General features: G+C 38.9%; 51 protein-coding genes, 1 tRNA gene and 1 riboswitch. Of the genes, 27 read left to right on the forward strand and 25 right to left on the reverse strand.

Going from position 1 to position 56,336, the window contains the following annotated elements:
- Nucleotides 1-700: 700 nt before the first annotated feature.
- Nucleotides 701-1,522: a DNA adenine methylase gene (locus ACNF42_RS01085; protein ID WP_443337952.1), complete on the reverse strand. Its 822-nt coding sequence runs from the start codon at nucleotides 1,520-1,522 to the stop codon at nucleotides 701-703.
- 225 nt (nucleotides 1,523-1,747) lie between these two features.
- Here ACNF42_RS01085 and ACNF42_RS01090 point away from each other — a divergent pair, with 225 nt between their 5' ends.
- Both ACNF42_RS01090 and ACNF42_RS01095 read left to right on the forward strand, forming a co-directional pair.
- Complete coding sequence (locus tag ACNF42_RS01090) at nucleotides 1,748-2,674, forward strand: alpha/beta hydrolase (protein WP_443337955.1); 927 nt, start codon at nucleotides 1,748-1,750, stop codon at nucleotides 2,672-2,674.
- Between the two features lie 42 nt (nucleotides 2,675-2,716).
- Nucleotides 2,717-4,057, forward strand: a complete 1,341-nt coding sequence (locus ACNF42_RS01095; protein WP_443337957.1) for an MFS transporter — start codon at nucleotides 2,717-2,719, stop codon at nucleotides 4,055-4,057.
- Here the strand turns inward: ACNF42_RS01095 and ACNF42_RS01100 are convergent.
- The 4 genes from ACNF42_RS01100 to ACNF42_RS01115 all read right to left on the reverse strand — a co-directional run bounded on the left by ACNF42_RS01100 (nucleotide 4,044) and on the right by ACNF42_RS01115 (nucleotide 9,081).
- Nucleotides 4,044-6,395, reverse strand: a complete 2,352-nt coding sequence (locus tag ACNF42_RS01100) for a glycoside hydrolase family 15 protein (protein ID WP_443337959.1) — start codon at nucleotides 6,393-6,395, stop codon at nucleotides 4,044-4,046. The genes ACNF42_RS01095 and ACNF42_RS01100 overlap by 14 nt on opposite strands.
- Nucleotides 6,396-6,435: 40 nt before the next feature.
- Nucleotides 6,436-7,551, reverse strand: a complete 1,116-nt coding sequence (locus ACNF42_RS01105) for an ATP-grasp domain-containing protein (protein ID WP_443337961.1) — start codon at nucleotides 7,549-7,551, stop codon at nucleotides 6,436-6,438.
- Nucleotides 7,523-7,999 carry a 5-(carboxyamino)imidazole ribonucleotide mutase gene (gene purE, locus ACNF42_RS01110; protein ID WP_443337964.1) on the reverse strand — a complete coding sequence of 159 codons (477 nt, stop codon included), beginning with the start codon at nucleotides 7,997-7,999 and terminating at the stop codon, nucleotides 7,523-7,525. The genes ACNF42_RS01105 and purE overlap by 29 nt, the downstream gene beginning before the upstream one ends.
- 98 nt (nucleotides 8,000-8,097) lie before the next feature.
- Nucleotides 8,098-9,081 carry an L-threonylcarbamoyladenylate synthase gene (locus tag ACNF42_RS01115; RefSeq protein ID WP_443337966.1) on the reverse strand — a complete coding sequence of 328 codons (984 nt, stop codon included), beginning with the start codon at nucleotides 9,079-9,081 and terminating at the stop codon, nucleotides 8,098-8,100.
- A gap of 44 nt (nucleotides 9,082-9,125) precedes the next feature.
- On the opposite strand from ACNF42_RS01115, the gene ACNF42_RS01120 reads away from it, so the two are divergent.
- Nucleotides 9,126-11,501 (forward strand): M1 family metallopeptidase, encoded by a 2,376-nt coding sequence (locus ACNF42_RS01120; RefSeq protein WP_443337968.1) that lies wholly within the window; start codon nucleotides 9,126-9,128, stop codon nucleotides 11,499-11,501.
- Nucleotides 11,502-11,567: 66 nt separating this feature from the next.
- Nucleotides 11,568-12,479, forward strand: a complete 912-nt coding sequence (locus ACNF42_RS01125; RefSeq protein ID WP_443337970.1) for a DNA-methyltransferase — start codon at nucleotides 11,568-11,570, stop codon at nucleotides 12,477-12,479.
- A 24-nt stretch (nucleotides 12,480-12,503) separates the two neighbouring features.
- Here the strand turns inward: ACNF42_RS01125 and ACNF42_RS01130 are convergent, their stop codons facing one another.
- From ACNF42_RS01130 to ACNF42_RS01140, 3 genes are all read right to left on the reverse strand, one after another.
- A complete protein-coding gene (locus ACNF42_RS01130; protein ID WP_443337972.1) occupies nucleotides 12,504-13,598 on the reverse strand; it encodes a CBS domain-containing protein in 1,095 nt (364 codons plus the stop codon).
- An 11-nt stretch (nucleotides 13,599-13,609) separates the two neighbouring features.
- Nucleotides 13,610-14,779 (reverse strand): PLP-dependent aminotransferase family protein, encoded by a 1,170-nt coding sequence (locus ACNF42_RS01135; protein WP_443337974.1) that lies wholly within the window; start codon nucleotides 14,777-14,779, stop codon nucleotides 13,610-13,612.
- Between the two features lie 847 nt (nucleotides 14,780-15,626).
- Nucleotides 15,627-16,880 carry an MFS transporter gene (locus ACNF42_RS01140; RefSeq protein ID WP_443337976.1) on the reverse strand — a complete coding sequence of 418 codons (1,254 nt, stop codon included), beginning with the start codon at nucleotides 16,878-16,880 and terminating at the stop codon, nucleotides 15,627-15,629.
- A gap of 61 nt (nucleotides 16,881-16,941) precedes the next feature.
- Nucleotides 16,942-17,042: riboswitch (TPP riboswitch) on the reverse strand.
- Nucleotides 17,043-17,138: 96 nt separating this feature from the next.
- On the opposite strand from ACNF42_RS01140, the gene ACNF42_RS01145 reads away from it, so the two are divergent.
- From ACNF42_RS01145 to ACNF42_RS01155, 3 genes are read left to right on the forward strand one after another with little or no spacing between them, the layout of a single operon-like run.
- Complete coding sequence (locus ACNF42_RS01145) at nucleotides 17,139-19,499, forward strand: DNA-directed DNA polymerase (protein ID WP_443337978.1); 2,361 nt, start codon at nucleotides 17,139-17,141, stop codon at nucleotides 19,497-19,499.
- A 9-nt stretch (nucleotides 19,500-19,508) separates the two neighbouring features.
- Nucleotides 19,509-20,663, forward strand: coding sequence for a geranylgeranyl reductase family protein (locus ACNF42_RS01150; RefSeq protein WP_443337980.1), 1,155 nt, complete (start codon nucleotides 19,509-19,511; stop codon nucleotides 20,661-20,663).
- Nucleotides 20,653-21,540 carry a DMT family transporter gene (locus ACNF42_RS01155; RefSeq protein WP_443337982.1) on the forward strand — a complete coding sequence of 296 codons (888 nt, stop codon included), beginning with the start codon at nucleotides 20,653-20,655 and terminating at the stop codon, nucleotides 21,538-21,540. Before ACNF42_RS01150 ends, ACNF42_RS01155 begins: the two co-directional genes overlap by 11 nt.
- Here ACNF42_RS01155 and tgtA read toward each other — a convergent pair.
- Genes tgtA through ACNF42_RS01170 form a run of 3 tightly spaced genes read right to left on the reverse strand, consistent with a single transcriptional unit; the run spans nucleotide 21,512 to nucleotide 25,605 of the window.
- Entirely contained in the window at nucleotides 21,512-23,389 is a 1,878-nt protein-coding gene (gene tgtA / locus ACNF42_RS01160) for a tRNA guanosine(15) transglycosylase TgtA (RefSeq protein ID WP_443337984.1), read from the reverse strand. The two genes, ACNF42_RS01155 and tgtA, sit on opposite strands and share 29 nt — an antisense overlap.
- A gap of 5 nt (nucleotides 23,390-23,394) precedes the next feature.
- Entirely contained in the window at nucleotides 23,395-25,170 is a 1,776-nt protein-coding gene (locus ACNF42_RS01165; protein ID WP_443337987.1) for a ribosome biogenesis/translation initiation ATPase RLI, read from the reverse strand.
- 9 nt (nucleotides 25,171-25,179) lie between these two features.
- Entirely contained in the window at nucleotides 25,180-25,605 is a 426-nt protein-coding gene (locus tag ACNF42_RS01170; protein WP_443337989.1) for a DUF6015 family protein, read from the reverse strand.
- Nucleotides 25,606-25,690: 85 nt separating this feature from the next.
- Here ACNF42_RS01170 and folP point away from each other — a divergent pair, with 85 nt between their 5' ends.
- The gene (folP, locus tag ACNF42_RS01175; protein WP_443337992.1) at nucleotides 25,691-26,710 is read left to right on the forward strand and encodes a dihydropteroate synthase; all 1,020 of its coding nucleotides are present in this window, start codon (nucleotides 25,691-25,693) and stop codon (nucleotides 26,708-26,710) included.
- On the opposite strand, the gene ACNF42_RS01180 is transcribed toward folP, so the two are convergent.
- Nucleotides 26,670-27,104: a Fur family transcriptional regulator gene (locus ACNF42_RS01180; protein WP_443337995.1), complete on the reverse strand. Its 435-nt coding sequence runs from the start codon at nucleotides 27,102-27,104 to the stop codon at nucleotides 26,670-26,672. The two genes, folP and ACNF42_RS01180, sit on opposite strands and share 41 nt — an antisense overlap.
- A gap of 59 nt (nucleotides 27,105-27,163) precedes the next feature.
- On the opposite strand from ACNF42_RS01180, the gene hisS reads away from it, so the two are divergent.
- From hisS to rpsB, 5 genes are all read left to right on the forward strand, one after another.
- Nucleotides 27,164-28,435 (forward strand): histidine--tRNA ligase, encoded by a 1,272-nt coding sequence (gene hisS, locus ACNF42_RS01185; RefSeq protein ID WP_443337998.1) that lies wholly within the window; start codon nucleotides 27,164-27,166, stop codon nucleotides 28,433-28,435.
- Between the two features lie 65 nt (nucleotides 28,436-28,500).
- A complete protein-coding gene (locus ACNF42_RS01190) occupies nucleotides 28,501-28,734 on the forward strand; it encodes an Lrp/AsnC family transcriptional regulator (protein WP_443338000.1) in 234 nt (77 codons plus the stop codon).
- A 5-nt stretch (nucleotides 28,735-28,739) separates the two neighbouring features.
- Nucleotides 28,740-29,060, forward strand: a complete 321-nt coding sequence (locus ACNF42_RS01195; RefSeq protein WP_443338003.1) for an LptF/LptG permease family protein — start codon at nucleotides 28,740-28,742, stop codon at nucleotides 29,058-29,060.
- A gap of 18 nt (nucleotides 29,061-29,078) precedes the next feature.
- Nucleotides 29,079-29,996, forward strand: coding sequence for a glutamine-hydrolyzing GMP synthase (guaA, locus tag ACNF42_RS01200; RefSeq protein ID WP_443338005.1), 918 nt, complete (start codon nucleotides 29,079-29,081; stop codon nucleotides 29,994-29,996).
- A gap of 70 nt (nucleotides 29,997-30,066) precedes the next feature.
- A complete protein-coding gene (rpsB, locus tag ACNF42_RS01205) occupies nucleotides 30,067-30,666 on the forward strand; it encodes a 30S ribosomal protein S2 (protein ID WP_443338007.1) in 600 nt (199 codons plus the stop codon).
- Here rpsB and ACNF42_RS01210 read toward each other — a convergent pair.
- Both ACNF42_RS01210 and ACNF42_RS01215 read right to left on the reverse strand, forming a co-directional pair.
- Entirely contained in the window at nucleotides 30,657-31,616 is a 960-nt protein-coding gene (locus ACNF42_RS01210) for a hypothetical protein (protein WP_443338009.1), read from the reverse strand. The genes rpsB and ACNF42_RS01210 overlap by 10 nt on opposite strands.
- Entirely contained in the window at nucleotides 31,603-32,121 is a 519-nt protein-coding gene (locus ACNF42_RS01215; protein ID WP_443338011.1) for a GTPase domain-containing protein, read from the reverse strand. The genes ACNF42_RS01210 and ACNF42_RS01215 overlap by 14 nt, the downstream gene beginning before the upstream one ends.
- A gap of 179 nt (nucleotides 32,122-32,300) precedes the next feature.
- On the opposite strand from ACNF42_RS01215, the gene ACNF42_RS01220 reads away from it, so the two are divergent.
- The gene (locus ACNF42_RS01220; protein WP_443338013.1) at nucleotides 32,301-33,506 is read left to right on the forward strand and encodes an aminotransferase-like domain-containing protein; all 1,206 of its coding nucleotides are present in this window, start codon (nucleotides 32,301-32,303) and stop codon (nucleotides 33,504-33,506) included.
- On the forward strand, nucleotides 33,493-34,416 hold the full coding sequence (locus ACNF42_RS01225; RefSeq protein ID WP_443338016.1) for a phosphopantetheine adenylyltransferase: 924 nt from the start codon (nucleotides 33,493-33,495) through the stop codon (nucleotides 34,414-34,416). Before ACNF42_RS01220 ends, ACNF42_RS01225 begins: the two co-directional genes overlap by 14 nt.
- Here ACNF42_RS01225 and ACNF42_RS01230 read toward each other — a convergent pair.
- Nucleotides 34,413-34,715 (reverse strand): hypothetical protein, encoded by a 303-nt coding sequence (locus ACNF42_RS01230; RefSeq protein ID WP_443338019.1) that lies wholly within the window; start codon nucleotides 34,713-34,715, stop codon nucleotides 34,413-34,415. The two genes, ACNF42_RS01225 and ACNF42_RS01230, sit on opposite strands and share 4 nt — an antisense overlap.
- A 211-nt stretch (nucleotides 34,716-34,926) precedes the next feature.
- Here ACNF42_RS01230 and ACNF42_RS01235 point away from each other — a divergent pair, with 211 nt between their 5' ends.
- Nucleotides 34,927-35,223, forward strand: a complete 297-nt coding sequence (locus ACNF42_RS01235) for a metal-sulfur cluster assembly factor (RefSeq protein WP_443338021.1) — start codon at nucleotides 34,927-34,929, stop codon at nucleotides 35,221-35,223.
- Between the two features lie 119 nt (nucleotides 35,224-35,342).
- Complete coding sequence (locus ACNF42_RS01240) at nucleotides 35,343-35,897, forward strand: TATA-box-binding protein (RefSeq protein WP_443338023.1); 555 nt, start codon at nucleotides 35,343-35,345, stop codon at nucleotides 35,895-35,897.
- A 12-nt stretch (nucleotides 35,898-35,909) separates the two neighbouring features.
- Here ACNF42_RS01240 and truD read toward each other — a convergent pair whose 3' ends face one another.
- The gene (gene truD / locus ACNF42_RS01245; protein WP_443338025.1) at nucleotides 35,910-37,064 is read right to left on the reverse strand and encodes a tRNA pseudouridine(13) synthase TruD; all 1,155 of its coding nucleotides are present in this window, start codon (nucleotides 37,062-37,064) and stop codon (nucleotides 35,910-35,912) included.
- 24 nt (nucleotides 37,065-37,088) lie between these two features.
- Nucleotides 37,089-38,198: a cyclic dehypoxanthinyl futalosine synthase gene (mqnC, locus tag ACNF42_RS01250; RefSeq protein WP_443338027.1), complete on the reverse strand. Its 1,110-nt coding sequence runs from the start codon at nucleotides 38,196-38,198 to the stop codon at nucleotides 37,089-37,091.
- Between the two features lie 147 nt (nucleotides 38,199-38,345).
- On the opposite strand from mqnC, the gene ACNF42_RS01255 reads away from it, so the two are divergent.
- From ACNF42_RS01255 to guaB, 4 genes are all read left to right on the forward strand, one after another.
- Complete coding sequence (locus tag ACNF42_RS01255; RefSeq protein ID WP_443338029.1) at nucleotides 38,346-39,455, forward strand: radical SAM protein; 1,110 nt, start codon at nucleotides 38,346-38,348, stop codon at nucleotides 39,453-39,455.
- Nucleotides 39,452-40,204 (forward strand): MqnA/MqnD/SBP family protein, encoded by a 753-nt coding sequence (locus ACNF42_RS01260; protein ID WP_443338032.1) that lies wholly within the window; start codon nucleotides 39,452-39,454, stop codon nucleotides 40,202-40,204. The genes ACNF42_RS01255 and ACNF42_RS01260 overlap by 4 nt, the downstream gene beginning before the upstream one ends.
- Nucleotides 40,205-41,121: 917 nt before the next feature.
- Complete coding sequence (locus ACNF42_RS01265; RefSeq protein ID WP_443338034.1) at nucleotides 41,122-41,649, forward strand: GNAT family N-acetyltransferase; 528 nt, start codon at nucleotides 41,122-41,124, stop codon at nucleotides 41,647-41,649.
- A 186-nt stretch (nucleotides 41,650-41,835) separates the two neighbouring features.
- Nucleotides 41,836-43,290, forward strand: coding sequence for an IMP dehydrogenase (gene guaB / locus ACNF42_RS01270; RefSeq protein WP_443338037.1), 1,455 nt, complete (start codon nucleotides 41,836-41,838; stop codon nucleotides 43,288-43,290).
- Between the two features lie 24 nt (nucleotides 43,291-43,314).
- Here the strand turns inward: guaB and ACNF42_RS01275 are convergent, their stop codons facing one another.
- Complete coding sequence (locus ACNF42_RS01275) at nucleotides 43,315-44,685, reverse strand: glycerol-3-phosphate dehydrogenase/oxidase (RefSeq protein ID WP_443338039.1); 1,371 nt, start codon at nucleotides 44,683-44,685, stop codon at nucleotides 43,315-43,317.
- 187 nt (nucleotides 44,686-44,872) lie between these two features.
- Here ACNF42_RS01275 and ACNF42_RS01280 point away from each other — a divergent pair, with 187 nt between their 5' ends.
- The gene (locus tag ACNF42_RS01280; protein WP_443338042.1) at nucleotides 44,873-45,589 is read left to right on the forward strand and encodes a glycerophosphodiester phosphodiesterase; all 717 of its coding nucleotides are present in this window, start codon (nucleotides 44,873-44,875) and stop codon (nucleotides 45,587-45,589) included.
- Nucleotides 45,590-45,597: 8 nt separating this feature from the next.
- On the opposite strand, the gene ppdK is transcribed toward ACNF42_RS01280, so the two are convergent.
- Nucleotides 45,598-48,246: a pyruvate, phosphate dikinase gene (gene ppdK / locus ACNF42_RS01285; protein WP_443338067.1), complete on the reverse strand. Its 2,649-nt coding sequence runs from the start codon at nucleotides 48,244-48,246 to the stop codon at nucleotides 45,598-45,600.
- Between the two features lie 169 nt (nucleotides 48,247-48,415).
- Here ppdK and ACNF42_RS01290 point away from each other — a divergent pair, with 169 nt between their 5' ends.
- Nucleotides 48,416-49,114, forward strand: a complete 699-nt coding sequence (locus ACNF42_RS01290) for an alpha/beta fold hydrolase (protein WP_443338045.1) — start codon at nucleotides 48,416-48,418, stop codon at nucleotides 49,112-49,114.
- Here ACNF42_RS01290 and ACNF42_RS01295 read toward each other — a convergent pair.
- The 3 genes from ACNF42_RS01295 to ACNF42_RS01305 are packed head-to-tail and all read right to left on the reverse strand — an operon-like array spanning nucleotide 49,091 to nucleotide 51,401.
- Entirely contained in the window at nucleotides 49,091-49,849 is a 759-nt protein-coding gene (locus ACNF42_RS01295) for a carbon-nitrogen hydrolase family protein (protein WP_443338047.1), read from the reverse strand. The genes ACNF42_RS01290 and ACNF42_RS01295 overlap by 24 nt on opposite strands.
- Nucleotides 49,849-51,021 (reverse strand): bifunctional phosphopantothenoylcysteine decarboxylase/phosphopantothenate--cysteine ligase CoaBC, encoded by a 1,173-nt coding sequence (gene coaBC / locus ACNF42_RS01300; protein WP_443338049.1) that lies wholly within the window; start codon nucleotides 51,019-51,021, stop codon nucleotides 49,849-49,851. The genes ACNF42_RS01295 and coaBC overlap by 1 nt, the downstream gene beginning before the upstream one ends.
- Nucleotides 51,003-51,401, reverse strand: coding sequence for a PaaI family thioesterase (locus ACNF42_RS01305; protein ID WP_443338051.1), 399 nt, complete (start codon nucleotides 51,399-51,401; stop codon nucleotides 51,003-51,005). Before ACNF42_RS01305 ends, coaBC begins: the two co-directional genes overlap by 19 nt.
- 163 nt (nucleotides 51,402-51,564) lie before the next feature.
- Between ACNF42_RS01305 and ACNF42_RS01310 the strand changes: the two genes are divergently transcribed.
- The 4 genes from ACNF42_RS01310 to ACNF42_RS01325 all read left to right on the forward strand — a co-directional run bounded on the left by ACNF42_RS01310 (nucleotide 51,565) and on the right by ACNF42_RS01325 (nucleotide 54,347).
- Nucleotides 51,565-52,296 (forward strand): TrmB family transcriptional regulator, encoded by a 732-nt coding sequence (locus ACNF42_RS01310; protein WP_443338054.1) that lies wholly within the window; start codon nucleotides 51,565-51,567, stop codon nucleotides 52,294-52,296.
- A complete protein-coding gene (locus ACNF42_RS01315; RefSeq protein ID WP_443338057.1) occupies nucleotides 52,293-53,141 on the forward strand; it encodes a deoxyribonuclease IV in 849 nt (282 codons plus the stop codon). The genes ACNF42_RS01310 and ACNF42_RS01315 overlap by 4 nt, the downstream gene beginning before the upstream one ends.
- 13 nt (nucleotides 53,142-53,154) lie before the next feature.
- The gene (locus tag ACNF42_RS01320; protein WP_443338069.1) at nucleotides 53,155-54,312 is read left to right on the forward strand and encodes a DUF1015 family protein; all 1,158 of its coding nucleotides are present in this window, start codon (nucleotides 53,155-53,157) and stop codon (nucleotides 54,310-54,312) included.
- A tRNA-Thr gene (locus ACNF42_RS01325) sits at nucleotides 54,275-54,347 on the forward strand. The genes ACNF42_RS01320 and ACNF42_RS01325 overlap by 38 nt, the downstream gene beginning before the upstream one ends.
- Nucleotides 54,348-54,400: 53 nt before the next feature.
- Here ACNF42_RS01325 and ACNF42_RS01330 read toward each other — a convergent pair.
- From ACNF42_RS01330 to ACNF42_RS01340, 3 genes are all read right to left on the reverse strand, one after another.
- Nucleotides 54,401-54,715, reverse strand: a complete 315-nt coding sequence (locus tag ACNF42_RS01330; protein WP_443338060.1) for a hypothetical protein — start codon at nucleotides 54,713-54,715, stop codon at nucleotides 54,401-54,403.
- A 43-nt stretch (nucleotides 54,716-54,758) separates the two neighbouring features.
- A complete protein-coding gene (locus ACNF42_RS01335) occupies nucleotides 54,759-54,896 on the reverse strand; it encodes a hypothetical protein (protein ID WP_443338062.1) in 138 nt (45 codons plus the stop codon).
- A 1,097-nt stretch (nucleotides 54,897-55,993) separates the two neighbouring features.
- A partial coding sequence (locus ACNF42_RS01340) for a PEGA domain-containing protein (RefSeq protein WP_443338064.1) occupies nucleotides 55,994-56,336 on the reverse strand: 343 nt, incomplete at its 5' end.

Raw genomic sequence — 56,336 nt, forward strand, 5'->3', positions numbered from 1 at the left:
ATTCTTTAGAGAGGATGCTCCTGGAACTTGAGAAACTGCATGTGATAGAAGATCAGAGCGGAAATCTTGTGGAACTTGAGAGGACAAGGAAGCAGAAGGATATCCTTGAGGCTCTTGATAAGATATCGTGGTGGTAAAACCTCGGGAGTTCAGGGTGTATTGTTGATAATAGAGGATAAGGAAATTTAATCTATTAACGCACATTTTTTTATAATCTCTTCTAAAAATGGATTTATTAACTGAAACTCAAAGACCGTAAGACATTGGGCAAATTAAGATAAGTTCATTTCGAGATAAAAACATGGAGAAGCAGTGAAAAAGGTCAGATTCCATTATTCAAAATGGTTAAAATATCTCAAAATTGCGAAACATTATAGTAGGATAAGCACGTAAATTTAAGAAATAGACATATAGAAAATCCTTCTTATCTTATAAGGAAACCTTTTTGGAATCTAATTTTTCAAAGACCTCGGAATATATCTAATTAAGCGATTAATACTAAAAATCAAGATGATGATGAATAATATGTGAAGAGTGTGCAATTATAAAATAAGATTCATCCTTCTACCTTTTATAAATTACATCCCATAATTATCTACTTTTCAACTTGAGTGTACCCTTAGTTATCCTTTTTTCTCAGTAAGATTATAATTTTAAGATTTTTCTAATTAAAACAATAAGAGAAAATTTATAATCAATTTCAAATCTTAATATAGAAAGCTCTCTTCCTAGGGGCATTCGTGAGACCATCAGGTGGACCATTTTCATTCTTGAATTCCTTTATATAACCTGGCATACCAAAAATTTCCAGTAAATTTGAAGAATCTGGGTCGATAGTCAGCAAATATCTCCCTTTCATATTGGATAGGATATTAGCTAGATCCTGGAAGTCGACCGAATCAAAGTTCATATCATACCAATCTGCACCTGGATATGGGGGATCAAAATAGAAAAAAGCGTTCGAATGATCATATTTTTCAACAACCTGCCGAAAATCGAGATTTTCAATCTTCCATTTTTTGACCTTAGATGTAATATCTTGCAACTGGTCCAGTGTTTTTGATATGTATGCCATGGAAGCTTTCTCTTTTCTTGTAGGATATGTATTACCCATTCCTCCAAAATAAAGATTCATTCTTATAAGGAATAGCACCGAATTCACATCCTTTTCAGGTATTCCATGCTCCTTTCCGATCCTTTTTACTTCAAAAACCATTTCTTTGTCTATCTGATTCTTGCTAAGATCGTGGTCGTCTAACAGTTTCCTCCTTGTTTTGACACCCTCCTTCAAAAGAAAATAAACGTTTTCAGGCCTCCTCTGTACACATATAAATAAATTATAAAGATCTTCATTTAAATCATTGTAAACAGTATATCTGCTCTGTATATTGAGCGATACTGAACCGGACCCACCAAAAACGTCAATAAAATTGCTTACCCTTGATTTTGAATAAATTTCACCTATTTCCCCGGTCATGACCTTCTTTGCGCCGGGATATTTCATGAGCCTTAGATATTCCATTTTTTTAGCATATGTGGACCAGGTTAATAAATAATTGATTCCTAGGTGCCTGCGTCCCTTGGGAAGGATTTGAAATGTGAAAATATAAGGCACCCTTGATATCATTGATGTAACTTAAAACCACTGTGATCATAAATACTGTGAAAACCCTAAACAGAAATACACTTATTTTTTATAATAGAATATTTAGTCAATCTTTAAGTAGAACTTTCATTTGCAGGCTGTATGGCCATAGATCCATCTCTACAAGGTGCCATTGAACTTTCCAAAATGATTGAGCCTTGGAAATTCAGTGAAAAAAAGGTACCTGAGCTAAGAAATATACTTGAGAATTCATACAGGGAAAATTCCAGGGAGGAAGTTAAGAAGGTCAGAGATCTTAAGATTTTATATACAGATGCAATTTTGGATGCAAGGCTTTACGAACCAGAAAATGCTGGTAAAGGCACTATAGTATACTTTCATGGAGGGGGATTTGTTTTCGATTCTATTCAGTCACACGATAATGTATGTAGAATAGTTGCAAACTCCTCCAAATCAAATGTTATATCCATTGCATATCGTCTTGCCCCAGAACATCGTTTTCCAAAAGCCGTTCATGATGCGGTTAATTCATTCCTGTGGATATATGAACACAGTGAAGAATTACACATAGACAAGAATAGAATTGCCCTGATGGGTGATAGTTCAGGAGGAAATCTGTGTGGAGCTGCCAGTTTGATGTTAAGGGATCAAGGCAAAGTGCTTCCAAAAATGCAGGTTCTGATATACCCCTTTGTAGGACTTGATCAATCATCCTTTTCTATGAGAGAATACACAAAAGGTTACAGACTAGATAGAGAAATGTTACTCTGGATTGCCAACATGTATCTAAATAGCAAGGAGGATTTTGTCTCCCCTTATTTTTCCATTTTTGCCGCAGACAATTTTAAGGGAATTGAAGAGACAATTATTGCAACAGGAGAGTATGATCCGCTCAGGGACATGGGTGAGAGCCTTGCAGACAGAATGATAAAGGAAGGGGTAAGTGTGACCTCCTTCAGGTGCTTAGGCATGATACACGGTTTCGTAAATTTCACAGGGACCTCTAAGACTGCAAAAAATTTTCTTGAAATGATAGGGTTTCTAACAGGAAAAAGATTGGAAGAGTAAAATATTTAATTACAATGGAGAAATGCGCAGGAAATGGTATAAATGGAATCAGATGCTTCGGTCCCTCTGAGTTACAGCAAGAGGTGGCGCCTGTGGTATTCTTCTTACATAACATCAAACCTTTCAGCAGGTCTCCTAAATCCAATGATACCTCTATTCATATCAATTTATTTTGGGCAGGGTGTCGTATTTGTTGGAATTGCCTCATCACTTTCTTCCCTGTCTTCAGTCCTAGCACTGATAATGTGGGGCAATATATCGGACAACGTAAAAAAGAGGAAGATTTTCGTTCTGATAGGTTTCATGGGCAGTTTCATTTCGCTCTTTTTAATTGCCTTTGTATCAACAATATATGAATATATGGGCGTCCTCATACTTTATCAATTTTTCGCAATGGCATCTGTACCGGTCTCAACGCTTCTTGTTATTGAAAATGAGCAGGAGAGTCAGTGGGCACGCGTTGTGGGAAGTTTTAATGCTATATCCACTATAGGTACGGTTGCTGGACTTTCGATTGGACTTTTGATTGTAATTGAAAACCCGAGTTCCGCCTCCATTCTCAAGGAAATATATGTTCTCTCCTCAATTTTCTATCTAGTCTCATTCATTCTGGCCATTTTCCTACTCAGAGAATCCAGTGTTAAGGTTAAAAGAAGCTCAATTCCCGATATATTTTCCACGAGGGTGTTCGAAAGAACAAGATACGCGCCAACCTATGTGATACATATAATAAAACTCTTCGGACGGAAAACCAGAGAGAAAATGTCACCAGATCTAAAGATGTATCTTTTTGTGTGCACCACCTTGATGATCGGCTTCCAGCTTTTTTTTACACCTTACCCGGTTCTTCTTATCGAAAAATTTGGGGCCAATGAACCAGAAGTCTACATAATGTATCTTCTTAACAGTTCATTTTCTGTGATTTCATTCAGGTTGTCATCCGCGTACATAAAGAAGAGGAGCCTGGAAAAGGCCATGTACTTACCTCTTTCTCTGAGGGTTTTACTCTTCTCCTCAATTGCAATAATACCCTATTTTGGATTTTTCTCTTTCCAGGTGATGATTCTGGTGATATTTCTCTATGGATTCATGGGTTTTTTGTGGAGTTTTATAAGTATTTCCCAAATAACAACAGTCACAAGAATGGCTAATTCAAAAATTAGGGGCAGAGCTATCGGTTTCTATAATTCTATTCTAGGTATGGGACAGATTATAGGGGCCTTGATCTCAGGATTTCTTGTCTCCTATGTAGGATTTGCAATGGACTTCTTGATTTCCGCGCTTATTGTTATGGTGGGCCTGATCCTGGTTATAAGGATGAGCATAAAGATCAAGTCTCTTGATGCCACCTCCATTGGAAGCGGAAAGGCTACTTCACAGTGATTGAAAAGTCTCTGCCCTCCCATTTATCCCATTCAGGCCAGTAAAATGTAAATGTTAAATCAACATTTTCTCTGTCCTCTGTTTCAATGTCGAGATAAAATATACCATGGTCTGCCATGGCAGAAGACCTATCTTTTACTGTGTGCCAATTATCCCATGAATAATGGAGGGAGAACTGTTGTCCGGAGATGAATCTTATAATTCTCCCACTTTCTATCCACCTGAATCTGTTTTTGAAACTCCACACGGAAATGTTATTTTTCTTTCCACCAACAGCATACCTCTCATAGACTGATTGTATCATATCAAATATCTTTCCATCTTCAATAGATCTGGCCAGCTTCAGATATTCCGCGTGAGCCCATACAAGAGGCATTGCAGATCCTGACGGTTTTCCGTTGTAAAGATTTTTTCCAGGTATATCATCCGAATCCCATATCTGTTCTGGTATCATGCCGTTCTTTCCAGTCTGTTTCTCCATGACTTTCAAAAGTTCTTCTGCCTTCTGAATATTACCAGAAGCCAATTCGTACATTCCCCTTTCTCCCACTAGCAGTGGCCATCCTCTGCCTCTACCTGTGCCATTGAATGGTGTTCCATCATCGTGTTCTCCGTAACCGTCATGATTGTATCTATGCCATACAGGTCCATTTTTGGTTTCCGTTTTAAGTACCATGTCAATTACTTTTACCGTGTTTAATATTTTTGGATCGTTCCATGCCCTAATTCCAAACCTGACCAGTGCAAGAGAACCGGTACTTATTATATCTGAGCTCGAAAATAGGTCCTCTCCGTCCCCTCGATTCTTTATGGGAATTATTCCTCTCTCACTATATTCCTGAACATCGGTCGGAGCAATTCTGATATAGTGCCCTTCAACTCCTGCCCTTTTTGCAAATTCTGTTCCACTGACATATGTCCATCTTTCGATATTCGAATTGTAAGAATCCGCAACATCAAGGTAGAATTTTGCTCTTCGTCCTCCCATTGACTCTTCCATTTCCGCTGCGCACACCAGTGCAGTTATTTCAACTCCTATTGTAAAGGGCGAATACCCACCATCCTCTTCCCATCTATCCTGATCAGTTGCTGGGCCTGAAAGGCATATGTAATTGGCTGCCTTGCGTATCATCGACATATAGTCACTCAAATTTATGAGATCACGCCTCCATAACATATATGCAAGAACTATGGGAAATGCGGTCTCATCCATCTGTATTCCATTCCAGTAAGGTTTACCGTCAAGCCACATATTCTGAGGCCAGTGCCCGTCAGGTTCCTGTGTTGATCTCAGATAAGAAAGGGCCTCCACGGAATCCTGAAAATCCCCCGCCGCGATTAAGGCTTCTGAGGCTTCCACCATATCCCTTGGCCAGATTAAATGGTAACCGCCTATGTCATTATCCCCCTTTGAAAATCCCCAAGGTATGGACAGACTTGCAATTATTCCACCTCTGAACTGAAAACCAGCTTGGTGGCTCTTTATTACACTCATGCTTCTCAGAGATAACTTATATTTTGATTTATCAGGAATCTCCTCCAGTTTGGAATAAAATTCTTTCCAGATATGAGTGAATTTATTCAATTTATTTTCCCAGCCCTCAGACCAGCTAAGTAATGTCTTCAGGGCTGCCTCCTCTGGTGTATCCCCAAATCCTATAAAATAGGTGAATTCAGAAGATTCGTTAATTTCCGATGTCATTGCTATGTTTCCATCATAAGCATGATCATATTCCTTTTCAATTCTGAATTCCCTGCTAAGGGTTTGCCATCCATCTGAAAAACCTGAATAACCGATACTCATTTCACTTTGGGCAGATGGACAAAAAAGGGCCATACATGTCCCTTCCCTTGAGGCAATCATGAATCTTCTTCCTTTGTAGTTCAAGATCCATCCGCTGTTTCCGTATCCAGAATTTTTAATGTGTGGTGCAGTAAGAGAATATATCCTGAGATTTTTTCCTGAGAGGTCATGAAATTTAACGTGTTCAATTATGACATCTCGTTCCGGATCTGAAAATACTGTCTTTCTTATTTCGTACTTTCCACCTTTGTGTTTGTTTATAATACTAAATGCAGGGATTCCATCTTCGATGCACTCTGTTTCAGATATTGTATCCCTCTTTTCCTCTGAAAAAAAATTATTTCCTACAATTAAATATTCATGATCTCTTGTGTTAGCTATGTCTATTCTAGGATAAAAAATTTCATTTATTATTCCGTGGGATACAGTATACCATACCCTGCTAGAAGCAGATATGGCACAGCCTACTCCGTCCTTTGCACTTGAGGTCCACCTGGGTGCAATACCTGGCTTACCTGGAGGTTCCATTGTCATAAATAGATATAGCAAGGTATGTTAATATTACTTCCTAATTTCAAAGATAATTTTCAAGTCCCTCTGGGTATAAAACAGATTCTATGACTCTTTCCTTTTTTAAGAGTTCTTCTTTATTACTCGCAGTCACACAAACGTGACCCATCTTTCTCTTTTTCCTGACCTCACCCTTCCTGTACATAAATATCCTTGTGCCTCCTATTTTTGCGATTTCAATTGTCTGTGCCTTAGAAAGTTCTGTTCCTATTATGTTTACTATCCCTGATGGCACGTAAGTTACAGGATCTTCCAGAGGTATCCCTGTCACCGCTCTTGTGTGATTCTCGAATTGAGAAATAGATGACCCCATCAAAGTATGATGACCCGTATTATGCACTCTTGGGGCATACTCGTTTATTAAGGGACCATCCTGAGTGAGGAAAAACTCAATACCCATTATTCCCACGTAATCCAGACTCTTCATCAGCCTTGAACCTATTTCCCTCATGGACGATATTATTTCTGTATCCTCAATACCAGTATTGTTTCTTATGAGTATTCCCTGAATATTTACATTATAGGAAGGCTCATAGAATATCTCCTTTCCCTGTGAATCTCTGCCGCAGATTATGGAGGCCTCAGAAATATAATCGACAAATTCTTCAACGACAAAAAACCCCTTCTCTCCCACTGGAAAATCTTCCATATGATTGTAATAGTACTGACCTTTTCCGTCATATCCGCCAGAGGATCGCTTTATGACATATCTGTCAAATCTGGACGCCTCTCGTAAGGCGTTTTCTGAGCTTGTGGCCACAGTGAATTTTCCAACTGGAAATGAGTTGTCTCTTAAAAACTCCTTCTCCTTGTGGCGCTGCATTTTGAGTTCTATAGATCTGACTCCAGGCCTCAGTTTCCCTTCCTTTGAGGCATAGGAGATCATGTCAGGATTAATATGCTCAAACTCAAAGGTTACAAAATCTGACTGATCCACAAACCTTTCATAATCCACTCCAATGAAACTCTCAGAGGCTATTTCAAGACCAGGTTCATTCGCCCCTTCTGAATAAACGTTAAAGTACAAAGGGAGTCCCCGACTCTCTAAAATCATCATTGTACCCAGCTGACCTGCACCACCTATCCCGATCTTACTGTGGAAGTTTTGTGTTTTCAACATTTTCCTTTTCCCTCTCCATGAAGTTCCTCATCTTAAAGGCAAGTTCAGGATATTTCAGTGATAGAATACGAATTGCAAGAAGTGCAGCATTCTTTGAATTATTGATAGCCACTGTGGCAACAGGTATTCCAGCAGGCATCTGCACTATGGATAGGAGAGAATCCATTCCCTTCAGTGATTTTGTTTCAACAGGAACTCCTATTACCGGCAGGGTTGTAATTGCTGCAACCATTCCTGGTAGATGGGCTGAACCACCTGCCCCTGCTATAATTACCTCAATGCCTCTTGCACTAGCCTTTTCAGCATAATCGAACATCATTCTTGGGGTCCTGTGGGCTGAGACAACTTTCTGTTCACAATCTACCTGAAAACTTCTAAGAGTCTCACAGGCTGCCTTCATCACTTCAAAATCAGATTGGCTACCCATGATAACAGCTACCTTTGGCATAGGTACATATGGACATATGTTTTATAAATAATACGAGACACTTTACATTGGGAAAAATATTATGAAAAAAGATGGAAACTTTTGAATTTTTACTTTAATCAAAGTTCCACTGATGCTTTTTTAATCCTATTCATTATTGAATTGAAAAAACCAGTTTCTGGAAGGCATTCTATTATTCCTCTGGAATATCCAGACCCATCAAGACGCCTGAAAAGATCATAAAGTGATGATGATATTTCATATGGATTTTTTATGCTGCCCAAAATCCATTTCTCTCCCTTAATGTTTTTTGCAGTCTCCTCTGTTACTATGGGAATCACGTCACTGTGTTTTTCAACGTAGTCCAAAAGGTCATCCCTCTTTGCTCTCAATAATATTTTTTCAGGTGAATAGTGCCTGTACTTCATGCCGGGAGATCTCACTGGGTCTTCCGGTTTCGCATAAACCACCTCATCGAATATATTTGAAAAATCATCCTCTGTATAGGCACCCGGTCTCAAAATGACGCATCTATTATCCTGGGGATAAATTACAGTTGATTCGATTCCTATTCTGCTTGGTTCAGCCCGGTAAATAAGATCTACCTCCTTGAGTTCATTAATTATGTGTTCTGCCCTTGTTGCACTTGGCCTTCCTGACATGTTGGCACTCGGAGCCGCAATCCCTCTTTCACTTAACTTTATGAACTCTCTTGTGAAAGCACAATCCGGTATTCTTATACCTACAGTATCAAGTCCTGCACTGGCTACATCACTGACCGTGGGCTTCTTCGGCATTACAATGGTCAGTGGACCAGGCCAAAATTTAGATAACTCATTAAATTTCTTTACTCTGAATAGGTAAGCATATTTTTCAGCCTGCTTCAAATCTGCCACGTGGACGATTAAAGGATTATCGGGTTGTCTTCCCTTAATTTTATATATTTTCTGACAGGATTGGTTATTTTCAGCATCGGCCCCAATACCATATACAGTTTCAGTTGGAAATATAACCACTCCACCTCCCTGTATGATGCGGGATCCGGCCATTGCCTTCTCACTGTCTTCCAAGTCGCAACTTACATCCAGTACTTTTGCTACCATATATTATCCCCTAATCTTTTATAATTAATCAAATTACAGTCTGTATGAAAGAGGTAGAAATATACCATATAAAGTACAAGATTGATATTGCTACTCTGACCTTTTCCGGTACAGAAATAATAAAAGGGAAGGCGGACGGAGGTATCTGGCTTAATTCAGTGGATATGGAGATTCCATGGATTAAGGTTAACGGTAAAGAGGTTTCCTTTAAAATAGAGAGGGAAAAGGAAATTGTAAATGTTGATGGAAAATATGAAGGAGACTTTGAATTAGAACTCGAATTTAAGGGGAAAATCTCCGATGGAATGAATGGAATTTACTATTCCAAGGAGGAGGGTTTCTACTTCGTTTCTACTCAATTTGAATCTACGGGTGCAAGATTTGCATTCCCATGTGTTGATCATCCCGCCTATAAGGCCATATTCGAACTTTCTCTTGATATACCTTCAGATTACGATGCAATTTCAAACATGCCAGCGGAATCGGTGGAGGATAAAAAGGAAAGAAAGATAATAAGGTTCATGCAAACCCCAAAAATGTCAACCTATCTCTTATATATAGGTGCCGCGAAGTATGACATGATCCATATGACCCACGACGGAAAGCCGGTTTACCTCGCTGGGGCGAAGGGAAAATTCAAGATGTCAGAGGTTCCAATTAAAATGGCCAATGAGACACTTGATTTTTATGAAGACTATTTCAACATAAAATATCAGCTGCCAAAATTGCATTTGATTGCAGTTCCCGAATTTGCCTTCGGCGCGATGGAAAACTGGGGAGCAATAACTTTCAGAGAGATTGAGTTAATGGTTGGTGAGAGCACAAGTTCAGCTATTCTGAAGAGAGTCGATGAGGTCATTTCCCACGAACTTGCCCACCAGTGGTTTGGAGATCTTGTTACAATGAAATGGTGGGATGACCTTTGGTTAAACGAAAGTTTTGCTACATTCATGAGCTATAAGGCGCTGGAACACAAGCATCCTGAGTGGGAAATATTCTCAGAATTTGTTACAGACGAAACAGAAAGGGGTATGACAGGGGATTCCCTGAGGAATACACATCCAATACATGTTGACGTGAAGAACCCTGATGAAATCTCACAGATTTTTGATGAAATATCCTATTCAAAGGGCGGAAGCATTCTGAGAATGATTGAGGCCTATGTTGGAAAGGAGCACTTCAGAAACGGTGTGAGAAACTACCTTAAGGAGAACAGTTTTTCAAATGCCATAGGAGAGAACCTCTGGAATTCAATCGAGAAAGTGTCTGGTATGCCTGTTTCAAAAATTATGAATGCCTGGATAACTATGCCGGGATATCCTGTTATAAATGTGACAAGCGGAAAGGATTCACTGCACCTAAAACAGGAGAGATTCTTTATGGATGGTAGTCCTGATCAGAGTATATGGCCCATACCTTTAACAATAGTTTATGAAGACAGGGTTGAACCCGTTTTAATGGACAGGAAAGAACTGGATATTAAAAAGGAAAAGTTCCTGTATATCAACCAGGAAAGAACAGGATTTTACAGGATTCATTATGACGATGAGATATTCCAGAGCATCAGGAAAAATTCATCTAGAATGGACAAGTTCGCTAAGCTTGGTCTTATTTCTGATTCCTATGCATACCTTATGTCAGGAAAAGGAAGTTTAAATGAACTCATAGATACAATGAAACTATTCATGGATGAAGACGACTATATTTTGAGAGATGAGATCGTTGGAATAATACTTCAGATGCACAACATTCTCTTAAAATCTGAGGAGGTTGACAAATTCGGCAGAGAATACATTAGGAAACATCTTCAGAAATTAGGGGATCAGAAACCTGGAGAGCCAATTAATGTATCCGTTATAAGGGGTAGAATGCAATCTGTTCTCACTCTCATAGACCCACTGTTCGCCAAGGAATTTGCACATAACTTCAAAAATCTCGAGAAGATAAGCCCAGATTCCAGGCAGGCAGCGGCCTACGCCTATGCAATATCAGAGAACGACCCTGAGGGCTTAATCTCCAAATTTAACTCACTGAAATCAGACGAAGACAAAGTAAAGATTATTTCAGCAACTGGGTATTTGAAGGGAAATGATAAACTTGAAAAAGTATGGGAGCTCATTGAGAGTGGAAAAATCAAGAAGCAGGATTCCTTCAGATTTATCAGCAGTGCTTCCCTAAATTTCAATAACAGACCCTATATTGCCGACAACATGGAGAGATTCATAAATGCCATAGACAGGTTCTTTGCAGGCACCGGATATACCTCAAGATTCCTCGAAACCATGATTCCCTATGTTGGCCTTTCTCAGGAGAAAAAAGTCGATGAGTTCGTGGGAAAGCACAAGAGAGATGACTGGGGTATGGGAATTAAGAAAGGTCTGGAATATTTGAACATCTACAAGAAATTAAATACCCATTAATTTTTTAATAAATTGAAGGCTATTTTTTGTTTAATTTTTTAAATTAAAACCACAGTAAGGAAGAATATGGAAGCGAAGAGGAAAAAATATATCAGCGGACTTGCTCAGCTCAACTTCATTGTTCCATACTCATACACGAAATCCCAGGCAGAAAGAATGTATGAGGAATCTAAGGGAGTTTTTCCCCTCATACTGGATAGAATCGATTACGAGGACTGTTTAACCGGTATGAAAAAGATGCCCGACAATTCAGTGGATCTGATCATAGCGGACCCTCCCTTTGGTATAGGATTTAACGGAAGACAGGGGAATTATAACAGAAATGAGAATCTGGTAAAGGAAGGATATGAAGAGATTCTGAATATGTCATATGATGAATTCAGCCGATCATGGATCACTTCACTTTACAGAATACTGAAGGACACAGGATCAGCTTATATAGTTTCTGGATGGAATAATCTGGACAAAATTCTGAACTCAATTTCCTCATCCGGATTAAAGACCATAAATCATATAATATGGAAGTACCAGTTTGGTGTCTATACTAGGAGAAAATTCGTTACATCCCACTACCATATCCTCTACGTGGTTAAGAATGAAAAAAAATACTTCTTTAATAAATTCGAATTTTACCCTGAAGATGTCTGGGAAATCAGGAGAGATTACGCAAGAGGAAAGGAAAAGAACGGTACAAAATTACCCATAGAGCTTGTTGAAAGGATGATTAATTTTTCATCAAAACCAGGCGATATAGTGTTCGACCCATTTATGGGAAATGGAACAACCGCAATAAGCGCAAAGAAACTCTTCAGACGATTTTATGGTTTTGAGAAAAACAGGGAAATGAAAGACCTGCACGACAAAAGCCTCTCTGAAATTGTTCCAGGGGAGGATTATGTAAATCTGAACGATTTGAAACCTATGGCGGAAGAAATAAAAAGAAAATATCCACATCTAAAAAAAATAGGGAAAAATTAGAAATAATAATAAATTTCTTAGGGATTACTCCTTTCCTGTCTCCTTCTTTGCCCTTTTTTCGTATGTCTCAAATATATCTGACATAACTTTACCGGCATTCCAGCCAGAACTGCTAACCGAGAGGTTTATCTTTCTGGCAAGAAGTCTCGATCTAATGGAGTATTTGACTCTTCCAGATTCCTCACCGTGATATTTTATCACATGAATATTAAGGGTTGCACCCTTGAGGTTTAGAATTCTTGAAAAACGAGGTACAAACTTTTCAGCCATTGAATAAATGGTCTCATAGAGATCAGTGTCGCCTGATGATAGACCGGATATGTTTATTAGTAGACCCTCTGTTTCCTCATTCCCGGAAATGACCCCGATGACATCATCGATGGTTATTATGCCTGTAACCTTCATACCTTTATTGCACACAGGTATGGAATGAAGATGATTTTTAACCATAGTATCGCATGATGTTGTCAGTTTATCGTCTTCATAGGAAAAGAGGGGATTATCCATAATTGATTTTGCCTGGACATCCATTCTTTCTTTCTGGCTGAAGTCTCCTCCTCCCATGGTTTCTTTGCTTATGATATCATAATTTGCCACATCTTCCAATCTGACCAAACCCTGAATCTTATCTTCATCATCAACCACAGGAACCATATCAGTGTCGTGTTCTCTGATCTTTTCAAGTGCCTCTTCCACATCACTTTCCAGATTTACACTGAAAGGTTCGTTCATTACATCCTGTGCCTGAAACTGGTTAACCTCCTCGAATGAAGATATATTTTTTATTATATCCGTTCTGGAAACAAGACCCACCAGTTTATCCTTTTCTAATACGGGAATAGCTCCCAGTGATGTGTCTTTGAGAAGTTCTATTGCATCCTTTATCGTATTATTTTTATTCAATACAGGGGGATTCATGGCAAAATTCCTAACCTTAGAATTGAGATGAAGGCTCTTTCTCCTTAAAAGTTCTCTGTAACTTATCATTCCAACATATTTTCCCCTTGAAATTATGGGTAGCTGTGCTATTGATTTCTCCCTCATCTTATTCATTGCGTATGAAACCGTTTCTTCCTCTTCTATTGCCAGCGGGTTTGAAGTCATAATTTCGTCAACCATTTTCATATTTCTCACCTACAGTATTTTACGCCTGTATTTCTCAGTATCTCAGTCACATCCTTTCTTACGTCCTTTCCCTTGATTGCATCTGAAATTACCTGGCCCAGTTTCATCATATCCGTTAAGCCGAGTCTTGTAATCTCGGATGTACCGACTCTGCCTTCAGTGTCAACAATAATGTTGTTGTTTCCCAATTTTCTGCTAATTTCCCTGAAGTCGCCGTACTTTTGCGTATTTTCTTTTGAAAGTATGACCTGATGAGACTCCGTATACCAAGGAGAATATTTTACACTTATGCCTGAATCCTGAAGGGATCTTGCAAGATTGACAGAGTTGGAGACAACCCATGAGGCGTATGATTCACCAAATTGTAGAAGATCCTGAGCAGCTATACCGAGAGCAGCCACGTGATTTGGATGATAGTTATCAAATGTTTTCCACACAGTATTTTCTTCTATCTTGGAATATAGTTCCTCATCGTTTGTCAATATAATTCCACCCTGTGGACCAAAAAATGTTTTATGAGTTGAACCGTAAAGTATATGGGAATATTGAAGGGCATCTGCCTGAAATTTTTTTCCGGCAATCAGACCCATTGGATGGGAACCGTCATACAGAACCTTTGCATCTATGGAATCAGCAATTTCTCTTATTCTTTTCAGATCGTAGTGACGAACACAAAATGACTGTCCAAGTATGATAGCCTGAGGTTTGAGTTCCTTAGTTTTTTTCTCGAAATCGTCGTACAAAATCTCCTGAGTTTCCTCATTGTATGGAATTGGCTCATATTTTATTGAAAACATGTCTGGAATATAAGCCTGCATATATCCCGTATAACCCCCAAATTCCTCTGGTATTGCCATTATAATTCCCCCTTTCTTAACTACAGAAAGAATTGATATTTCAGCTGCGATATGGCCACCGGTAGGTCTGATTTCAGCAAATTTTGAATGAAAAAGATTCTTAACAGATGTTTCAGCCTCACTGTATATTTCCTCGATCTTCTCTGTTCCGCCATAAGCGTTGTGACCATCTGGCATTATGTGAGAATAACGAGCTGCAAGATCTGATCCCAATGCCATTCTTACATGGGAGCAGATAAAGTTTTCTGATGCCTGCAAATTCAAAACATTTCTCCTAAATCTCTCGTATCTGTCCACAATATCAACCATAGGTGCCATTTTTTCTCATCAGCCTTATCACATTATTCGTATTATAATAATTCCATCGATTCCATAGATATATATTTGACTGAATTCGAATAAACCTGAAACAGTGTTTAATATTTATTTAGATTCTTTGAGGAAACATAGGTTCTTCTGAGCGTTTATTTCTTAATTTCAACCTATTTTAATATGTGATATTCATTAATGACATATTTACAGAGATATCCCCTTGTTCAACTGCCATATAACCAATAGCGATAACATAAAAAAAGTTATTTTCAAACATTTACAAAAATAGTGAAGCGTATTGATTTAAAGATAAAATTGATTTGTATCAAATAATAATTAATAAAAATTATATTAAACAAATTAGCAGAATTAAACGGGGACTCAGAATATAAGTAATTCAGTAAATAGCTATGGGATAGCAAGGCATAATCTAACAAATATAATACAAACATAATTTATTTAAACTGGTAGGATAATCATTTTTCCTTTTTTGAAATAAAATTGTATTTCTCCATTCCATTTCGATTCATATTTTTGCATATATTCAAAAGCGGAAATATTTAATTTTTCTCTTTTATGCCTAACACAGAGTATTTAGAGTTTAGAAGATCTTTTGGATATGAAGAGTTACATGTAACTTCATAAATATCCCTTCAACGGAATAAGGATAGATAAAAAATAGATGCAGTATTTGGTTATCTCTCCAGCAGAATGCATAAATAATCATAGAAATAGAGAGCGGGTTGAAATCAGTCTTTAAGGATCTTAGATCAAATTATAAACTTCTCAATGAAGCAAATTTGTGAGACCATTTTAATAAATTTCACGAATTTCTATGAAAAATTTGAATGAATTAATAGTCTATTGAAGCATTGTAAGTTTCAACCCCGTAAATGTACCAAATTACTGAAAAGAATAGACCGGCCCCCCAGAGACCCAAATTGACCACTAGGAAGTTCAATAGATTCATTGATGAAGTAAGATAGGTAAATATAGGGTAGGCAACCATGGGCCATAATCGTACAAGACCAATTGAACTTGATCTGTAACTTGTCTTGAAAAGCTCAGGTTCCAAGACTGACCTGGAAGCCCATGCAAATTCACTCATGAACATGTTCGCGAAAAGCAATGGAAGAAATACTAGCATATTTTCTAAATATGGTAAAAGTGCTATAATGACTACCATTGTAAGGGTACCTAAAGTAAATGAGTATAAAGTATAGTCCTTTCTTCTCCCGGATACGAGTGGTGCAGCAAAAAAGCCTGCAACTGATGCACCTATCAAAGCTACAAGTATTATGAGATCATCTTCGGAAGTACTGGGGAATTCTACTGGAGCAATCACGTATGCCATGAGTCCAAAGGTTAGATACTGGGAAATTCCTATTACACCTAAGAATATGTAAGAAAAAAGGAAGTTAGGTTTAATCCTGTTTCCTTCGGCGTATTCTATCTGATCCTTTTCTATGTTCATATCGCTTTCAGTGGAGAAATCGTACGTTGATGCGGGAACTTCTCCTTCTACAGTCCTTCCTTCCCTTTTGCTCCATATTGGAGATTCCTGTATTCTCCCCCTTACTATCAGAATAGAGAAAATAACCACAAGAGATGATGCCAGGAGAATTATCCTGTCCTCAATATTGTTGTTTACAATGAAAAATAATCCTGCTGTCAGGGCACTTCCTATATTGTTGAAGTTGGTTATGATGGTGAGCCATATGGGCCTCCTTTTTGTACTTGTCTCCTCGGATATGAGGGAAAGTGAAGATGGTTCCTCTCCTCCTACCCCAAATTCCGCAAGTATCAACCCAATTGTCAGGAAAATTACATTGTAGCTTATACTTATAATTATAATCCCTATGGTATAGAGAAACATTGTAAATGTGAATATTTTTTTTCGGCCAAATAAATCTGCCAGAATCCCCATAATGACATTTCCGGCAGGAACTGTTATAGGGCCTAAGAGGAGGAAAAATACCTTATACTGATGATTTAGCCCACCAATTATGGACCCCGATGCTGCCAGTGGCCCCAATGTGGCAATGACACCCCAAAAAGCAAAAGAAAGGGACGTTGAAATAAAGAGGCTACCTTTGTTTATAGCCATGTTGAAACCTCCTTAGAAAATATTACACATTTAGCAGGCCTTTCTGTAATCCAAAATAACGAGTATTCTACCATCTTATCCCTCCGCCGGCATTACCCGGATCAGGTTCAAAGGGTCGATCCAACGGATCCTCTCAGCCTTTCAGCTCCCCTGAACTGACTGGATATTACAAATATAGAAATAAAAGTTCTGTTACTAAGAAAGATAATAACCCTAAGAAATGGAATAGATTTAAATCCTGAATAACATGTAAAGGCAATGCGAATAAAGATGAGGATTATTGCTGCCTCATACCGTCTGGACGATATAAGAGTGGAGTTATTTGGACGAATGGAAGATGGAAGGTCTGTGACGGTTTTATGTGGAGGTTTTGATCCATACTTTGATGTGATTGAACCCACCGATGCCGAGATTAGAGGAATAAAAAATAATCCTGAATTCAAAAGAATGGAGAGCAAGAAACTCTGGTATGATGGACAGGATCGTAATATTGAAAGAATTTATATTACTCACCCATACAAGGTTCCTGAGATAAGAAAACTCTTTGTTTCAAGAATTGCAGCTGCTGACATACCATTCCATCACAGATTCATATACGACCACGATCTTGGCTCCTGCATAGAGGTGGAAGGAACACCTGTTGAAAAGCCAAAATATTCAACGGATATAACCATTGAAACCTCCTGGGATGGAATAAAAAATGTTGAAGATTTCAATCCTCCTGTAAGGATTTTAAGTTTTGATATTGAAAATGCATTTCCACCTCAAAATAACGAGGAATATGGAAGAATACTTATCATAGGCTATTCCATTTCAAATGGAAAGAACGGGGAGCTGGAAAAGGGATGTCTTACAGGCTCGGAGGAAGAGGTACTCAGGAATTTTAATCAACTGATATACACTGTTGATCCCGACATATTGATAGGTTACAACATAGACGGATATGATCTGCCAGTAATAGAATACAGAATGTCAAGGTATAACCTTACTCTGGACATTGGCAGGGATAGAAGCAAGGCAAGAAGGGTGAATGGACAGTTCTGGAGGACAAAAGGCAGGATCATAAGCGATGTATGGTGGAATGTTAAGAAATATCTTCATCCAAAACATGAAACACTTAATTTTGTAGCACAGGAATTGCTGGGAGAAGGCAAGGACGATGTGGACAGACTGAGGATCGTGGAGGAATACGAAAATAGGCCGCAAGAGGTTATTGATTACTGTATCAAGGATGCAGATCTAACAAGGCAGATAATGGAAAAGATGCGAGTGGTCGAGAGAAATATGTTCATGTCCACTGTGACAAAGCTACCTCTTGAAGATACAACAAATGGAGGAACAAGCAATTACGTTGACTCCTTACTTATACGACTTGCAGACAGGAGAGGAATAGCAGTTCCAATGACATCCTCATCCAATTTGAAGGATAAGGCCATCGAAGGTGGACATGTGGAATCCATTGGAGCCGGGCTTTACGATATGGTTATAGTCCTTGACTTTAAAAGCATGTATCCCTCAATGATTATGAAATACAATATATGCTTCTCTACACTAAGTCTGCAGGGGAGTATTGTTTCACCAACTGGAGCAAGATTTCTTGACCCATCTGTAAAGAGAGGTATTGTCCCTGAATTGTTAAAAAGCCTTATGGACAGAAGGGATGAAGTAAAGAGAGCAATGAAAAGTTCCTCAGGGGAACAAAAGGCCTATCTGGACGGAGTTCAGAATGCCCTGAAAATTCTGATGAACACCTTTTATGGAGTCCTGGCATCAGCATTTTACAGGTTCACAAACCCTGAACTTGGAGCTTCAGTTACTGCTTTTGCAAGGGAGACGATAATGAAACTTATAGAAGACCTAAAAAAGAATGGTTATCGTGTCATATATGGTGATACCGATAGTGTTTTTATTGAATCTAAAAAGAAAAGTGTGAATGAAGCAATAGATTTAGGAAAAAAACTTTCGGAACAGATTTCAAAGGAACTTCAGGTCACAATAGAATTTGAAAAAATAATGGACCCTTTTTTTTCCCATGGTGCCAAGAAGAGATATGTTGGAACAATAGTGTATCCTGAACAGGACAAAGGACAGATGCTGGTGCGTGGATATGAGGTAAGACGAACAGATTCCTTCGATCTTCAAAGTGAGGCACTTCAAACAGTATTTGATTTCTTAATGAAAAGAAATATAGAGGGGGCAAGAGAATACTCGGAAGATATTGTGAAGAGACTCCTGAGGGGTGACAGGACACTAGGTGTTGAAAAACTGGTAATATCAAGATCAGTAAAGGATGAAGATTCCTATGCAAATGCCGATTCTCTTGCAAATGTAAGGGCTGCAAGGAAACTACAGGAGCGTGGCGAAAGATTCATCCCTGGAATGAAGGTCTCTTGGATAGTAACAGACAGCTCCAGAACACCGCAGGAGGTCGAACCATATATTGACGGAGAAGAGTTTAAGTATGAACCTGATTGGAACTATTATGCCCGCAGGGTTGAGGAAACGGTAAACAGAGTACTGGAAAGCCTCGGTACACCCTTAAATCTTGCATCAGTGAAAAAGACACAGAAAAAAACAGGAGACAATAGGGAAACAAGTACTCTGGACAGCTTCTTCTGAGGTGACTCTGTGTATGATTTTATAATTAATGGAGCCGGGCCTGCAGGTTCATTTGCGGCATATAATCTGAGCCTCAAGGGATTCAAGGTTATGCAGCTGGAGGAACATGAAGCTGTTGGCAAACCCGTGGAATGCACTGGCCTCGTATCTAGAAGGGTCATAGAAATGAGCCGTACCAAATCGGTTATTAACAGGGTGCACGGTGCCCACATCGTTTTCCCTGACGATAACAGCATACACATAAGAAAGGATGAGGAAAGTTACGTTCTCGAGAGAGATAGATTTGATCAGGATTTGTCCGGACTCGCCACTGGCGCTGGAACTGAACTTAAATTGAAGAGCAGGATGATTGATGTAAATGTAAATAATGATAAAGTCAGGATAAAATTCAGAGAAGGTGGTAATCTTAGGGAGGAAGATGCCATGGCAATTATTGGAGCAGATGGAGCAAATAGTATAACCAGAAAAATACTGTTCCCAGGAATGAGAATTGAAAGAATGATCTCTGCATATCAGATCGATGGTGCCAAAATGATGGATGATCAGGATTCCGTAAATGTCTATCTTGGTTCATCCTTTTCCAGAGGATTTTTTGGATGGGCAACACCTGCGGGAGATCTGGCAAGAATAGGAACTGCTGGATTTGGACTTTCGAGGGAGAAATTTATAAATATTAATTCCAGGATGGGCAACCCTTCAAAGATCACCATAACAGGTGGCCCTATACCCATAAGCACACTCAAAAAAACATACGGAAATCGAGTGCTTCTTGTAGGGGATGCAGGAGGTATAGTGAAACCACTCAGTGGTGGTGGTATCTATACAGGAATGATCTCCGGCCAAAAGGCAGCAGAAGCACTAACAGGTGCATACGATCATAGTGATTTTTCGCAGTCTTTTCTCAAAGTGTATGAGGTAATGTGGAAAAGGGAGATTGGAAAGGAATTGAAAAGGGACTTGAGGATACAGAAAATGTTCGCAAAAATAAGCGATAGATCCTTTGTAGAGCTTGGAAGAAGACTGGGAAATCCTAAAATTACAGAAATAATAAACAATCTTGGTGATATAGACTACCCTTCAAGGGTGGTCCTTAATGTTCTGATGAGAAGTCCAGGTATCCTGAGGCACGTTCTCATCCCCATGAGGGATAAAGTTGGAGAATGACATAAAATATTCATTTTTGATCATTATATCTACCCTTTCCTGGGGCGTTACTTTCCCACTCATTAAAGTGTCTCTTGAATATATGTCGCCCGTAATATTTCTATCCGTGAGGTTTGGAATTTCGGCCCTGATCATGATTCCATTCATCCCCAGACCATACAATTTCTCTGGCTTTCGTGAAGGGATAACTGCGGGATTTTTCCTCTTTATGGGATATTATTTTCAGACCGTGGGCCTTTATTATACAACTCCTGCAATTTCTGGTCTTATAACAGGCCTCTATGTTGTTCTTGTCCCGATTATTTCATTCCTATTTCTTCGAATGAAGGTTGCCAAAGCAGACTGGTTTGCAGTAATAATAGCAGTTGCGGGTCTTGTTATAATTACCGGAGGGCAGCTGAATAATGCCGCTGTTCAATTTGGAGATATTCTGACATTGATCTGCGCAGTTGGATACGCACTTCAGATGATATATGTGGCCAAACACAACAACATAGAAATGGTGAAATTTACATTCTATCAGATGCTTGCCGTATTCCTTTTCTCATCCCTTATGATACCTTCCTTTCCGGTCTACGCAAATTTACAGGTACCCATGGTTATTTTTAGCGTTCTTTTCACCGCAATTTTTGCGGGAGTAATAGCCTATTTTCTCGTCAACAAGGCACTGGTGTATGTAAAGCCGGAAAAAGCTGGGATAATAATGGTATCTGAGCCTGTGTTTGCAGCAATATTTTCAGTAATTATAACTGGAATCCCCCTCAGTTATTATACAATAGCCGGGGGAGCCTTAATGGTTACCGCAATGTTCTGGACAGTGTATGACCAGTATTTGCAGAGGAGAAAGTCTAGGAAGTATCCTTCCTATGGTGATTGATCGTAACAGCTATCCCCTTTTTATATTGTCCCATTTCCTTTCCTGATGCAAGAGCTCGACCCACAGCCACAAGATGATCCTCCGGATCGACAACAAGGACATCATTATAAGGCACAATTTCTTCATCACATTCTAAAATAAACTGATAAAAAACGGATTTTCCCACGGAGTTAAATTTTGCACTCTCTTCCGTTACCCTGACTCTGTTCTTAATTCCACGGTGAAATTGCCTGATAACCTCTCCACCATCCATTGTAAGGGCAAGATATCCATCGTGGGCCCTCATGGTTGCAATTATTTTCTCACCCCGTCTTATTGTCCTTATCCTTCCGGTTTTCTTCGAAATATCTATCTTAATATCATCAACAAATAGGGCCTTTCCTGAACCTGTTCCGAATTGCAGATCCGCCAGGAACCTGATCTTTTCCAGGGGGAAGTATCTCTTCTGTTTTACATCATCCTGGATTTCTATTTTCGTGCCCCGGTAAGACTCAGGTAATCTGTTGATAATTATGGACTGCTGGATAGGATATGATTCCTCCATCTCTGCCGGTACCATTAAATCTCCAAATGGAAATGAAAAATTGTCTGTGGATTTTTCATAAATATCCCTTATGAAACTCTGATCCAGACCTGCGGGAAGACAGTATTTTTTGGGAATTTCAACGCAATTATCTCGCGACTTACTCATGTTACGGATCCTGTAGCCGTATGGAGTTCTGGCGGAAAGATCATCAAAATAGAAAAAAGGGGATTTTCTATATAATTCCGTATAGGGATTCATCATTTCCGAATAATCTAAAATTCTTCTAAATGCCTGCATAAGGGCTGGATGGCTTCTGGCCTTACCCTCCACATACTGCCACAGAGTTTGCTCCCTTATTCTTTCCCTTATTTCTCCCAGTTCCATGTAAATTGTAAATAAATTATGCTCTGCCAGCACCCTCTTCCTCTCTTCATCATCAAGCGACTTCAGTTCCGAAGCATTATACCTACTGTAAAGTGGAGACCATATTGGAATCTCCATTAATTCCTTCAGATCTCTTGTCCCTTCAGGAAAAAGCATTCTGTCATCCCGTGCATATTTAACGTATGAGGCTGAATCAAACATATCTACACCAAGGAGGACTGCCATTCCCATGAACATTGGATGCCCTCCCCCAAAGAGGTGTACTGGCTTTGAGAAAGTGGAGTTAAGCTTGGACGTGATTATTATGTCCACAAGGTCACTGTATCTGTACTGCTCAAGCAGTGGAACTACCCCCCCAATTGGAAGATAGGATGCAGAAGTTTGAGACATCATTCTTGCGCTTTTTGCCCTGAGATCAGGATATACAGAACCCTGTATTGGCCCTGCAACATTATATTCATAACTGAATGCCTCAACCTCTTCCATTCTTCTTTTTGTTTCCTCCACGGCATATGACGCCTCTTCCAAGGTATTATCTGGTGTCGAGAAAATATCAAGAATTGTTGAAATATCGCTCCCAATATCAATTTGGAATTTCACTGTGTCAGCATTTTGAAATTCCACATCTCCGTATACATAACTCTGAAAAGTTCCTGAGTCGGTCATTATAGGGCCGTCAAATCCAACCAGGGAGTGAAGTCCGTCTTTTAATGCCCTTTCCCTTAATTCAGCATTTCTTCGTATTATGTAGCTATTCGTAATGATACACTGCATACCCATTCTTTTCATGGTCTCTATGGGCAGTGTGCGGATATTTGGGTTTATCACCGGCATTATGTTTGGTGTATCCACGTATCCATGAGGAGTTTTAAAACGGCCTATTCTTGCCAGTCCTTCCCTGTGAAGCAGTTCCATTGTAATTTTTTCTTCTGTCAGCAAATCACCTAATCTGAGTAATAATATTCCCCTTTGTTTATCTGTTCCCTATCCATGCTACTTCCAGGTTTATTTATCCTTGGTCGGCCTGTGTTATGATCCCGTCTGAATGTAACTCCAGCCTCTTTTAAGAAGAGATTCATTCCCTCACGCATTGTCATAGGACCATATGCAGTCCCCTCCCTTCCAGGCTGTCCAAGAAATACCATTAGAAAATCAGAAATTATGTCTATGAAATATATGTCGTGATCAACTATCATAGCTGTTTTCTTCCGGTTCTCCATGGTTCTCCTTATTACCTTACCAACCTCCATTCTTGTGGAACTGTCCAGATTAGCGGAGGGCTCATCGAGAAGATAAAGATCTGCTTCTGTGGCAAGTGTAATTGCAATTGAAAGCCTCTGCAATTCACCCCCTGAAAGGCTCTGCACGTCCTTCTCCATTAAGGGATCGATATCAAGTGGCCTAAATATCTCGTTCTTAACAAATATATCACTCATATTTTCTTTGATTGACCTGTATAGTAGATCCTCACAAGTACCTTCAAACTCCGTTGAGATGTATTGCGGCTTGTATGCTATTTTTACCTTTGGCTCAACATAACCATCGTCAGACTCCATTGCCCCCGCGAGTATTTTGGTAAATGAGGATTTTCCAAGTGCATTTCTTCCAAGAACTCCTGTTACAGAGCCTATTTCGAGGTTTCCCTTTGGAGCCTTAAGTGTAAAGTCGCCCAGTTTCTTGGAAATATTTGACCACTCCACCAGATTGGGAGTTACAGTTCTTCTGCTTGCCCCCTTTTGTTCAAATTTAATCTTCTCCTTTCTTATTCTGACATTTTCTTCTTTGAGGTAGCCCTCAAGGAACTGATTTATTGCCTTATTTGGAGATTTCTGCTGAACTATAACACCATATACACCAGGGAAACCATAGACAAGATGTATCTGATCGGAAATCCAATCAAGTATTGCAAGATCGTGTTCCACAACAAAAACCGTCTTTCCCCTGTCTGCATTTTCCCTCAAGATTCTGGCAACTCTGAGTCTCTCCGATATATCCAAATATGAGGACACTTCATCAATCAGGAGGATATCTCCATCCTTAAGTAGAGCCACGGCCACAGCCAGCTTCTGCAGTTCTCCGCCTGATGCACTCTTGACGTCCTTGTCAAGAGAGTTTTCCATTGCAAGGTCGTTTATAACCGCATCCATATTTCCGTTTTGATCTGACTTTACAAGTAGGTCCCTTATTTTTCCCTTCGCAATTCTCGGAATCTGATCGACAAATTGACTTTTTAGAACAACTTTTTTTCTTCCGTCATAAACGTCTCTGAAATAATCCCCAAGGATACTGTTGGAATATTTCTCAATTACAAGGTCTCTCCTTGATTCTTCATTAAACCTTCCGAAATTTGGTACAGTTATTCCACTTAATATATTCATGGTTGTGGTTTTACCCATCCCATTGGGACCCAATATTGCTGTTATACCCTTTGCCGGAACTGGAATGGAATAGAGCCTAAATCCATTTTCGCTGTATTGATGCACTATGTCCTTGTTAAGTTCATCTGGAACAGTTACTATCTTGATAGCCCCAAATGGGCATCTGTTAACACAAATTCCGCATCCAATGCATAAATTTTCAGTAATGAGAGGATAAATGTCCTCCCCTTGATTGAACTCTATTGTTGGAGTTCCTGAACGGACAGGTGGACAATAGGCCTGGCACTCATGATTGCACTTTTTAGGATGGCACTTTTCCTTGTCTAGAACTGCAATATGCATGTAATCAACTCAGTTTAAGGTCCAATATTCATCTGGTATTTCTTCGTAGACTGAAAAATCCTGTTCTTCTCCCATATCCATATAATTGGATTGCATCTGGGCCAGAGATATAATTTTTGAGATATTCAATATCCAATAATGAATCCTCCACTCCCTTCCATCGAAAAGTGTTGTCTCCTCTCGCTCTGTCCTCAATACACCTATGTCTTCCATTGTGTAAAAAGCGTCTCTATCCTCTGGCTCCAGCATATTGTCTATAACCCTATCACTATAACCAAAGAAATTAATAAGATGCTCAGCAGCTGCCATTGATTCTTCATAGACCATCTTTTTGTTTTGTAAACTTAAACCCTTGCTTATTGCTTGCGACAGCTCGTCAATCTTTGTATAATTTCTGACCCGTTTATCCCTAATATCATTATTATCGTCTGACATATATACACTCTATGATCGGCAGATATAACATATTACAACTGACCTATTAACGTTATTGATTTATATACTCATCACATCACAATTCATGGATTCAGACGTGTCTTTTTTTTATCCTGCATATATGAATGACGCCGGATATTATGTCATTAATACTTACTATAAAATCAAGGAAAAAACTGATAAATCAATTTCAATAGACAACCAGATTTACCAAGTTAAAAGAGAAATTCTGAATAAGAGAGATATGGAAGAACTCCTTAATTCAATGGGTCTCGGCAGATATGCTTCCTTTATGAGCACTGGTATCAGAAATCAACTCTTGATTGACCGCATTAAAAAAGCCAAAATAATGGGAATATTAAATTTGACACCAGATTCATTCTATAGTGGATCCAGGTTTATGGATAAAAGCCCGGATCAAATCATTGATTCTGGGGCAGATATTATAGATGTGGGTGGAGAGAGCACCAGGCCTGGATCAATTGAAATAGATCCTGAAATTGAAATAAAGAGGCTCATAACTCAACTGCCCGAAATAAGAAACAAATTTAAGGGAATGATTTCACTTGACTCAAGGCACCATGAAGTTATTCGTGCGGTCTTGCCCTACATTGATGTGGTCAATGACGTTTCAGGTCTAAAGGATGAAAGGATCCCGGAAATCGCAGTAGAGAATAAACTTAAATATGTTCTTATGCACCTAAAGGGTGACGTAAACAGGATGACAGAAAATGAAAGCTATGACGACCTTCCAGGGGAAATTGCCAAGTTTTTCATTGAAAAATTAAGAAAACTGGAGGAGATAGGAATGAAACCTGACGACATTATAATAGATCCTGGCCTTGGTTTTTCGAAAAATGCTCATCATGATTATTTCTTGATAAAAAACATCAACGTGTTTTCCTTTGGATTCCCAAGATTGATTGGCCATTCCAGAAAGCGATTTACAGGCTACTTGACTGGGTCTAAAATCGAGGATAGGTTGCCGGAAACCCTCGCAATAAGCCTCTATCTCGAATCAAAGGGAATTGAAATTTTGAGGGTGCATGACGTCAGTGAAAATATTAGATTTCTTGAAGAATACCGTTTTCTTTCTCAGACTTGAGACATTCCTCACATATGCCCTTAACAAGAAGCACTGATGATATAACCTTCCCCTTTACCTCAGCCTCTATGTTCCTGATATCTCCGTGAATCTCAGAATCGGTTATTTTTCCACATGATTGACAATAAAAGTTGATGTGAGGCTCCACACGTCCCTCATACATTGCCCTTCCGTTTACCTCAAAGGAATTGATAAGGCCTCTCTCTGTAAATACCTTGAGTATATTGTAAACAGTAGCTGCTGGAATATTTGGGTTTTCCTTTTTCACATACTCATGTATATTCTCTGCAGAAAAATGTTCTCCATCCCTCTGCTTAATATATTCGAGTATCTTTACCCTCTGTGGTGTCACTTTAAGACCGTGACTTTTGATTTGTTCTTCTGTTATTCCCATTCTAATCAAATCATTTAATCCTTATTAAGTATTTTTAACTATCACCTTAAGGATAAGCTATGATTGAACGACTCAAAGGTTTCCGTGATTTCTATCCAGAGGAAATGGAAATAAGAGAACACATGTTTAATATAATGCGAGAAAAGGCAAAAATTTTCGGATTCAGACCTATTGATTACCCAAGTCTTGAACTTCTGGAAATGTTCAGAATAAAATCAGGTGATGAGATTCTTTCCCAGACATACAGTTTCAAAGACAGGGGAAATCGTGATGTTACATTAATTCCAGAGGCAACACCCTCAACGGTGAGGATGCTTGTTTCCAGAAAGGATCTTCCGAAACCGGTAAGGTGGTACAATATACCAAAATTATGGAGATATGAAGAGCCTCAATCCGGGAGAACCAGAGAACATATGCAGATGAATGCAGACATTTTTGGGGACGATTCTGCGGTTGCTGATGCGGATATAATAGGTCTTGCATGCACCATACTTGATTCCCTCGGACTTAGGGGTCACTATGAGGTAAGAATTAATGAGAGAAAACTGATGGAAAAGATACTAATAATGTCTGGTTCTAAAAATATAATTTCAGATATGGGCATAATTGATAGATTTCACAAGGCCGAGAAGGATGAAATTATCCACAGGTTAGACAAAAACGGAATGGGGAGAGATAATGCCGAGCACATTTATAGCTTCCTGGGAAGAAAATACGATGTAAATGAGATTGAGAACGGCATTGGAGAATTTTTTGATTTGTCAGAAATAAGTAACTTTATAAATAGAATTAAGGAAACTGGTAATATTCTTCAGGATAACGGTTTTCAAAACATTACTTTCAATCCTTCCACAGTAAGAGGCTTAGCATACTACACCGGTATAGTATTTGAGGGCTTTGACGTTAAGGGAAAATTCAGATCAATCTTTGGAGGTGGAAGATACGATAATTTAAGTGCACTATTTTCAGGAAATGAAATACCGGCAGTAGGATTCGGCATGGGGGATGCAGTACTGGAAAATCTGATGAGAGAATTAGATCTTTGGAAACTGGAAAATAAAAAGAAAAGATATTACATCGTTGGAATAGGTAATGAGGGATACAAGGAATCCATAAGGCTCAGTTTCAATATGCGAAAAAATGGAATTCAATGCGTTATACACAACGGAGGGAAAAATCTTTCAAATGCCCTAAAAACTGCATCCAACCTTGATTTTACCCATGTTATAATAATCGGAAATAAGGAGATTGAAGAGAAAAGTTGTACCCTCAGGGACTTAAAGACCGGAGAACAGACCATGGTTAAAATTGAAGAAATTTCGCAAATATGAATAAAACAGTTCATAATCAGTTGAAAAATTTATTAATCAATTGACATTTAGAGTGCGGTGATATTATGTCAATAGCGTTCGTTTTAGTGAGCACCGTTCCTGGTAAGGAACAGGAAGTATACAATAAAATATCCAAGATAAACTACGTGGTAGAGATACATCCCCTATTTGGAGAGTATGATCTCATAGTCAAAATAGACGCCCAGGACTTTAGTGAACTTGGGAAAGTTGTCATCGAACAGATAAGAAAAATCGATGGTGTTATAGACACGAAAACACTTGCTGGCATAAAGTTGTGATGCAAATGAGTAACATTATACCTTGGTATCCTACGTGGAATCTGGATATTTTCTTTCTTACAATAATTGGTATAGTAGCCCTAGCTCTCTTTGTTCTTGGAATATTAACGGCCTATTTTGGAAAATCCAAGACAAGAGCAGTCGGAGGTGGAATGATCGTTGGAGGACTGATTATAGGCTTCATAACATACTATCTTTCTGATTATGTGTTTAAACTGAGTCTGGTAAATGAAGTCATTCTTGGTGCCCTGTTTTATCTGATTGCGGCCATTATAGGTCTTGTAATAGGATTGCTTATATTTCTTGCAGCAATAATGAAAACCTGAAGTGTAATGGCATCTCAGATGATGGATGATGTTCTAAGGAACATCAAGGAAAATTTAAAGGGAAAGGGCATACTGGCCTGCTCCGGTGGGACTGATAGTTCTGTACTTGCTGCCGTAAGTGCAATGGTTGCAGGCGAAGATGTAAAAACTATATTTATCGATACTGGCCTTTTGAGAATAGGTGAAAAGGAAAGGGTTGAGAAACTTTTTTCAGATTTTCACATAAATGGTGAAATAGTTGATGCCTCTAAAAGGTTCATTCAAAATCTTGCAGGCGTAACAGACCCCGAAAGGAAGAGAAAAATTATTGGAGAAACATTTGTAAGGGAGTTTGAGGAGATCGCCAAAAAAAGCGGTGCCCAGTACTTACTGCAGGGAACCATTGCTCCAGATTGGATTGAAAGTGGCGGAAAGAATAGGGATTCCATTAAAAGCCACCATAATGTTGGAGGTCTCCCCGAAAATATGAATTTGAAGCTGATTGAACCCCTTAGGGACCTTTACAAGGATGAGGTTAGACAGCTTAGTAAGGAGATAGGCCTCGACGAGTATCTGCAGCCATTTCCAGGACCTGGTCTGGCAGTGAGAATAGTAGGGGAAGTTACTGAAGAAAGACTGGATAGGCTGAGAAGAGCCACAAAGATAGTTGAGGAAACAGTGGAAAGCAAATATTCTAAGGAAGACAGACCGTGGCAGTATTTTGCCATTTATGTTCCTGTAAAGACCACTGGAGTCCACGGAGACAAAAGATCCTATGGAGATACAATAGCCATTAGAGCTGTCAATTCACTGGATGCAATGACGGCAACATTCTCCAGAATAGATTGGGATGTTATTGAAGAAATGTCCGTAAGAATAAGCAACGAAATCGAAGGCGTCAACAGGGTGGTATATGATGTTACCCACAAACCTCCCGGGACGATTGAATGGGAGTAAGAAGTGAAATTAATATATATTTAAAAAGAATGAGCATAGACCTTAGGAGTAAAAAAAGAGATGAAATAAAATGGCGAATGAACTACTAATTGCAGAGGAGGAATATCAGAAATCTGGTGTTCATATCGGTACTCAAGTAAAAACCCATGATATGGTCAAATACATATTTAAAATCAGAAATGACGGACTGTATCTCCTGGATATAAACGCAACCGATTCAATGCTCAGAACAGCAGGAAGAATGCTGGCTAGAGTACCACCAGAGCAAATTCTTGTTGTAGCACAGAGGCAGTACGCATTTAGACCGGTTACAAAGTTTTCTGAAGTAATTGGATCAAAGGCGATTGTTGGAAGATTCATACCCGGGACCTTGACGAATCATCAGTTGCCAACCTTCACTGAGACAAAAGCCATAGTGGTAACAGATCCCCTGGCAGATACACAGGTCATGAAAGAGGCAAAAAATGTCGGTGTACCCATAATTGCACTCTGTGATGCCAATAATAAAACGGATTTTGTCGATCTTATAATTCCGAGCAACAATAAAGGAAGAAGATCGCTCGCACTGGTATACTGGATACTTGCAAGGGAGATCCTTAAGAACAGAGGCCAGATACAAAATTATGAAGATTTCAAGTATACCATAGAGGACTTTGAATCTCAGATATGATTTGATGAGTTAAATTCCCCTATATTTTTTATTCTTTTGATTTCAACGTAAATTGGTTCCTTATCTATTATTGACGAGAAAACCATCCTTTTTCTAACGGCTGCTGCAACTCTTACTGCCCTGCTAATTTCATACCATTCCATCATATTTTCAGTTATATGTATCAAATATTCAGAGTGATCTTCCAGGCTTTCTTCGTAAGCCCTAAATGTGCATCCGTACTTGAAACCAGTTTTAACAATCATTCCCCTCTTAATTAGATCTCCGTATATCTGAGTAACAGGATCGTTCCTGACTCTATTTGTGAGAATTGAAAATTCCTGTTCGGAGAGAAATGTTACATCCCCCAAGGCATCACCCATCCATGACGGGAGCTTATCCTTCTTTCCCAGTCCCCTATTTCCAATGCCCATAACATAATCATCCTTGTTTTCCTGAACTATCCATAGATCCATGGAATTTTTACCTTGCAGATTGGCAGCATGAACAGTGTAATATGTTATATCGCCATCGTCATCCACAGAAGCAACATTGGCTCCGGCCATTTCTTTCAACCATTGGAATGAAATTCTTTCGTTTTCCCTTACTGGTACCACTTTCCTCCGGACAGATTGTTTTTCATTTTTGCGAACCACGTTGAAATAATCAGATTCAATAGCAATTTTTGTCCCTTCATCCTTTAGTTCAAGGTAAACCTTAAGTTTATGGATATCATTTTCTTGGATTAATGCCGAGATTACTGAAATTTCATCTTTGAGCATTCCGTTGAGGGGCTTTATTCTATTTCGGAGGTAAAGGTAAATGGCTTCGTATGGCTTAAGAAAAAGCGTCTTTTTATCTACCCTTCCGACCGAATATTTATTGTGCAGGTATAATGGACTTTTCCCATTGCTTATATGAAATACAGTTTTTTCGCATATGGCAATTGACTGAATGTTAGAATTTTCCATTTTTCCTGTCCAGAAGCTTAGTGGCTATATCTTCTGTCATCTTCTTTACTGTTTCTGGCATCCTTGCAGATACCATATAGACAGGAACCTTATAGGTTTTTGAAATTGGATCAAGATCCTCCTGCCACGTAACTGCTTCATATTTTCTATCAATTTTAGTGGCTGCGATTACCATTAGAGGCTTCCTTTCAAGAATTGAAATAAATTTAATGAATTTCTGTATTTCTCGCTCATTAAGCTCTCTGGTCACATCTGTCACTATTATTATTGCACTAGACCCTGACATGATTTTCTCATTTTCAATAAAGCCATCGATCTCCTGTATTATGAATTCGCTTTCAACAGGTTTCCCATCATAGGTTATATTAATTTTCTTCCTCAATAGACCCCTGTTGCCAATTCCCCCATTATCACTATCGTAAACAATTCTGGAAATCAAAGAACTTTTGCCGGATCCAGAGGTACCCACTACACTTACCTTCCATATAAACCGGCTAGAAATCATGCCTCACGATTTTTTACTCAATTATAATAGTTTTCCTTTCGGCAAAAAATGTAAGACAATTTTACCTAATCTTCAATAAAATAAGATTCCATTATGATTACTTAAGATTCGATACACCATGTATGTTAAGACCTATATAATGATGCATATGTTTATTTTTAAACTGTAATTTATGGGTTATGAAATTTAATTTTTCAGAATGTGTAATGGGGATGAAACCATCTGAAATAAGAGAACTTAATAAGATGGCTTCGACCCCTGGTCTGATATCCCTTGGTGGAGGAATGCCAAGTCCTGAGACTTTCCCGAAGCATGATCTGGAGGAAATAATGGATTATGTTATGGAAAATTATGCAGATCTGGCACTTCAATACGGTAACACGCTCGGGAACGATGGAGCAAGGGAAGTTATTGCAGATATGCTTAGGAAAACAGAGGGTATCCAGACAAATTCGAAAAATATCATAATAAATTCAGGTTCTCAACAGGGGCTATATGAACTGGGAGTTGTATTGGCGAATCCAGGAGATACTGTAATAACTGAGGAACCTACATATGTTGGAGCAGTGTCCGCCTTCTCGGCCAACAGACTGAGAATGGAAGGAATGGAGATGGATCATCATGGTATGATCGTAGATGGCCTTGAAACAAAAATCAGAAAACTTATGGCTGATGGAAGAAAACCAAGGTTCATTTATGTTATACCAACGTTCCAGAATCCTACAGGCTACACCATGCCAGAGGAGAGAAGGAAGGTATTGATCGAGATATCAGAAACGTACAACATACCACTGATTGAAGACAATCCATATGGTCAATTGAGATATTACGGAAAGCCAGTGAGCTCAATAAGATCCATGAAAAATGGTGAAAACACGATATATCTTGGTACATTTTCCAAGGTAATGACGCCCGGACTTCGTCTTGGATATACTGTTGCACCTGATGATGTCATGGAAAAGTTTAATCTCATAAAGCAGGCTCTTGATCTTGCAACAAATTCGTTCTCACAATATGTTGCACTGGAGTATGTTAAGAGAGGTGTGATATATAAGCAGATTGAAGAGAACAAAAAGATATACAAGGTTAAAAGAGACAGGATGATTAATGCACTTAAAGAAAATATGGATGGCCTTGCCAAATGGTCTGAGCCGGAGGGTGGAATGTTCGTATGGGCAACGTTAAATGGGGATATTGACACAAAAATGATGAGAGAACACGCAATTAAAAATGGGGTCGCATATGTGAGTGGCCAGGCATTTACCACCAATAATACCCAAAAAAGCAGTATGAGACTAAATTTCACATTCGGTACCCTTGAGCAGATCGAGGAGGGTATTAAAAGAATAAGAAAAACGGTGGATAGTTACCGTGAAAAACAGTAAAATCACAATTGTGGCGGGATCATTTGGATACCTTCATAAAGGCCACAAATCTCTTTTGAGGACTGCAATGCAAACAAAAAACCACGTAATAATAGGTTTGACCTCAGATGCATATGCTTCCAAAACAAAACATTACAATTTTCCAAAATTTGAAGAAAGAAAAAACAGAATAGAGGAATTTCTCTCCAAGCTTGGAGAAGATTATGAGATAAGGGAACTGAGTGATAACACAGGCGATTCTGCCATAAATCCCGATTACGAAATAATTGTGGTATCAAGAGAGACCGAAAAAAATGCAAAAATAATCAATAAAAAGAGGATTGAAAATGGACTGAATGAGATGAAGATCATCCCGGTTGATCTTGAAATAGGTGAAGATTTTTTCCCCATCAGTTCGAGAAGAATAGAAAGGGGAGAAATAGATCAGGATGGAAAAAGACTGGAACCCATTAGAGTTGCTGTATGTACCAATATGGGAATCCACAAAGAATTGATAGAAATGGCTTTGACAGGGATATTTGGAAAGAACCTAAGTATAACAGGTTTCCTCATAAATCAAGATTCAGAACAGAGACCTGAGAACGCTATTCTGGACAATGATTTTTCAGTATGCCTCAGTTATGAAATAAAATATGATTATAATTCCTCTTTACATTTTTTTAATATTAAATGCACCATACTTGACAGATATGGAAGCACAACTTCCGGTTATGGCCCGTCCATAATGCTTAGCGATGAAATGTATCATACATATTTAATGGAAAATCAAAATGGCCTTGATCATATTCTGGAATGTCTCGGCTCTGATCTTATGGGTGAATTCATAAGTGAGAGCGTAAAGATGACAATGGAACCAAGAAAAAAACCATGGAAATATGATCTCATGGATTATTTCAAAAATCAGGATTAGGATTTCTTTCTGAAAAGTTCTATAATCACCGCAATGAGCCAGAAAAATAGTACCATAAAGGAAAAAACAAATGCTAAAATCATCAGAGTGCCGAGGTATATATCTCCTGACTGAGTATTATTCATTCCCGGGAAGAGACCGAAGATGGCAGTATGTATTCTCATGAGGTTGCCCGGAATTAGACCATATTTGCCTAAAATTCCCATGAAACCACCGATTATGGACATTCTATTCCTATTAAGATTATCCTTTCTTCGGGATACAAATGAAATTAACCCGCTACAACAGACTTTATTCATCTTTGAACCTTCTATTTGAGTTATGTATCTCCAAAGGTCTCCTTTAATTTTTCTCCTCCCCTGTCAAATCATGATTCCAATGAATAAATATTTAGCTGATGAAAAGCATAAAGCTCAGTAAAAATTATACAATTTAATTAAGTAATGAATCTAGAGGAGTTTTGAATAACAATAGACATATAAACCTGTTTGAAATGTTAAAATGATAATTATGGTTACAAAGGAGGAGATTCTCGAAGAATTAAAGGTTGTTGAGGATCCTGAAATAGGAATGGACGTAGTGAATTTGGGACTCATATATGATGTGCAAATCGATGGGGATAAAGTATATATAAAGATGACAATGACAGCACCCACATGTCCTGTAACCCCATGGATACTATCTGAGGTACAGAAAATAGTTGAAAACATGGCAGGAGTTGAAATGGCAGACGTGGAGCTTGTTTGGGAACCCCCATGGAAGCCGGAAATGATGTCCGACGAAGCTCGAGAAGCTCTTAATATGTGATACTGGGAGTTTTTCAATACCTAAATGGCGGAAACAAAAATATATATATTTCTTTTTAAGTAAACTCTCTTAGAAGTGTAGTATTTATATATACTTTAAATATAAGAGTTTAGGTTTTTATGAGCGAGAGAGAAAAAATCAACATCGAAAACATAGTGGCCTCGACTTCCCTTGCCGAGCACCTTGATCTTAGCAAAATTGCACTTGCACTGGAAGGTTCAGAATATGAACCAGAACAGTTTCCTGGGTTAATATACAGACTTCATGAGCCCAAGACCGCAGTTCTTATATTCAGAAGCGGGAAAGTTAACTGTACAGGGGCAAAAAATTTAGCGAACGTGAGGTTGACTATACAAACTATTATTGGAAAGCTAAAAAAAGCTGGAATAGAAGTGTATGACGATCCGGATATTGTTGTTCAGAATATTGTTGCAGTTTATGATCTTGAATCAGATCTTAATCTCACTCAGATAGCAATGTCCCTTGGCCTTGAAAATGTAGAGTATGAGCCGGAACAGTTTCCTGGTCTCGTATACAGAGTGGAAGAGCCAAAGGTGGTCCTGCTTCTTTTCGGCTCCGGAAAAGTGGTATGCACAGGAGCAAAGGAAGAAAGCGAGATTGAACAGGCAGTAATAAAAGTGAAGAAAGAACTTCAAAAGGTCGGACTTATCTAGATCCGATCAAATTTACTGAAATATCTGATCTAAAAGTGTGGTTGCATATATCCCTTTTCCAAGGGAGAACTTAAGCACCTTTGGTTCTGAGATTTTGAAATCTACTGGGAGGAAACGAATGCCCCTGTAATTTCCTGTTGAACTCATTTCTGGTTTTTCCTTGATTTTGAAGGAATCAAATGTAATTCCATCCTCATCCATAATCTTTTCCAGTATTTCGCCAGGAACTCCTTTCTGTCCTTTAGTCTCAGTGCCGATCAATGGTGCCAGTACGCTTACCTTCCCCTCTTTGGAGAGATTTTGTATTCTCTCAATATTGAAAGAATCCACTTCAATCAAATGATTTTCATCTATGTTCCAGTAAGAATTGACAGGAGATACAAAGTCTCCCAAAACTACCTCTGATGGATTTCCGATCAATTTTCTCCTCTCCATGAGAATTCGGTTAAAAAGGTGGGATTGATATGCGTGTACAAACATTATTTTAAGGCTTCTGGGAAGTACGTCAATTGCCTCTCCATAGGATCTTCCAGATAGGATCTCGTGCATCATAGCCCTTTCAAACTGCAAATGCTCAGGAAACTCTTTTATTGCTCTCTGAAAGTCCCAGCTTTCGTTCAGATCCAATCTGTAAAGTTCCCTGTCAATTTGAGGATCTACAAGATATTCCTTCACTGCAGCCTCAAAACCATTCTTAATCAGTTTCTCTCCCACTATGTGAGTGTTATATCTTATGCTACCAAATCTTTGTATACCAAAAACATTCCAAAAACCACCATTATCCACAATTTTCTGATAACGATCAATTATATTCCTATCGTCAAAATCCGTTTCAACCCTAATAATAAATGTATTGCCAGTCAGATCACCAAGATTTAGCATCCTGTTGCTCCTGAAACGTTCCACGACTTCACAATCCCTTATATTTATTCTATCAGGTATTCTCTCTGCATTTATGCAGAAGTATTGAGTCGTAACTGCTCGCTTATCCTTTGTTCCGGCATAGGTGATGCGCTTTCTGCTGATTCCAATATACCTTGCCAGTTCAGTTATGAAGTGATTTGTCTCCCAGTTTGTGAGTCTTATCCTTAAAATTGTATATTTTCCATTTGGTTCAGGCTTTGCGTATTCGGAAATTTCTGAAACCTGAAAATCGCCAGGTTCCATTTTAATTACATAATTGGACATTGCTCAGATATAGGACCTTATTATTTTGTAGTTGTTATCTCTTTCAACGGGAACCATTCCAATTCCCTTCAAAGCTCTTATTATTGTTTCTTTCCTTAAATTTCCCACCATTTTTCCTGTCGCAGGGATTACCTTCTCATCGTATATGGTACCTCCCCAGTCATTTGCTCCGAAATATATGGACATCTGGCCCATTTCTACTCCATTAGTTAGCCATGAGGATTGTATAATTGGCAGAGATTTGTTGAAGACTATTCTTGAAATTGCAATATTTCTCAGGACCTCTTCACCACCGACCCTTCTTTTAACCAAACCATCCCTTTCCAGTTTTGTATTTCCTGGCTCAAAATTCCACGGAGTAAATGACAGAAAACCCCTATATTTTTTCTGAAGATTGAGTATGGATAGTAGATGATCCGCTCTATGATAAGCATTTTCCACATGCCCGAACATCATTGTCGCACTGGTTTTGATCCCCATGCTATGGGCAGTCTCCATAACATCAAGCCACTGCTGCCCACTGTGTAATGGCCTCCCAAGAACTTTTCTGACATCATCGGAGAATATCTCTGCCCCTGCGCCCGGGATCGTTTCAAGTCCGCTTTCCCTCAGGGCACTCAGAACTTCCCTCACGCTTGTTTTCTCCTTTTTAGCAATGAAGGAAATCTCGGATGTGGATAAACCATTTATTCCCACGCCGGGTACCTCTTTCTTGATCTTTCTGAAAAGATCCGTATAATATTCAAGAGGAAGATCGGGATTTACACCTCCCTGAATGAGCAATTGCTTGATCCCATAAAGAGAGTCAAACTGCTTAAGCCTTTCAACTACCTGTTCTGCCGTCAGCGTGTATGAGTCATCTTCCTTTCCAGTACGGTAAAAAGCGCAGAAATTACATCTGACATTACAGATATTGGTATAATTTAAGATCATGTTAGAAACAAAACTTACCTGCCTGCCCGTAATCTTGTTTGTGAGACTTCGTGCCACGTACCCAAGTGTCTTAATATCAACTTCATTGTACATATAGGCGATTTCATCCCTGCTTAAGTCCTCGCCTTCATTGACTTTTGTGAGAATATCCATCATTGGATCCTGAACACTGATCATCATACCTTACTGATTCAATATTAATAGATAAACAATTGTTATTTTTTTCTTTACAACCCTTAATACTGCAGAAGGGTAAAAATCAAAGATATATGGCAGATACAAAATTTTTTAAAAAAACATTATTATTTAAGGAAACATACCTTATATATGATTAATTCTTATTCGACAGAATACTGGAAGGATTTATCCATCAGTGCTCACAAATTTACTCAAAGGGAAGCCATGGAAATTCTGGAAACCCTAGATGTACATCAGATGATGGCACTGGCAGATTCTTTAACTGATTATGAGATTGGAAACCGTGTTACCTTTGCTGTTTCATACAATATAAATTATAGCAATTACTGTGCTGCAAGCTGCCCCATCTGTGCCTTTTATGTTCCGGCAAAAATAAAGGGTAAGACAGATAGGGGATATGAACTGAGCATTGATGATGTTAAAAGGGAACTGGAAAAGGCAAAAATGTACAATCCCACAGAAATTCACATAGTTGGGGGGTTCAATCCATACTTACCCATAGAATATTATGAAGAACTTTTTTCCACTGTGAAGAAGTATATGCCAGAAAGCACTCTCAAAGCCCTGACAATACCTGAGATTGATTTTATAGCAAGAACGACAGGCAATTCCCTCCAGGAAACTGTTGAAAGATTCAGACAGGCAGGTATGGAGGCACATACGGGTGGGGGTGCCGAAATATTTGACGCAGAGGTAAGAAAAATAATAACCACGCCTGAAAAAATTAGCGGAGAAAAATGGCTTGAGGATGCAAAAATCATACATGAAATGGGAATAAAAGGAAATTCCACAATGACCTATGGGCATGTTGAGAGATGGGAACACATAGTGGATCATATGCTAAGGCTCAGGGACCTTGAGGCAGAAGTCCCAGGTTTTCTTTCTTTTATTCCTTTGAAATACAGCCCTGAAAATACACCTCTCCTGAAGATGGGAAAGGTCTCCGGGCCAAGTTCAGGTGAGAAAGACCTCAAAGTCATAGCACTTGCAAGAATTCTGATGGGTCATCATATTAAGAACATTAGTGTTTACTGGGTGGCAATGGGAAAGGGCATTGCCCAGATGGCACTTACAGGTGGTGGAAACGACCTCGTTGGAACTGCTGCGAGTGAAAAGATATTTGGGGCCACAAATAGAAGGGAACAGACAACTGTGGAGGAACTGAGCGCAATGATAAATGAGGTAGGAAAGGTGCCGGCCAAAAGAGACACATTTTACAACATAAGGGGATATTTTTGAACACCTTCGCCCTGATAAATCTCATCCACAGTGAGCCCCTTGCAAACCATTTGGAAAAGAATTTCACAATTAGAAGAGGGACGACAAGGGATAATCTAAAACTTCTACTTTCAGGTCAGGCCGATTATGCAATGATTTCCATAGTAGACTATTTTAAACACTATAACGAACTGGACCTTGTTTATGGCCCAACGATTACGGGAAAAATACATTCAATGTCCAATCTCTTAATATCAAAAGACCTAGATCCTTATCCAGGAATGAACATAGCAGTAACATCGGAAACTGAAACAACAGCCTTTTACCTGAGGGAAATCGTTGATCAGATGTATCCGGGCACTAAATTGATAAGAAGCAAGAGAAGTACTCCAGAAGAACTTCTTTCAGAAGAGGATTTTGCACTTGTCATAGGTAACAATGCCTTAAGGGTTTATGAATCGGACTTCAGGGTCATATTCGATGTAACGAAAATGTTTTCAAAAATATTTGATCTTTACAGTATTTACGCAGTGACGGCAACGAAAAAAGATGGAGGCATGGAAAGGTCACTTAAGGGTGAATTTGAGGTAGAGGAATGGGAAAAAACAAAACTTGTGGAACCAGTCAGCTCCAAATATGGAATAAGTCCAAATATATTGGCAAATTATTTTGCAGCCATAAGTTACGACTTTGACACAGTAATTGAAAGGGAGATTAAAATAATAAAGGAAATGTATGACGAAAAAAAGGAGAATATTTTCACAAAATGAAATAATAAAAGAAATGAAGCCTTTTATTATAGATACTTGGTACGGTTTAAATTTAATCGGGTTTCATTTTTCGCATTCATAGAAAAATAATTTTGCTTTGAGAAAAAAATAGATGACGTTGAAACATAATTTTAAGAAATGATTGATGGAAATTATGGAATTTACAGAATTTTTCAGAATATGAAATAATTCTATACGTATTGACAGAAGGCAAAGTTGAAATCAGGATCAATGATCTAAATTTAAACCTAAAAAAGGAGGATATAATTACAATTTTGATAATAACAAACGAAACATAAAAATTACTCATTGAAACAACCACAGTATTTAATTAATAATTGGGGAGATTGATATAAGATATGGGAAATGTGTAAGGAAGAGGGTGAGGGAATTCATGCAATCACTCATAAATAGGCAGCTAAATACAAACCTTTAAGAGAATTATTAAAAGAGGCGTGGATATTATGAAAGAGACTCTCTCTCACGAAGAGAGCCCTGATTGATATAAGGATTCAACTTCGAGCACTTCTAATGGTGATCAGCCAGGGCCATATGAGCTGGAGTAATCTGTGAGAACCTTATTGTGCTTATTACCATATCAAATAAACCCCTGTAATCTGCGAGTTGCCATCTCTTGTTTGAATCTATTTTCCCATTGGTCCTCAATTTATTTCAATGTCCAATCCTTCCTGAATCCAAAACAAGGTGATTTATTTAATGATCCTGCCTCTTGATTCACTTTACAGAAAACACCTAACCTGATGCCCTCCCATAGATTCTCTCAATTCTCAGGATTTTTTCTAACTTGGGATTCCCGTTAAGATATTCATAAACTCCCCAATGATCCATTGGTTGTTCTGCCATATTCACGCATCCCGATTCATATGAATTCATATGCAAAGAAAAAATTCCTTCCCATGATCAGGGAAATTAAATGGACAGATATGCATGATATCATAGACAATTATTATGGATATTACGATGAACTTGAAGATGAACCTGATCTGGGACTGGCATTTTACAGGATAAAACCTGATTTCAGAAATGAGGTAGAATGGTTTGCCAACCTTTATGAAGATGTTATATCTGGAAATGCAGTAGCCGTTGTGTCTGAGGAGGATGGCAGAGTGGTTGGACTTTGCGATATCCACAGGATTAGGCCTAATTCTGAACTGGATCATGTGGGAATTCTGGGGATAGCCATAATCAGACAGTACAGGAACAGAGGAATTGGGAATGAACTCATAAGAAAGGCTCTTGAATTATCAAGGGGAAAGTTCGAAATAGTAGAACTGGAGGTATTTGCAGTGAACAGAAGGGCGATCTCCCTTTACAAGAACTGTGGATACAAGGAATTTGGCATGCTTCCTAACTCCATAAAGAGAGGTGAAAGATACTATGACCAGATTCTCATGTATTACAGGCTCGATGAACAGGCCATATAATGAGTGTTTACCCATGACCGGAGAAAATAGCATCCATCTTTCTGAAAATAAGTTAACACAAATTTTAAGGCTGAGATGGAAACTGTTTTCCATGAAGTGAATTGGTTCAGTGAATTCATTTTCCTATGAAGAAGTGAGGGTTTAGGAGATGTGAAAAATTTATGTACTTATATACTCTTCCTTCTCATGTTTGCAGACAAGCTAAAAAATATAAAGGAAGGGTTGACCTTCGATGATGTTTTAGTTTTACCGAGTAGATCTCCCATAGAACCAAGGGAGACAGATATAAGAAGCAGGTTTTCCAGAAACATAAAATTGAATGTTCCCATTTCAAGTTCCCCGATGGACACAGTGACTGAGTGGGAAATGGCTGTGGGTATGTCCAGAACAGGCGGAATAGGAATAATCCACAGGAACATGTCAAGAAACGAAGAGGCCACAATGGTCAGGAAGGTGAAGAGAGAAGAATCACTGATCATAAGAAATGTTCACACGATTGATCCGGAAACACCGGTCAGTGTGGCAAGAAACATAATGGAAGAAAAGAACATTGCAGGATTTCCAGTTGTTTCAGGGGAGAAACTTGTAGGAATAGTAACAAAGAGGGACATTGAATTTGCGGATGAAGAGAAGACAAAAATACGTGACATTATGACAAAAGATGTTGTCTACGCCAAGGACAACATATCTCCAGAAGAGGCAAGAAGAATACTTTATGAAAACAGAATTGAAAAACTGCCACTTGTGGATAGCAATGGAAAGGTTGTCGGTCTCATAACATCCAAGGATATTGTAACCAGGCATAAATTTCCTTATGCCACGAGAGATGAAGATGGCCAGTTAATGGTCGGTGCTGCGGTTGGTCCCTTTGACATTGACAGGGCAATCCTCATGGAAAAAGAGGGCGCAGACGTGATTGTTATAGATACTGCACATGCTCATAACGACAATGTTATCTCTTCCCTGAAAAAAATGAGGAAACAGATAGATGTGGATATAGTTGTGGGAAACATAGCTACAGAACAGGCTGCAATCGACCTCATTTCGTGTGATATAGACGGACTTAAGGTGGGAATAGGCCCGGGTTCCATATGTACAACCAGGGTTGTTGCAGGTATTGGTGTTCCTCAGATAACTGCAATTTCAGATGCGGCTGACTATGCAAGAGAACATAATGTTCCAATAATTGCGGATGGAGGTATAAGATTCTCTGGAGATATTGTAAAGGCAATTGCAGCAGGTGCAGAGTGCGTCATGTTGGGCTCACTTCTTGCGGGGACAGATGAAAGCCCGGGCGCAGAGATGATAATCAACGGAAGGAAATACAAAACATACAGGGGAATGGGTTCAATTGGTGCCCTTTCCAAGGGATCTGACAGATATGGTAAATTCTCAGGCAGCAAATTCGTGGCCGAGGGTGTAGAAGGTGCAGTGCCCTACAAAGGAAAAGTGGAAGAGGTTGTTTATCAGCTCAGTGGTGGAATAAGGGCAGGAATGGGTTACGCAGGATGCAAAAATATAGATGAACTCAGAACAAAAACAGAATTCATAAAGATAACAAACAGCGGGTTGAGAGAGAGCCATCCACATGATATCAGGGTAGTCTCCGAACCTCCTAACTATCAGATGTTTTCAAATTGATCAAAAAGGCATAACAAAAATATCTCATATCTTTTCATCCAATTTCATGACCTTTTCTATTTCTGGCAATAAGGAATCTCCCCTATCCCTGAGATTGAATGGATAAGCTTCCCTCCTTATCAAAATGTCTTCAGGGAATATGGCACACTCATAATCTCTTTCATACTGATACAGGTCCTTCCCTACCAGTTTTGGCCTGTTGTAATTTATCTCTGGCAATCCTTTTACATTCAGTTTTTTGCCAACGATTTTTCCATAAATTTTTGCCACCTTTCTTGACACTGATCTGTAGTTTGTAAGCTTTCCACCGTAAATGTTTATGAATCTTCCCTTCACCTTTACAACAAACCCTCTGGAAATTGATCCTGGATCATCACTGTCACCATAAAGTGGTCTTATACCTGCGTAGGAATAGGTGATATCAGATTTATCTAAATCTGGATATAAACGCTTTGCACTTTCTACAATATATTCAACATCATCATTGTCCACTGCAAAATCATCCGGGGAGTTTACAAATCTGTCAGTTGTCCCAATAATAGTTACCTCACCCCTTGGAATAATGAACATCTGCCTAGAATCAAGATGTGATCTGAAGACTATGGAATCACTGCTGCCTATTTTTTCAGAGGGTACAACCACATGAATTCCCCTGCTCAGTTTCAGGGAACCTGAAAATTTTGAATCCTCCATCCTGGAAACTTCACCTGCCCATGGGCCAGCTGCATTTATTACGTATCTGGCACGTACTTTTCTCTCCACTTGGCGAATGCTATCTTTAAACTCTACAAAAACGTGGTCCTTTTCATCTTCAATTTTAAGAACCTTTGAATAGTTGAGACATATGGCACCCTTTCTAACCGCACTTACTATGTTATATATGACCATTTTTGTATCATCAGTCCAGGCGTCCTTATAATTGAAATAGCCCTTGATGCTATCTGACATTTCTCCCCTGTTCCTCACATACCTGGGTATGGAAAGTGATCCGCTAAGTATATTATAGACAAATATACCAAGACGAAGTGTGGTTTTTTTCCATGAATACTGATCCACAAGTATTTTGAAATTCATCGGCTTCACAATTTCACTGTGTTTAAGGAGATAATTTCTCTCGTGCAGTAGATCCCTGACTTCCCTTATTTCAAAGTTGGCCAGATATCTTATTCCACCGTGTATCAGCTTGGATGATCCGGAACTGGTCCCTGATCCGAAGTCCTTCATTTCAAGGAGAATGCATTTAACCCCATTGGATGCCATGATATTGGCAATACCGGCCCCAGTAATTCCTCCTCCAATAATGGCCACATCGAATATCTCCTCTTTATTTTCAAGGGAATCAATCCATTCACACCGCTTCCTTAAATCGAAGTGATCCATACCAGAGATATCCATTGCGGGGAAATCCGTAATAAATTTATTACCTTACCTGAAAAGGAAATGCAGATAAGGATCCAATATATGCAAGAAAATATGGCTGATCCTACCTGAGGTTCATCAATGGATTACCTTATATCTTGTTTAAAAATCCATAGGGTGACGAATAAATACACTTTTTATGATCATTTTTATACAGTAAAGGATGAAATTTAATGTTATTGGCCACAGGGGAAATCCCTCCCAGAGACCAGAAAATACCATAAGTTCCTTTGAAAGTGCAAAAAAATGCGGAGTTTATGGAGTTGAAACGGACATACAGATTACGAAGGATCACAGGATAGTTATTTTTCACGATGATACTATGGAGAGACTTACTGGCAGGAATGGAATGATATCTGATTTTAACTTATCTGAACTTGAGGAAATGGGCATTCTTGGAACAGATGAAAAAATACCAACGCTTGATGAGTTTTTAGCTGCTACCCATGGTGTTAAAAAATTTATAGAACTTAAAACAAGAAACAATAAGGCTGAAAGAATTAATTGTGGTCTCGAAAAAGCACTCAACGAATACTTCAAGGGCAACTATTCCGATGACATCTATTTCATATCCTTTGACATTGATGCCATAAGAACAATGAAGGAATATGATTCCAGATACAGGGTTGGTATAGACATTGGAAAGGAGACATCATTCATATGGGACAGTATGATCAGGGATCATGTTCCAGATTTTCTTGATTTTGTAATACCTGAATATTCAATCATTGAGAAGGAGGAGAGAAATTTTCAAAAGATAGGTGAAAAGATAATCCCATGGGTCATAAATGATGAAAAAGAATTGAAAATACTGGAAGAGAAAAATATTCAGTATTTTATGACAGACTCACCATGTAAGATCAGAGAATTAAATAAATAAATTTTAGATTATTCCTTTTTTACATCCTTCAGTGCCGCTCTTGCAGCGGCGAGCCTTGCTATGGGAATTCTGAAAGGCGATGCAGATACATAGTTCAGACCTATCCTGTGGCAGAATTCCACAGTTTCAGGATCTCCTCCCTGTTCACCGCATATTCCTACCTCGAGAGATTTGTTCCCCTTTCTTCCCTTTTCCACAGCCATTTTCATTAGTTCACCCACGCCTTCAAAGTCCACTGTTCTGAAGGGATCTCCTGGAAGTACACCCTCCTCAAGGTATTTTGCCATGAATTTCCCTTCTGCGTCATCCCTGCTGTATCCAAATGTCATCTGAGTCAGATCATTTGTTCCAAAGGAGAAGAAATCTGCATACTTTCCGATCTTATCTGCCGTTATACAAGCACGGGGAATCTCAATCATGGTCCCAAATTTATAATCCACCTTCCTGTGTCCCATTGTGTTAACTGCAACCTTCTCGAGCCTCTCCCTGAGTATGGAAAGCTCTTTGTCAGTACCTACGAGAGGTATCATTATTTCCGGGAATATCTGTTTTTTCTCAGACATAACGTTGAGAGATGCACGAATTATTGCCTCGACCTGCATTTCATAAATTTCCGGGAAAACAATGCCCAATCTGCATCCTCTGAAACCCAGCATAGGATTAAACTCTTCCAGAGACCTTATGGTTTCAAGCATTTCTGTCTCACTTGAGATCCTTGATAAAATTTCATCCATTTCCTTTGCATCTGAAATATTTCTGAGTTTCAGCTTCATGGAATGAACTGAGTTAAGTACCTCTTCCTTGTCAGGCAGAAACTCGTGCAATGGCGGATCCAAAAGCCTTATAATTACAGGAAATCCTTCCATTGTTCTGAAGAATTCAGTGAAGTCGTGTATCTGCATTGGAAGCAACTTGCTCAGGAATAATTTTCTGTCTTCAAGGGTTTTGCTCATTATCATTGCCCTCATTATTCCTATCCTTTCACCACCAAGGAACATCCTCTCTGTCCTAGCCAGACCTATGCCTTCCGCACCATTTTTTCTTGCCATTATTGCCTCCTCTGGAGTATTGGCGTTGGCTCTTACACCTATTTTCCTGAACTGATCGGCCCATGTCAGGAGCTGTTCTATATGAGTACCGGACTGAGCCTCCTCAAGTTCAGTGGTGCCGAGAATAAATTCCCCATTTGTTCCATCAACCGTGATCACATCTCCCTCACTGAGGATCGTATCTCCTATTGATAGTGAACGCTCCCTCACGTTAACATTCATTGATTCGACACCCACGACAGCAGGCTTTCCCATGGCCCTTGCAACCACTGCTGCATGTGACGTCATTCCCCCTTTCTGTGTCAGAAATCCTTCCGAAACTGACATTCCCCGGACATCGTCAGCTGTAGTCTCCGGCCTTACCAGTATGACCTTTTTCCTCTCCTTTGAAAGCTCGACGGCCCTGTCTGATGAAAAGACTATTGCTCCAATGGCTGCTCCAGGCGACGCTGCAAGACCGTGGCCCAGTATCTTTTCCTTTCCAGTTTTTCTGACCTGGGGATGGAAGAGTATATCCAATGTTGACGGCGTTACTCTCATTATGGCCTCCTCTTTGCTTATGAGACATTCTTCAACCATCTCCACTGCTATCCTTACGGTTGCCTTTGCACTCCTCTTTCCACTCCTTGTCTGGAGCATATAGAATTTACCCCTTTCTATGGTAAACTCCATATCCTGCATATCCCTGTAATGCTTTTCCAGTATCTCAGCACTTTTTACAAATTCCCTATAGGCTTCGGGCAATATTCTCTCCATTTCTGAGATTTTTCTTGGTGTCCTGATTCCTGCAACCACATCCTCCCCCTGCGCATTTTGCAGAAATTCGCCGAAGAGAACCTTTTCGCCCGTATTTGGATCTCTTGTGAACGCGACTCCTGTGGCTGAGTCTTCACCCATATTTCCAAAAACCATGGAAACAATATTTACGGCTGTTCCAAGTGTTTCAGGTATATGATTTATCTCCCTGTATACCTTTGCTCTTGGGGAATTCCATGAATTGAATACTGCCTCTATGGCGAGAGTCATTTGTTTCATTGGATCCTGCGGGAATTCCATGCCCTCTTCTTTATAAATATGATCAAATGCTCTGTTTATTTCCTCCATTTCCGATTCATCAAGTTCTATGTCATCTTTCTTTCCTTTTCTCTCCTTTATCCTCTTAATCTCTTCCTCAAATTTCTCGTGCTCAATGCCCATTACAACTGTACCAAACATCTGTTTGAGCCTTCTGTAAGAATCAAGTGCAAATCTTTTGTTTTTGGATGAACTGATAAGCCCTTTAATTGTGGAATCGTTCAGGCCCACGTTTAAAATTGTATCCATCATACCAGGCATGCTGATAGGTGCCCCCGATCTCACAGACACAAGGAGTGGCTTTGTATCACTTCCAAGTTTCTTTCCTGTTTCTTCTTCCACTTTTGAAAGTGCCTCCATAACGGAATCCATCATTCCCTCAGGAAACTTTCCCGATTTCTGAAAGAGTATACATGCCTCGGTGGTTATGGTAAATCCAGGTGGAACAGAGAGACCTATCCTTCTCATCTCCGCCAGACCAGCCCCTTTACCACCAAGGAGCCCCGCCATGTCCTTGTTGCCCTCTTCAAACATATAAACAAGTTTTTTTGTTTCTTTCACATCTGTTTTATGAGGAAGTATATAAAAAGATTATTCATAGACAATATAGATGATTACGAAATTCGTTATAGAATTATCCTTAACTTATTGGGATTAAAAAGAAATGTGAATATTTTATCCAATGGCGCAATAATGTTTTTATATGAATAGGTTTTATGTTGAGACCAGTGAAGGGAAAATTTCCTATTTAAAAAAAGACGGGAAACCTTTCATTATACTGCTTCATGGTATGGGAGGCATGGGGAATAACTTTTTGAAGATCGCTTCATGCATAAAGAGCAATTACGGACTCATATTCCCTGACCTGCTTGGTCATGGGAAGTCGTATATCCCCAGAGATATTTCTGTGGGTATTCAGGCCGATGCCATACAGGAACTTATTGAGAATTTAGGCATTGATGAGTATTATGTTGGAGGAAACTCCTATGGCGGATGGGTCAGCCTTTATCACGAATATAAGTATGGAGGAAGTAAAGGGCTCATACTGATCAGCAGTGCTGGTACAAACCCTACCGTGAGCGAATATGGTGGAGAGAATGAAGATCAGTTTATAATGAGAATTATGAAAATGAATCCTGGGAACAATGAGATGGCAATCAGAAACATGCTGAGAAACAATGGAAAGGGAGATTTCAAAATAACTGATGACATGCTGAGAAAGATAAACAAAAGAACACTCATAATATGGGGAGAGAAGGACAGAATGATACCTGTCCAGTACGGTGATATATTACACAATGGGATAGCAAACTCAGAGATGCATCTTATAAAGGATGGGGGACATACAACACACGTTTCCCACCCGGATGAGGTATGTTCACTTATAAACAATTTCCTTTGAGGGAAATGAGTAATAACCGGGGTCTTCCATCTTTCTCTGCTCTCTCTTCTGATCGACCTTACCTTCTGAATATACAGTTGTGAACCTATCCATGTTCAGAGCCTCGAGAGCCAGAAGTCTAACACCATTATTTTCCTCATAGGTGTCAACGAATATAGAATCGCCTCCAAAGTTTGGATTGTTGGAATTAACTGATACTACGCATATTCTATTCTCGAGAGCCCTTGATTTAATATAGAGATGCCATTCCCTGTGAAAATCACTTCTTATCAGGGATGGATTTATCAGGAGTGTTGCACCTTTCATTGAACTTATCTTTGCATAAAATGGGAAATCTATATCGTAACATATGGGGACTGAAAATGTTATTTCAGGTGTTTTGAAGATGTTTATGATTTTACCCCTTTCGACACGGCCATTTTCCCTATCAAATGGCACGATTTTATCCTGATAACCCATAACTTTCCCGTTTACAAATACATATGACCTGTTAAAAATCCCTTTTTCTGTCTTTTCCAGAATAGATCCTCCAACTACAATTCTCCCCTTAGAAATATTACTGAGCATTTTGGCCGCCCTGGAATCAGTGAAAGAGTGAAATGTGTCTACAATGAATCTTTCAGGAAATACTACAATATCAAGGCCTTCAAAATTTTGTTCTCCCAGCTTCTTCAGCATCTCCTCCTCTTCCAGTGGACCAATCTGGAAACCCCCAATAGTCAATCTTGTATTCATCAATTCTGCATCTCCCTTATGATAAAATCTGCCAGCTCTATCTTATTCATTATCTGGTTCATAATTCTTTCCTTGCCCCTGAAAATGGAATATCTGTTGCTTACCTCCTGAAAGGGCTTATCAGATACAAGATTTAGTATGGTCATGTAGTCTGAATCATTACTTGGTGTAAAGTCATCCTCACCCAATTTAAAACGAACTATCCTTGGTCTCTTCTTCCATTTTTTAGATATTTCCAGAATGTGTACTATCAGTTTTTCCCTTGGTTCAAGGGTTATTGTAACATTTGATTTGCTTTCAATCTTCTTATCCCTGGATTCATATTTGAAATCTGAAAGTGCTGCGGGAATTACAATATAGTCGAATTCTTCCCTTGCAAGAAGCTCCCTTGTCTTTGAATAAAAATCATCAATGTCATGTGCCTCAATCCACTGGCAATACAGGGGTACCCGGTAATTTGAATTTCCCAGATATACTATTCTGCTAAAACCGTCTCTTTTTGCGGCTCTGGCCAGAGAAATGCCCGTAAAGCCTGAGCTTCTGTTGATCAGACTTCTGACAGGATCAATCTTCAGTTCGCTTGTTCCGGATATTATAAGAATGGATTTTTTTCTCTCTTCCCTCTGAAGAATGGTGTCAATTATCTCCTCAGACCACATTATTTTGGCCTTTCCATCTTCTATCCTCGGTTCCACAATTTTAACACCAATTTGTTTCAGAGAATCAATATTTCTTGAATTTACAGGATTTCTGAACATCTCAAGATGCATTGCAGGAACTACAACTACGGGGATATCCATGCCAATTGCATTGGAAAAAAAGGTTTCTGCAACGCCATCGGCTATACCGTTTGCTATCTTCCCAATCTGGTTGTACGTAGCAGGACACATCAGAAGAATATTGCGCTTGTCATTATTTTCAAAGAACGTTATGTGTTCCATTCTTCCTGTTAGTTCCTTTATCACAGCATTTCCAGATGCCCATTCAAGGGCCTGAGCGCCTATCATTTTCTCGGCTACCGGAGATAGAATACAATGGACCTCTGCACCCTCCCTCCTGAGATCACGAATTATATCTGGTGTTCGATAGGAAGATATGCTACCACCTACGGAAATAAAGATTCTGTAACCCTCAAGTAAATTATAGGATTTCCTTACCTGTATATGCCCCACACTCCGTTAGCCACAGCCGTATTTTCACCCTCATCATTATACATATTCATGTGAATAAATGCATGTGTTTTGCCATGGGATTTTAGTTCCGAAACAACTCTGGCATAATTACCTGACAGGGACCTCATAAAATTTGTGTTCAAGGAGATTGTAAAACCATTAACGACTCCTTCCAGGGTGAATATGGTAAGTGCTCCTGCTATGTCAAATAGGCCAAGAATAATTCCACCGTTTACAATTTCCCCCATTCTCAGCATATTTTCTTCTATAAGAATCTTAAAATCTACATATCCCTCCTTTGTTTCCAGCAATTCTATTTTAAAACGCTTCATGAAATTGTCATTGTCTATAAGAGCCCGTAATCTTTCCTCTCTTTCCATGACATGGGAATTTCCCTTTTTATATAATATCTTTTAAAGGGAAATGCATTCACTTAAATCATGTGAGAAAATTAGTTTTGAAACATAATAAAATGCTAATTGTATTTGTAAAATAACAGGTAAAAAGGAGAAAACAATATTAATAATTGTGACATATTTAGCTATGGAAACTACAACATCCAGGCTTGAGAAGGTCGCAGAGATGTTGAAACTATTCGGGCTTTCAGCTTATGAGGCTCAAGGTTTCTCAGCACTTGTATACCACGGTGTGGCCAATGCAGATGAGATAGCTGATACTGCCAAAATTCCAAGAACCTCGGCCTATAAGGTCATGGAATCCCTTGTGGAAAAGGGATACGCAAAGGAGACTGAGGGGAGACCAAAGATGTTCAAACCCGAGGATCTTGAAACTCTAAGAAAAAAGATAGATATGAGGGTCCAGGAACTTTTCTCTGAGATGAGGATGATGCAGGAAGAACTTCCGTCAAAGGGTGATCCACAGCTTGTTTATACAATATATGGAAGGACAAGGGTGATGAACAAAATATCGGAAATGATCAATCTTGCAGAAAATGAACTGTACATATGCACCCCAATGGTAAAAGAGATGCGACTGGAAATGAAAAAAAATATAGAAAATGCCATAAGGAGGGGAGTAAAGGTAATATTTGTTACACCGCCAAATAAGAGAGTCCCTCCAAGCGTTCAGACTTTCAGAAAGGAGGGGCTGATCGCAACAGATATTGTTTCGGACAGAACCAGGGCACTTCTTGCAGGCCCGGACCTTAATGCCTGTGGTTATACAGATAATCCGGCTCTTGCAATGCACGTTTACCAGTTTGTTCAGATGATCATAGACAGCAGTGATTTTCACATATCTGGTGGTATGGAGTGAAAATAACAGAAACACATCTAATAGGTGGTCATCTCTCAACCACTGTTGGAATTGAAAATACACCGATAAGTGCATCGAAATTCCATTTCAGAACATATCAGATATTTTCAAAGAACCAGATGCAATGGAAGGCTAAGGCCATTCCTCCAGAAGTACCGGAAAAATTCAAGGAAAATAGAAATTCCAAGGGAATAAGGAGTGTAATGGTTCACGCTTCTTACCTTCTAAATACGGCATCCAGCGATAAGGAACTGAGGGATAAAGTTAGAGAGGCCTTCAGAACTGAAATAGAAAGATGCGATGAAATAGGTGCTGAACTTTTGACATTTCACCCAGGATCATTCAAGGAGGCAACATTGCAAATAGGAATAGAAAACGTGGCGGCCATGTTAAATGATGTGATAAATAAGGAACAGAAAGTAACCGTATTGATAGAAAATTCCGCAGGACAGGGAAATAGTGTTGGAAAGACCTTTCTGGAAATAGGGGAAATAATAGATCGGATAGAATACAAGAACAAAGTGGGAATTTGTCTTGATACCTGTCACGCCTGGGCCTCAGGTTATGACTTCACAAATGGAAAGGGCTACGAAAGTATGATTGATGAAATTAAAAATACAGTTGGAATTGAAAAAATAATGGGATTTCATTTAAATGACAGTAAAAAGGAGTTGGGTGAACACACCGACCGGCATGAGCAGATAGGCCTCGGAAAGATAGGGGCAAAGGGATTTTCACTTCTGCTCAACGATAGTAAGTTTTTTGACATACCCATGATAATGGAAACTCCAAAGGGAGAAGCGGGTTATATGGATGACCTGTCTGTCCTTGATACTATAATATGAACGGTGGAATATTTTGAGACTTGATACGTTTAAACCTGTTATATACGAGACTGGGCTTGGAGATGTCATTTCACCCCCATTTGACACTCTTACAGAAAACGAAATAACGGAATTAAGGAAAAACCCCTATAATATTATGAACCTGTCATTATTTGAAGACGATGAGTGCAAGGAAAGATTGCAGGATTGGATTAATAAGGGCATTCTTAAAAGCTTTGAAAGAGAATCACTTATCATACTGAGACAGAGATATTCCAGCAATGGGTCTTTTTTTGAGAGACTCGGTGTGATAGGAGTTGTAGACATTTCAAGGCCTGAAAATAAGTTTCTGGAACACGAAAATGTAATTCCTGAATATGTGCAGCAGAGAAAGAGACATATATTGAAACTCAGTGCACAAACTGAACCTGTTTTTACAGTTGTTGATTCCCCGGACCTCCACTCCATACTATGGGAAATAATGAAGAAAAAGGGTTGCGCAAAATCCTACGAAGAACCAAAGGGAACCTGGAATGACATATGTATAGTCAACGAAGAGGAGTATATAAGAAAAATGAGAGAAGACCTTATGGAGAGAGTGACCATAATTGCCGATGGTCATCACAGATACAGGGCAATGAACGAACTCATGCGTGAGACATCTGGTTTATGGAATAAGATTATGGTTTATGTTACTTCCATAGAGGCAGACTCTACCAGAATTGGTGAGGTTCACAGAATATTCGACCTTTGGGATGGTGTGTATGAGGACCTTTCAAAATTTTATGATTTTCATAGATTTGAGGGCGAGGGGAAAGTACCAGCACCATCGCTTGTAAACATGGAAAGTACAATTGTGCTCAAAAAGAAGGAAAAAATGAAACAGTATGAGGATGTTTACATTATTGATGAATTTCTTAATTTAGGTAAGGGAAAAAAGGAAAATTTACATCTGGAATACACCTCAAGGCTTGAAAAATTAAATGAAGAAATTGAAAAAAACCGCAATAGGGGAGGATTAATCATGCCCGTTTGGGAAAAAAAGAAGTTCTATGAAATAGTTCAGAAAGGAAAACTTCTGCCTGCTAAATCCACATATTTTTATCCCAAAATTCCATCAGGCATTGCCTTTTACTTGATGGAAAAAATTGAATGCCGCTGTAGCTCAGGAGGTAGAGCAGCTGATTCGTAATCAGCAGGTCGGGGGTTCAAATCCCTCCAGCGGCTTATCTTGGAAATATTGAGTTTTTAATGGATTGCAAAGTGTTTATTTTCAGAACCTACTGATTTTCACTTTCCTTTAATTTTGTTAGATTTTCTTTTAATTTTTTGGTATTTTCATTTCTTCGATCTTCTCTAAAAAAATATGTTGAGTTGTAATTATTATAGTATATTTTTAACAAATTTTTGGGTATTTGCAAAATGATTTTGGATACACAGCTTCCCAAATATTGACCTCTATGAAAAAGGTTTATCGGCCTTCCGTTTATATCTTTTCTCCATATATCTCTGTGTCTTGGTGCATTCTTTACTTTCAGTGACATTGATTTCCTCCTTTGTTCTGTAAGACTGTCAGAGCCCTTGTCAAATTCCATTTTCATGGAGAGCATCATAAATATGTTTTACAGAAGGATTCTTTCAATTTTTCTCCATGCTTCCAATTCTGGATGACTGAACTTCAATGTTCCTCAGATCCCTCTTCCCGAATATGTCTGTTGCCGGTATGGATATGCCATGCATTGGGAGGATTGCATGTATGGGATTTTTATTAAGCATGGTGATCTCCTCTCCTATTGATTTTCTGTACCCATCATTCGGTGTCATTACAAGCGCAATAAAGACGAGAGAAGATACTTCCAGGTAAGTTACAAGACAGCACTATGTGTTTTCTCGATAGCTGTGGATACAGTTATGATATTCAAAAAAACAGGTAAGGGAATATGAGGATTCAGTTAAGGAAAGAAAGGGATTAGGAAAGTCTGCACATGTATGCAAAATGAGAAATCCCATCAGGATCATACTCAAGATAATTAAAAAAAGAAAATGAGTTGAAGTACGAGAATCCAGCAATAAATCAGAACAAGGTATCAGGGCTGGTGGAGAAATGGAATGTCCTGCATGGCTTGATTACACATGAGTCTATTTGATGAACTCCCATTTCTTGAGTGCCAATATCTTTATACACTCTGCTGTCAGCTTTCATCTTTAAATGATTATGCGTGTTTGCGAAATGGCAGAGAATGGATATTCCGCCATGATTCTAAGGATATGTTCACAAATGCAGTAACATTAAGGATGTAACAAGAGAAGGCTGACCTGAGAATTTTCATGGGTGTGTAATCATGAAGGATACCTCGTTTGGAACATTTCCCTGATTTCATCCAATGCGTTTACATTCTTAGGGAGCATCATATTGTGTTTCATGAAATTTATCCATTGATGAGGGAATGATTTTATGTTATTGTTGCACAAAATTCGGAATACTATCCTGCGTTTGCTTATTTGAATTGATCTCAATAACCTTTTATTGCTTGCAACTATAGTTATTTTTAGGAGATCATTTCACCTATGCACTTCAAATTGCCGACACAATTAACTGGATCATCATAATTGTTTCCATTTGCTAAATGAGACAATTGATACGGCAAATGAAACGATACAAGAACCTTATATATATTAAAGTGTAACCATGAAATGACTCAAAATGGGTAGATTTGGATAGGTGTTTACAACAACAAATAGATTTACAGAAAACTTCTAATTTAGGCATCCCAGAACATAATAATAAAAATAAGATGTAAAATGACAGATTTAGTTATAATGAAATAATGTTTTGAATAATTGTGGAAATTTGGTTTTATATTTTTTCCGATTTACTTCAATTTCCTTGTGTATAGGATCACAGCGGTTGCAATTACTATGACTGCAATCACTCCTGCCAATACATAGTATATTTCATCTGTATTCTGTACAGGTTCCTTCTTGAGATTTGCACTTATATTCACTGTCTGTCCTGCCTGTAATGTGAAGTTCTTGTATACAGTAATGTATCCCTTTTCTGATATTTCTACTGAGTATGTTCCTGCAGTTGTCTTATACATGAACTTGCCTGATGTTACTGTGAAGTTTTTACCGTTAACTGTTACATTGACATTTGTCTGATTAAATGAACCGACTATGTATGAATAGTGCTCAAAGGAGAGTGTTACTGTGATA

The sequence above is a fragment of the Cuniculiplasma thermophilum genome (assembly GCF_052315355.1).
In the GTDB taxonomy this organism is placed as follows: Archaea; Thermoplasmatota; Thermoplasmata; order Thermoplasmatales; family Thermoplasmataceae; genus Cuniculiplasma.

Bases quoted from the DNA above. Each gene is read 5' to 3' on its own strand.
- ACNF42_RS01085 (WP_443337952.1), bottom strand. From the start codon at position 1,522: ATGGAATATCTAAGGCTCATGAAATATCCCGGCGCAAAGAAGGTCATG.
- ACNF42_RS01090 (WP_443337955.1), top strand. From the start codon at position 1,748: ATGGCCATAGATCCATCTCTACAAGGTGCCATTGAACTTTCCAAAATG.
- ACNF42_RS01095 (WP_443337957.1), top strand. From the start codon at position 2,717: ATGGAATCAGATGCTTCGGTCCCTCTGAGTTACAGCAAGAGGTGGCGC.
- ACNF42_RS01100 (WP_443337959.1), bottom strand. From the start codon at position 6,395: ATGACAATGGAACCTCCAGGTAAGCCAGGTATTGCACCCAGGTGGACC.
- ACNF42_RS01105 (WP_443337961.1), bottom strand. From the start codon at position 7,551: ATGTTGAAAACACAAAACTTCCACAGTAAGATCGGGATAGGTGGTGCA.
- purE (WP_443337964.1), bottom strand. From the start codon at position 7,999: ATGCCAAAGGTAGCTGTTATCATGGGTAGCCAATCTGATTTTGAAGTG.
- ACNF42_RS01115 (WP_443337966.1), bottom strand. From the start codon at position 9,081: ATGGTAGCAAAAGTACTGGATGTAAGTTGCGACTTGGAAGACAGTGAG.
- ACNF42_RS01120 (WP_443337968.1), top strand. From the start codon at position 9,126: ATGAAAGAGGTAGAAATATACCATATAAAGTACAAGATTGATATTGCT.
- ACNF42_RS01125 (WP_443337970.1), top strand. From the start codon at position 11,568: ATGGAAGCGAAGAGGAAAAAATATATCAGCGGACTTGCTCAGCTCAAC.
- ACNF42_RS01130 (WP_443337972.1), bottom strand. From the start codon at position 13,598: ATGGTTGACGAAATTATGACTTCAAACCCGCTGGCAATAGAAGAGGAA.
- ACNF42_RS01135 (WP_443337974.1), bottom strand. From the start codon at position 14,779: ATGGCACCTATGGTTGATATTGTGGACAGATACGAGAGATTTAGGAGA.
- ACNF42_RS01140 (WP_443337976.1), bottom strand. From the start codon at position 16,880: ATGGCTATAAACAAAGGTAGCCTCTTTATTTCAACGTCCCTTTCTTTT.
- ACNF42_RS01145 (WP_443337978.1), top strand. From the start codon at position 17,139: ATGCGAATAAAGATGAGGATTATTGCTGCCTCATACCGTCTGGACGAT.
- ACNF42_RS01165 (WP_443337987.1), bottom strand. From the start codon at position 25,170: ATGCATATTGCAGTTCTAGACAAGGAAAAGTGCCATCCTAAAAAGTGC.
- ACNF42_RS01170 (WP_443337989.1), bottom strand. From the start codon at position 25,605: ATGTCAGACGATAATAATGATATTAGGGATAAACGGGTCAGAAATTAT.
- folP (WP_443337992.1), top strand. From the start codon at position 25,691: ATGGATTCAGACGTGTCTTTTTTTTATCCTGCATATATGAATGACGCC.
- ACNF42_RS01180 (WP_443337995.1), bottom strand. From the start codon at position 27,104: ATGGGAATAACAGAAGAACAAATCAAAAGTCACGGTCTTAAAGTGACA.
- hisS (WP_443337998.1), top strand. From the start codon at position 27,164: ATGATTGAACGACTCAAAGGTTTCCGTGATTTCTATCCAGAGGAAATG.
- ACNF42_RS01190 (WP_443338000.1), top strand. From the start codon at position 28,501: ATGTCAATAGCGTTCGTTTTAGTGAGCACCGTTCCTGGTAAGGAACAG.
- ACNF42_RS01195 (WP_443338003.1), top strand. From the start codon at position 28,740: ATGAGTAACATTATACCTTGGTATCCTACGTGGAATCTGGATATTTTC.
- guaA (WP_443338005.1), top strand. From the start codon at position 29,079: ATGATGGATGATGTTCTAAGGAACATCAAGGAAAATTTAAAGGGAAAG.
- rpsB (WP_443338007.1), top strand. From the start codon at position 30,067: ATGGCGAATGAACTACTAATTGCAGAGGAGGAATATCAGAAATCTGGT.
- ACNF42_RS01210 (WP_443338009.1), bottom strand. From the start codon at position 31,616: ATGGAAAATTCTAACATTCAGTCAATTGCCATATGCGAAAAAACTGTA.
- ACNF42_RS01215 (WP_443338011.1), bottom strand. From the start codon at position 32,121: ATGATTTCTAGCCGGTTTATATGGAAGGTAAGTGTAGTGGGTACCTCT.
- ACNF42_RS01220 (WP_443338013.1), top strand. From the start codon at position 32,301: ATGAAATTTAATTTTTCAGAATGTGTAATGGGGATGAAACCATCTGAA.
- ACNF42_RS01230 (WP_443338019.1), bottom strand. From the start codon at position 34,715: ATGAATAAAGTCTGTTGTAGCGGGTTAATTTCATTTGTATCCCGAAGA.
- ACNF42_RS01235 (WP_443338021.1), top strand. From the start codon at position 34,927: ATGGTTACAAAGGAGGAGATTCTCGAAGAATTAAAGGTTGTTGAGGAT.
- ACNF42_RS01240 (WP_443338023.1), top strand. From the start codon at position 35,343: ATGAGCGAGAGAGAAAAAATCAACATCGAAAACATAGTGGCCTCGACT.
- truD (WP_443338025.1), bottom strand. From the start codon at position 37,064: ATGGAACCTGGCGATTTTCAGGTTTCAGAAATTTCCGAATACGCAAAG.
- mqnC (WP_443338027.1), bottom strand. From the start codon at position 38,198: ATGATGATCAGTGTTCAGGATCCAATGATGGATATTCTCACAAAAGTC.
- ACNF42_RS01255 (WP_443338029.1), top strand. From the start codon at position 38,346: ATGATTAATTCTTATTCGACAGAATACTGGAAGGATTTATCCATCAGT.
- ACNF42_RS01265 (WP_443338034.1), top strand. From the start codon at position 41,122: ATGATCAGGGAAATTAAATGGACAGATATGCATGATATCATAGACAAT.
- guaB (WP_443338037.1), top strand. From the start codon at position 41,836: ATGTTTGCAGACAAGCTAAAAAATATAAAGGAAGGGTTGACCTTCGAT.
- ACNF42_RS01275 (WP_443338039.1), bottom strand. From the start codon at position 44,685: ATGGATATCTCTGGTATGGATCACTTCGATTTAAGGAAGCGGTGTGAA.
- ACNF42_RS01280 (WP_443338042.1), top strand. From the start codon at position 44,873: ATGAAATTTAATGTTATTGGCCACAGGGGAAATCCCTCCCAGAGACCA.
- ppdK (WP_443338067.1), bottom strand. From the start codon at position 48,246: ATGTTTGAAGAGGGCAACAAGGACATGGCGGGGCTCCTTGGTGGTAAA.
- ACNF42_RS01290 (WP_443338045.1), top strand. From the start codon at position 48,416: ATGAATAGGTTTTATGTTGAGACCAGTGAAGGGAAAATTTCCTATTTA.
- ACNF42_RS01295 (WP_443338047.1), bottom strand. From the start codon at position 49,849: ATGAATACAAGATTGACTATTGGGGGTTTCCAGATTGGTCCACTGGAA.
- ACNF42_RS01305 (WP_443338051.1), bottom strand. From the start codon at position 51,401: ATGGAAAGAGAGGAAAGATTACGGGCTCTTATAGACAATGACAATTTC.
- ACNF42_RS01310 (WP_443338054.1), top strand. From the start codon at position 51,565: ATGGAAACTACAACATCCAGGCTTGAGAAGGTCGCAGAGATGTTGAAA.
- ACNF42_RS01330 (WP_443338060.1), bottom strand. From the start codon at position 54,715: ATGGAATTTGACAAGGGCTCTGACAGTCTTACAGAACAAAGGAGGAAA.
- ACNF42_RS01335 (WP_443338062.1), bottom strand. From the start codon at position 54,896: ATGCTTAATAAAAATCCCATACATGCAATCCTCCCAATGCATGGCATA.